Annotated in this window: 54 protein-coding genes and 2 tRNA genes (2 of these 56 only partly in view); 21 read left to right on the forward strand and 35 right to left on the reverse strand. The window is 63.3% G+C overall.

Annotated features, from left to right (window positions below; genetic code table 11):
* Together FJ956_RS11740 and FJ956_RS11745 are read right to left on the reverse strand one after the other, a co-directional pair.
* A protein-coding gene (locus tag FJ956_RS11740) for a hypothetical protein (RefSeq protein WP_140677416.1) crosses the window boundary here: on the reverse strand, positions 1-102 show its 5' end (the start). Its footprint begins 507 nt before the window's first position; the window shows 102 of its 609 coding nt (coding positions 1-102); the start codon lies at positions 100-102; its stop codon lies off the left edge, out of view.
* Between the two features lie 84 nt (positions 103-186).
* Complete coding sequence (locus FJ956_RS11745) at positions 187-1035, reverse strand: RNA methyltransferase (protein WP_140677414.1); 849 nt, start codon at positions 1033-1035, stop codon at positions 187-189.
* A gap of 208 nt (positions 1036-1243) precedes the next feature.
* On the opposite strand from FJ956_RS11745, the gene FJ956_RS11750 reads away from it, so the two are divergent.
* Together FJ956_RS11750 and FJ956_RS11755 are read left to right on the forward strand one after the other, a co-directional pair.
* Positions 1244-2455, forward strand: coding sequence for an NADP-dependent isocitrate dehydrogenase (locus FJ956_RS11750; RefSeq protein ID WP_040981283.1), 1212 nt, complete (start codon positions 1244-1246; stop codon positions 2453-2455).
* Between the two features lie 85 nt (positions 2456-2540).
* Positions 2541-3167: a glutathione S-transferase family protein gene (locus FJ956_RS11755; RefSeq protein WP_140677412.1), complete on the forward strand. Its 627-nt coding sequence runs from the start codon at positions 2541-2543 to the stop codon at positions 3165-3167.
* Between the two features lie 235 nt (positions 3168-3402).
* Here the strand turns inward: FJ956_RS11755 and alaS are convergent, their stop codons facing one another.
* Both alaS and recA read right to left on the reverse strand, forming a co-directional pair.
* Entirely contained in the window at positions 3403-6072 is a 2670-nt protein-coding gene (alaS, locus tag FJ956_RS11765; protein ID WP_140677410.1) for an alanine--tRNA ligase, read from the reverse strand.
* Positions 6073-6515: 443 nt separating this feature from the next.
* Positions 6516-7613, reverse strand: coding sequence for a recombinase RecA (recA, locus tag FJ956_RS11770; RefSeq protein WP_095765184.1), 1098 nt, complete (start codon positions 7611-7613; stop codon positions 6516-6518).
* Positions 7614-7988: 375 nt separating this feature from the next.
* Between recA and FJ956_RS11775 the strand changes: the two genes are divergently transcribed.
* Positions 7989-8927, forward strand: coding sequence for a carbohydrate kinase family protein (locus FJ956_RS11775; protein WP_140677408.1), 939 nt, complete (start codon positions 7989-7991; stop codon positions 8925-8927).
* 39 nt (positions 8928-8966) lie between these two features.
* Positions 8967-9884 carry a pseudouridine-5'-phosphate glycosidase gene (locus tag FJ956_RS11780; RefSeq protein ID WP_140677406.1) on the forward strand — a complete coding sequence of 306 codons (918 nt, stop codon included), beginning with the start codon at positions 8967-8969 and terminating at the stop codon, positions 9882-9884.
* A 258-nt stretch (positions 9885-10142) separates the two neighbouring features.
* Here FJ956_RS11780 and FJ956_RS11790 read toward each other — a convergent pair whose 3' ends face one another.
* The gene (locus FJ956_RS11790) at positions 10143-10466 is read right to left on the reverse strand and encodes a TfoX/Sxy family protein (RefSeq protein ID WP_140677404.1); all 324 of its coding nucleotides are present in this window, start codon (positions 10464-10466) and stop codon (positions 10143-10145) included.
* Between the two features lie 88 nt (positions 10467-10554).
* On the opposite strand from FJ956_RS11790, the gene FJ956_RS11795 reads away from it, so the two are divergent.
* Together FJ956_RS11795 and FJ956_RS11800 are read left to right on the forward strand one after the other, a co-directional pair.
* On the forward strand, positions 10555-11052 hold the full coding sequence (locus tag FJ956_RS11795) for a GFA family protein (protein WP_140677402.1): 498 nt from the start codon (positions 10555-10557) through the stop codon (positions 11050-11052).
* A gap of 78 nt (positions 11053-11130) precedes the next feature.
* Positions 11131-11589: a RidA family protein gene (locus FJ956_RS11800; RefSeq protein ID WP_140677399.1), complete on the forward strand. Its 459-nt coding sequence runs from the start codon at positions 11131-11133 to the stop codon at positions 11587-11589.
* Between the two features lie 20 nt (positions 11590-11609).
* Here the strand turns inward: FJ956_RS11800 and sufA are convergent, their stop codons facing one another.
* The 7 genes from sufA to FJ956_RS11835 form a co-directional block, all read right to left on the reverse strand.
* A complete protein-coding gene (sufA, locus tag FJ956_RS11805; RefSeq protein WP_140627530.1) occupies positions 11610-11990 on the reverse strand; it encodes a Fe-S cluster assembly scaffold SufA in 381 nt (126 codons plus the stop codon).
* 94 nt (positions 11991-12084) lie between these two features.
* A complete protein-coding gene (locus FJ956_RS11810) occupies positions 12085-12477 on the reverse strand; it encodes an SUF system Fe-S cluster assembly protein (protein WP_140677531.1) in 393 nt (130 codons plus the stop codon).
* A 5-nt stretch (positions 12478-12482) separates the two neighbouring features.
* Complete coding sequence (locus FJ956_RS11815) at positions 12483-13718, reverse strand: cysteine desulfurase (RefSeq protein WP_140677393.1); 1236 nt, start codon at positions 13716-13718, stop codon at positions 12483-12485.
* Positions 13719-13813: 95 nt separating this feature from the next.
* Complete coding sequence (gene sufD, locus FJ956_RS11820) at positions 13814-15085, reverse strand: Fe-S cluster assembly protein SufD (RefSeq protein ID WP_140677391.1); 1272 nt, start codon at positions 15083-15085, stop codon at positions 13814-13816.
* Between the two features lie 25 nt (positions 15086-15110).
* The gene (gene sufC / locus FJ956_RS11825; RefSeq protein ID WP_140677387.1) at positions 15111-15866 is read right to left on the reverse strand and encodes a Fe-S cluster assembly ATPase SufC; all 756 of its coding nucleotides are present in this window, start codon (positions 15864-15866) and stop codon (positions 15111-15113) included.
* Positions 15867-15892: 26 nt separating this feature from the next.
* Positions 15893-17410, reverse strand: coding sequence for a Fe-S cluster assembly protein SufB (sufB, locus tag FJ956_RS11830; RefSeq protein WP_140677385.1), 1518 nt, complete (start codon positions 17408-17410; stop codon positions 15893-15895).
* A gap of 240 nt (positions 17411-17650) precedes the next feature.
* Entirely contained in the window at positions 17651-18811 is a 1161-nt protein-coding gene (locus FJ956_RS11835; RefSeq protein WP_140677381.1) for a cysteine desulfurase family protein, read from the reverse strand.
* Positions 18812-19078: 267 nt separating this feature from the next.
* Here FJ956_RS11835 and FJ956_RS11840 point away from each other — a divergent pair, with 267 nt between their 5' ends.
* Positions 19079-19753 carry an alpha/beta hydrolase gene (locus FJ956_RS11840; protein ID WP_140677379.1) on the forward strand — a complete coding sequence of 225 codons (675 nt, stop codon included), beginning with the start codon at positions 19079-19081 and terminating at the stop codon, positions 19751-19753.
* A gap of 39 nt (positions 19754-19792) precedes the next feature.
* Here FJ956_RS11840 and FJ956_RS11845 read toward each other — a convergent pair whose 3' ends face one another.
* Both FJ956_RS11845 and FJ956_RS11850 read right to left on the reverse strand, forming a co-directional pair.
* Positions 19793-20632 (reverse strand): phosphatase PAP2 family protein, encoded by an 840-nt coding sequence (locus tag FJ956_RS11845; RefSeq protein ID WP_140677377.1) that lies wholly within the window; start codon positions 20630-20632, stop codon positions 19793-19795.
* Between the two features lie 46 nt (positions 20633-20678).
* Positions 20679-22322, reverse strand: coding sequence for a glycosyltransferase family 39 protein (locus FJ956_RS11850; RefSeq protein WP_140677374.1), 1644 nt, complete (start codon positions 22320-22322; stop codon positions 20679-20681).
* Positions 22323-22603: 281 nt separating this feature from the next.
* On the opposite strand from FJ956_RS11850, the gene tyrS reads away from it, so the two are divergent.
* A complete protein-coding gene (gene tyrS, locus FJ956_RS11855) occupies positions 22604-23857 on the forward strand; it encodes a tyrosine--tRNA ligase (RefSeq protein ID WP_140677371.1) in 1254 nt (417 codons plus the stop codon).
* 6 nt (positions 23858-23863) lie between these two features.
* On the opposite strand, the gene FJ956_RS11860 is transcribed toward tyrS, so the two are convergent.
* On the reverse strand, positions 23864-27265 hold the full coding sequence (locus FJ956_RS11860; protein ID WP_140677367.1) for a DUF3971 domain-containing protein: 3402 nt from the start codon (positions 27263-27265) through the stop codon (positions 23864-23866).
* 95 nt (positions 27266-27360) lie between these two features.
* Here FJ956_RS11860 and FJ956_RS11865 point away from each other — a divergent pair, with 95 nt between their 5' ends.
* Entirely contained in the window at positions 27361-27828 is a 468-nt protein-coding gene (locus tag FJ956_RS11865; RefSeq protein WP_140677364.1) for a peroxiredoxin, read from the forward strand.
* Positions 27829-27998: 170 nt separating this feature from the next.
* Positions 27999-29279, forward strand: coding sequence for a M23 family metallopeptidase (locus FJ956_RS11870; protein WP_140677360.1), 1281 nt, complete (start codon positions 27999-28001; stop codon positions 29277-29279).
* Positions 29280-29296: 17 nt separating this feature from the next.
* Here the strand turns inward: FJ956_RS11870 and FJ956_RS11875 are convergent, their stop codons facing one another.
* Both FJ956_RS11875 and FJ956_RS11880 read right to left on the reverse strand, forming a co-directional pair.
* Complete coding sequence (locus FJ956_RS11875) at positions 29297-30523, reverse strand: amidohydrolase (protein WP_140677358.1); 1227 nt, start codon at positions 30521-30523, stop codon at positions 29297-29299.
* The gene (locus tag FJ956_RS11880; RefSeq protein ID WP_140677356.1) at positions 30510-31688 is read right to left on the reverse strand and encodes a M24 family metallopeptidase; all 1179 of its coding nucleotides are present in this window, start codon (positions 31686-31688) and stop codon (positions 30510-30512) included. The genes FJ956_RS11875 and FJ956_RS11880 overlap by 14 nt, the downstream gene beginning before the upstream one ends.
* A 348-nt stretch (positions 31689-32036) precedes the next feature.
* Between FJ956_RS11880 and FJ956_RS11885 the strand changes: the two genes are divergently transcribed.
* Entirely contained in the window at positions 32037-32576 is a 540-nt protein-coding gene (locus tag FJ956_RS11885; RefSeq protein ID WP_348641060.1) for a hypothetical protein, read from the forward strand.
* Between the two features lie 111 nt (positions 32577-32687).
* On the opposite strand, the gene FJ956_RS11890 is transcribed toward FJ956_RS11885, so the two are convergent.
* Positions 32688-32764 (reverse strand) — tRNA-Asp (locus FJ956_RS11890).
* Between the two features lie 215 nt (positions 32765-32979).
* On the opposite strand from FJ956_RS11890, the gene FJ956_RS11895 reads away from it, so the two are divergent.
* Together FJ956_RS11895 and FJ956_RS11905 are read left to right on the forward strand one after the other, a co-directional pair.
* Positions 32980-33055 (forward strand) — tRNA-Val (locus FJ956_RS11895).
* Between the two features lie 360 nt (positions 33056-33415).
* Positions 33416-33619, forward strand: coding sequence for a hypothetical protein (locus tag FJ956_RS11905; RefSeq protein ID WP_140677354.1), 204 nt, complete (start codon positions 33416-33418; stop codon positions 33617-33619).
* A 229-nt stretch (positions 33620-33848) separates the two neighbouring features.
* Here the strand turns inward: FJ956_RS11905 and rbsK are convergent, their stop codons facing one another.
* The 3 genes from rbsK to ugpC form a co-directional block, all read right to left on the reverse strand.
* Positions 33849-34793: a ribokinase gene (gene rbsK / locus FJ956_RS11910; RefSeq protein ID WP_140677351.1), complete on the reverse strand. Its 945-nt coding sequence runs from the start codon at positions 34791-34793 to the stop codon at positions 33849-33851.
* A 4-nt stretch (positions 34794-34797) separates the two neighbouring features.
* Entirely contained in the window at positions 34798-35250 is a 453-nt protein-coding gene (locus tag FJ956_RS11915) for an RbsD/FucU family protein (RefSeq protein ID WP_140677348.1), read from the reverse strand.
* Between the two features lie 84 nt (positions 35251-35334).
* Complete coding sequence (gene ugpC / locus FJ956_RS11920) at positions 35335-36393, reverse strand: sn-glycerol-3-phosphate ABC transporter ATP-binding protein UgpC (RefSeq protein ID WP_140677346.1); 1059 nt, start codon at positions 36391-36393, stop codon at positions 35335-35337.
* A gap of 282 nt (positions 36394-36675) precedes the next feature.
* Between ugpC and FJ956_RS11925 the strand changes: the two genes are divergently transcribed.
* The 3 genes from FJ956_RS11925 (at position 36676) to FJ956_RS11935 (ending at position 40579) form a co-directional block, all read left to right on the forward strand.
* Positions 36676-38340, forward strand: coding sequence for a sugar ABC transporter substrate-binding protein (locus FJ956_RS11925; protein WP_140677345.1), 1665 nt, complete (start codon positions 36676-36678; stop codon positions 38338-38340).
* Positions 38341-38536: 196 nt separating this feature from the next.
* A complete protein-coding gene (locus FJ956_RS11930) occupies positions 38537-39652 on the forward strand; it encodes a sugar ABC transporter permease (protein WP_140677344.1) in 1116 nt (371 codons plus the stop codon).
* A gap of 9 nt (positions 39653-39661) precedes the next feature.
* Entirely contained in the window at positions 39662-40579 is a 918-nt protein-coding gene (locus tag FJ956_RS11935) for a carbohydrate ABC transporter permease (RefSeq protein WP_140677343.1), read from the forward strand.
* A 45-nt stretch (positions 40580-40624) separates the two neighbouring features.
* Here the strand turns inward: FJ956_RS11935 and FJ956_RS11940 are convergent, their stop codons facing one another.
* Positions 40625-41368, reverse strand: a complete 744-nt coding sequence (locus FJ956_RS11940) for a creatininase family protein (protein ID WP_140677341.1) — start codon at positions 41366-41368, stop codon at positions 40625-40627.
* Between the two features lie 3 nt (positions 41369-41371).
* Positions 41372-41938 carry a 6-phospho-3-hexuloisomerase gene (gene hxlB / locus FJ956_RS11945; protein WP_140677337.1) on the reverse strand — a complete coding sequence of 189 codons (567 nt, stop codon included), beginning with the start codon at positions 41936-41938 and terminating at the stop codon, positions 41372-41374.
* A 184-nt stretch (positions 41939-42122) separates the two neighbouring features.
* On the opposite strand from hxlB, the gene FJ956_RS11950 reads away from it, so the two are divergent.
* The gene (locus FJ956_RS11950) at positions 42123-43145 is read left to right on the forward strand and encodes an aldo/keto reductase (protein WP_140677526.1); all 1023 of its coding nucleotides are present in this window, start codon (positions 42123-42125) and stop codon (positions 43143-43145) included.
* A 132-nt stretch (positions 43146-43277) separates the two neighbouring features.
* Here FJ956_RS11950 and hupB read toward each other — a convergent pair whose 3' ends face one another.
* From hupB to clpP, 4 genes are all read right to left on the reverse strand, one after another.
* Positions 43278-43550 carry a DNA-binding protein HupB gene (gene hupB / locus FJ956_RS11960; protein ID WP_027166452.1) on the reverse strand — a complete coding sequence of 91 codons (273 nt, stop codon included), beginning with the start codon at positions 43548-43550 and terminating at the stop codon, positions 43278-43280.
* 195 nt (positions 43551-43745) lie between these two features.
* Positions 43746-46157 (reverse strand): endopeptidase La, encoded by a 2412-nt coding sequence (gene lon, locus FJ956_RS11965; RefSeq protein ID WP_140677524.1) that lies wholly within the window; start codon positions 46155-46157, stop codon positions 43746-43748.
* A 275-nt stretch (positions 46158-46432) separates the two neighbouring features.
* Positions 46433-47707 (reverse strand): ATP-dependent Clp protease ATP-binding subunit ClpX, encoded by a 1275-nt coding sequence (clpX, locus tag FJ956_RS11970; RefSeq protein ID WP_140677331.1) that lies wholly within the window; start codon positions 47705-47707, stop codon positions 46433-46435.
* 291 nt (positions 47708-47998) lie between these two features.
* On the reverse strand, positions 47999-48634 hold the full coding sequence (clpP, locus tag FJ956_RS11975) for an ATP-dependent Clp endopeptidase proteolytic subunit ClpP (RefSeq protein ID WP_140646123.1): 636 nt from the start codon (positions 48632-48634) through the stop codon (positions 47999-48001).
* A gap of 438 nt (positions 48635-49072) precedes the next feature.
* On the opposite strand from clpP, the gene FJ956_RS11980 reads away from it, so the two are divergent.
* Positions 49073-49654 carry a hypothetical protein gene (locus FJ956_RS11980; protein ID WP_140677329.1) on the forward strand — a complete coding sequence of 194 codons (582 nt, stop codon included), beginning with the start codon at positions 49073-49075 and terminating at the stop codon, positions 49652-49654.
* Between the two features lie 69 nt (positions 49655-49723).
* On the opposite strand, the gene FJ956_RS11985 is transcribed toward FJ956_RS11980, so the two are convergent.
* Together FJ956_RS11985 and cysE are read right to left on the reverse strand one after the other, a co-directional pair.
* Positions 49724-49927, reverse strand: a complete 204-nt coding sequence (locus FJ956_RS11985; RefSeq protein WP_027166457.1) for a DUF3126 family protein — start codon at positions 49925-49927, stop codon at positions 49724-49726.
* 150 nt (positions 49928-50077) lie between these two features.
* Positions 50078-50926, reverse strand: a complete 849-nt coding sequence (gene cysE / locus FJ956_RS11990; protein ID WP_140677321.1) for a serine O-acetyltransferase — start codon at positions 50924-50926, stop codon at positions 50078-50080.
* Positions 50927-51047: 121 nt separating this feature from the next.
* Between cysE and FJ956_RS11995 the strand changes: the two genes are divergently transcribed.
* Positions 51048-51656 carry a hypothetical protein gene (locus FJ956_RS11995; protein WP_140677314.1) on the forward strand — a complete coding sequence of 203 codons (609 nt, stop codon included), beginning with the start codon at positions 51048-51050 and terminating at the stop codon, positions 51654-51656.
* A gap of 384 nt (positions 51657-52040) precedes the next feature.
* Here the strand turns inward: FJ956_RS11995 and FJ956_RS12000 are convergent, their stop codons facing one another.
* The 4 genes from FJ956_RS12000 to FJ956_RS12015 all read right to left on the reverse strand — a co-directional run bounded on the left by FJ956_RS12000 (position 52041) and on the right by FJ956_RS12015 (position 54550).
* A complete protein-coding gene (locus FJ956_RS12000) occupies positions 52041-52541 on the reverse strand; it encodes a GNAT family N-acetyltransferase (RefSeq protein ID WP_140677304.1) in 501 nt (166 codons plus the stop codon).
* A gap of 24 nt (positions 52542-52565) precedes the next feature.
* Complete coding sequence (locus FJ956_RS12005; protein ID WP_140677296.1) at positions 52566-53333, reverse strand: alpha/beta hydrolase; 768 nt, start codon at positions 53331-53333, stop codon at positions 52566-52568.
* A 15-nt stretch (positions 53334-53348) separates the two neighbouring features.
* Positions 53349-53843, reverse strand: coding sequence for a DUF192 domain-containing protein (locus FJ956_RS12010; protein WP_140677295.1), 495 nt, complete (start codon positions 53841-53843; stop codon positions 53349-53351).
* Between the two features lie 113 nt (positions 53844-53956).
* Positions 53957-54550 (reverse strand): cold-shock protein, encoded by a 594-nt coding sequence (locus tag FJ956_RS12015; RefSeq protein ID WP_140677522.1) that lies wholly within the window; start codon positions 54548-54550, stop codon positions 53957-53959.
* A 260-nt stretch (positions 54551-54810) separates the two neighbouring features.
* Here FJ956_RS12015 and gloA point away from each other — a divergent pair, with 260 nt between their 5' ends.
* A complete protein-coding gene (gloA, locus tag FJ956_RS12020) occupies positions 54811-55251 on the forward strand; it encodes a lactoylglutathione lyase (RefSeq protein WP_140677293.1) in 441 nt (146 codons plus the stop codon).
* Between the two features lie 121 nt (positions 55252-55372).
* The gene (locus tag FJ956_RS12025) at positions 55373-55660 is read left to right on the forward strand and encodes a DUF2218 domain-containing protein (RefSeq protein WP_140677290.1); all 288 of its coding nucleotides are present in this window, start codon (positions 55373-55375) and stop codon (positions 55658-55660) included.
* A gap of 34 nt (positions 55661-55694) precedes the next feature.
* Here the strand turns inward: FJ956_RS12025 and FJ956_RS12030 are convergent, their stop codons facing one another.
* Positions 55695-56255 carry a DUF1697 domain-containing protein gene (locus FJ956_RS12030; protein WP_140677288.1) on the reverse strand — a complete coding sequence of 187 codons (561 nt, stop codon included), beginning with the start codon at positions 56253-56255 and terminating at the stop codon, positions 55695-55697.
* Positions 56252-56287, reverse strand: partial view of a threonine ammonia-lyase IlvA gene (gene ilvA, locus FJ956_RS12035; protein ID WP_140677286.1) — the final stretch only. The gene runs 1221 nt beyond the window's last position; 36 of the gene's 1257 nt are visible here — the last part of the coding sequence; its start codon lies off the right edge, out of view; it ends in the stop codon at positions 56252-56254. Before ilvA ends, FJ956_RS12030 begins: the two co-directional genes overlap by 4 nt.

The raw sequence follows: 56287 nt of genomic DNA on the forward strand, positions 1-56287 counted from the left end.
GATCGTGCTGACAATGCAGATAAGGATTACCACGGTTTCGGCGACGGCGAGACCGAGAGAGTAAAGGAAAAAGCGCAGACGACCAATATTGGACGTAAACATGTGCCCACCCCCCCACTATTGCGGCCAGGATGGCGTATAACCGAATAAAATTCGGTTACTTCAAATGCTCACAGCTTACCGATTTTAACTTTCTTCGTCTTTGGCGCGACTGCGCGCGCCGGCCGGCAACCGTCTCGGATCGTCCCCAGGCGAGCCATCGCCGCGCGGCATGGCCGGCGAGAACCGGTCGAGCGACGAGATGATGCCGCGCAGCACCTTCAGTTCCGGCTCGGCAAAGCCCGCGCGGGTCAATACGGCGCGCAGATTGTCGACCATCTTCGGCTTCTTTTCTTCCGGGCGAAAATAGCCGCGCGCTTCCAGCGCGTTTTCCAGATAGGCGAACAGGCTGTGCAGCTGCTCCTTGGGCGCTGGCACCAACTCCGGTCCGGAAAAGTTGGTCTGGGTCTCGCCAGCGAGGCCGGACTTCATCCATTCATACGACATCAGCAGCACCGCCTGGGCGATGTTGAGCGAGGAAAAGCCGGGATCGACCGGGAAGGTGACGATCTCGTCGGCGAGCCCGATCTCGTCATTATAGAGGCCGAAGCGCTCGCGGCCGAACAGGACGCCGGTACGCTCGCCCACCTCGACACGTGCTCTCAGCGCCCTGCCCGCTTCCACGGGACCGCGCACCGGCTTGAAGCCGTCGCGCTCGCGTGCCGTCGTGGCGAAGACGAAGTTCAGGTCGGCGACCGCCGAGGCCAGATCGTCGAAAACCCTGGTGGCGTCGATGACATGGTCGGCCCGGCTGGCGGCCGCGCGCGCCTTCTCGCTCGGCCAGCCGTCACGCGGGTTGACCAGCCTGAGCTCGGATAGGCCGAAATTCGCCATTGCGCGGGCGACCATGCCGATATTCTCGCCGAGCTGCGGCTCGACCAGGATGATGGCCGGTCCGGCGGAAGTGGTCTTGGCTGTATTTTCGATGGCTGGCATGGCTAAGGATAACCGGAGTTTGCGGCGTTTGGGCGTCCCCTGCCACATCCGGCCCGGAAAATGAAGCATTCACAACAGCGGCACCTGTCCGCGCCGGCGCGGATCGCGGTTTGCGCGCTGAAAAAGCCTTTGATATACGCTCCGCATCCCCGGCCGAAACCATGCGGGCAAGGCCGTTCAGATCCCCCAGCAACGAGGCATTCTTTCCATGGCGAAGATCAAGGTGGCGAACCCGGTCGTCGAGCTCGACGGCGACGAGATGACCCGCATCATCTGGCAGTTCATCAAGGACAAGCTGATCCACCCCTATCTCGACCTGAAGCTGGAATATTACGACCTCGGCATCGAGCACCGCGACGCCACCAACGACCAGGTGACGATCGATTCGGCCAACGCCATCAAGAAATGGGGCGTCGGCGTGAAATGCGCGACGATCACCCCCGACGAGGCGCGCGTCGAGGAATTCAAGCTGAAGAAGATGTGGAAGTCGCCCAACGGCACCATCCGCAACATCCTCGGCGGCACCATCTTCCGCGAGCCGATCATCATGAAGAACGTGCCGCGCCTGGTGCCGGGCTGGACCAAGCCGATCGTCGTCGGCCGTCATGCCTTCGGCGACCAGTACCGCGCCACCGATTTCCGCTTCCCCGGCAAGGGCAAGCTGACGATCAAGTTCGTCGGCGAGGACGGCCAGGTGATCGAGCATGACGTCTATGACGCGCCGGGCGCCGGCGTGGCCATGGCCATGTACAATCTCGACGAGTCGATCCGCGAGTTCGCCCGCGCCTCGCTGAACTACGGCCTGCTGCGCAACTTCCCGGTCTATCTTTCGACCAAGAACACCATCCTCAAGGCCTATGACGGCCGCTTCAAGGACATCTTCCAGGAAGTCTACGAGAAGGAATTCGAGGCCGAGTTCAAGGCAAGGAAGCTCTGGTACGAGCACCGCCTGATCGACGACATGGTCGCCTCCAGCCTGAAATGGTCGGGCGGCTATGTCTGGGCCTGCAAGAACTATGACGGCGACGTGCAGTCGGACACCGTGGCGCAGGGCTTCGGCTCGCTCGGACTGATGACTTCGGTGCTGATGACGCCGGACGGCAAGACGGTAGAGGCGGAAGCCGCGCACGGCACCGTCACCCGCCACTATCGCCAGCACCAGAAGGGCGAGGAAACCTCGACCAATTCGATCGCTTCGATCTTCGCCTGGACGCGCGGCCTCGCCCACCGCGCCAAGCTCGACGACAATGCCGAACTCAAGCGCTTCGCCGAGACGCTGGAGAAGGTCTGTATCCAGACCGTTGAGTCAGGCTTCATGACCAAGGACCTGTCGCTGCTGATCGGCCCCGACCAGCCGTGGCTCTCGACCACCGGCTTCCTCGACAAGATCGACGAGAATCTACAGAAGGCGATGGGGTGAGGAGCGGTGCGCGAAGCGCATGAAAAGCCCCGAAATGGGCTTTTCAAGCGACGAACGCCCGGAGCCATAGCGGAGGGCCGGGCCAATGAAAAAGCCAACTCTCTACGGCGCCGACTACAGCGTCTATGTGCGCATCGCGCGAATGGCGCTTGAGGAGAAAGGCATCGACTACGAGCTGGTGCCGCTCGACATCTTCGCCGCCGAGGGCATTCCGGCCTGGTATCTGGAGCATCATCCCTTCGGCCGCATCCCAGCCTTCGAGCATGACGGTTTTCGCCTGTTCGAGACCGGTGCCATCGCGCGCTATGTCGATGAAGCCTTCGACGGTCCAGCGCTGCAGCCGGCCGCCGCGCGCGACCGCGCGAGGATGGGCCAGATCATCGGCATGCTCGACGCCTATGGTTATCGCGCCATGGTGTGGGACGTTGCCGTCGAACGGCTGGAAAAGACGCCTGCGGATGAGGCGCTGATCGCCGGCGGCCTTGGTCAGGCGGAGACCGTGCTCAAGGTGCTGGCATCGCTGAAGGTGAAAGGGCCCTGGCTGTTAGGCGAGCAACTGACGCTGGCCGACCTGCATGCGGCGCCGATCATCGCCTATTTCCTCAAGGTCGAGGAAGGACGCGATCTCTTGGCGCGATTTGCGGATATCCGGGATTGGTATGCGCGAATAGCCGGACGGCCGAGCTTTATGCGTACGGAAAAGGTCGCGTAACTCGCTCAGCGCTGGCACCGCCCCTCATTGCCCTGCCGGGCATTTCTCCCCGTGAACGGGGAGAAAGAAGCTGGCTGCAACGCCGGCGCTTTCCTGCACCGTTGGTGATTGGCGAAAGCCTTTGTGACAGCGCCCTTCTCCCCGTTCAACGGGGAGAAGATGCCGGCAGGCAGATGAGGGGCAGCGCCGCCTTCGGCAGACTGGAGCCGGCTCGACCCGGGCCGGTCTCGCTTGCCTACGCCGCCTCGAGCGCCGCCTTCACCGCCGCGATCGCGTCATTGGCCTTGGAGGCGTCGGGGCCACCGGCCTGCGCCATGTCGGGCCGGCCACCGCCGCCCTGCCCGCCCAGCGCGGCGGACGCGACGCGCACGAGATCGACGGCGCTGAAGCGAGCGGTCAGGTCGTCGGTGACACCGACGACCACGCTTGCCTTGTTGTCCTCGCCCGCGCCGACAAAGACGACCACGCCGGAGCCGAGCGTCTTCTTGCCGGCATCCGCCAGCGGCTTCAGGTCCTTCGGCGCCACGCCGGTGACCGCCTTGCCGAGGAAGCCGACGCCGGCGACGGTCTCGTTCGCGGCCGGAGCATCGGCAACGGCCGAGCCGCCGCCCAGCGCCAGTTTCTTGCGCGCCTCGGTAAGCTCCTTTTCGAGCTTCTTGCGTTCCTCGAGCAATACCTCGACGCGCAACGGCACGTCGGCCGGCGATATCTTCAAGGTCGCCGCCGCGGCTTTCAGCCGCCTGTCCTGTTCGTCCAGATGCTTGCGCGCCGCCTCGCCGGTCAGCGCCTCGATGCGGCGCACGCCGGCAGCCACCGCGCTGTCCGACAGGATGCGCACGAGGCCGATATCGCCGGTCGACCTCACATGCGTGCCGCCGCAAAGCTCGACGGAATAGGGTCGATTGGTCTTGGCGCCATGCAGGCCGGTGCCCATCGACACGACGCGCACCTCGTCGCCGTATTTCTCGCCGAACAGCGCCATGGCGCCCTCGGCGATCGCATCGTCGACCGACATCAACCGCGTCGTCACCGGACTGTTCTGCACGACGATCTCGTTGGCCATGCGCTCGACCTCCTCAAGGTCGTCCGCCGAGATCGGCTTGTTGTGCGAGATGTCGAAGCGCAGGCGCTCGGGCGCGACCAGCGAGCCCTTCTGCGCGACATGGGTGCCCAGCACCTCGCGCAGAGCCTCGTGGATGAGATGCGTCGCGGAATGGTTGGCGCGCAGCCTCGAGCGGCGGGCATGATCGACTTTCAGCTCGACGGCATCACCCGTCTTGACTGTGCCTTTGGCCACCTTGCCGAGATGCACGAACAAACCATCGGCCTTCTTCTGCGTGTCCGAGACCTCGATTGAAAAACCCTCGCCGGAAATCACGCCGGTGTCGCCCATCTGGCCGCCGGATTCGCCGTAGAACGGGGTCTGGTTGACGACCAAGGCGACCGCATCGCCCTGGCTCGCGCTGTCGATGGTCTTGCCGTCCTTGACCAGGGCCTGGACGATGCCTTCCGCCTGCTCGGTCTCGTAGCCGAGGAATTCGGTGGCGCCGGTCTTTTCGCGCACCGAGAACCATACCGTCTCGGTCGCGGCCTCGCCCGAGCCCGTCCAATGCGCGCGCGCCTCGGCCTTCTGCCGCTCCATCGCGTCGGTGAAGCCGGCGATATCGACCGAGATGCTGCGCTGGCGCAGCGCATCCTGCGTCAGATCGAGCGGAAAGCCATAGGTGTCGTAGAGCTTGAAGGCCGTCTCTCCGTCCAGCATGTCACCCGCGTGCAGGGTTTCGGTGGCGTCTGAAAGCAGGCCGAGCCCGCGCACCAGCGTCTTGCGGAAGCGCGTTTCCTCGAGCTTCAGCGTTTCGGTGATCAGCGCCTCGCCGCGCACCAGCTCGGGATAGGCCTGGCCCATCTCGCGCACCAGCGCCGGCACCAGCTGCCACATCAGCGGCTCCTTGGCGCCCAGCAGCTGCGCATGGCGCATGGCGCGGCGCATGATGCGGCGCAGCACATAGCCGCGCCCTTCATTGGACGGCAGCACGCCGTCTGCCACCAGGAACGAGGACGAGCGCAGGTGATCCGCGATGACGCGGTACGACCCGACGTTCTCCTGGTTCGGCCCCTGGCCTAGCGCCGAGGACGCCGCGTCGATCAAATGCCTGAACAGGTCGGTCTCGAAGACGCTTTCGACGCCCTGCAGGATGGAGGCCATGCGCTCCAGGCCCATGCCGGTGTCGATCGAGGGACGCGGCAGGTCGATGCGCTCTTCCTTCGTGACCTGCTCATACTGCATGAACACCAGGTTCCAGAATTCCAGGAACCGGTCGCCGTCCTCTTCCGGGCTGCCGGGCGGGCCGCCCCAGATATGCTCGCCGCGATCGATGAAGATCTCCGAGCACGGGCCGCACGGGCCGGTGTCGCCCATCGCCCAGAAATTGTCCGAGGTCGGGATGCGGATGATGCGATCGTCGGAGAAGCCGGCGATCTTCTTCCAGTACCCGGCCGCCTCGTCGTCGGTGTGATAGACGGTGACGAGCAGCTTGTCCTTCTTCAGGCCGAAACCCTTGGTGATCAGGTTCCAGGCAAGCTCGATCGCTCGCTCTTTGAAATAGTCGCCGAACGAGAAATTGCCGAGCATCTCGAAGAAGGTGAGATGGCGCGCGGTATAGCCGACATTGTCGAGATCGTTGTGCTTGCCGCCGGCGCGCACGCTCTTCTGCGCGGTGGACGCTCGCGAATAAGGACGCTTCTCCAGGCCGGTGAAGACGTTCTTGAATTGCACCATGCCGGCATTGGTGAACATCAGCGTCGGATCGTTGCGCGGCACCAGTGGGCTGGAGGCGACGATCTCGTGGCCCTCCTTGCGGAAGTAGTCGAGAAATGTCGACCGGATATCGTTCACGCCACTCATTGCGTACTGCCTTTTCGCGAGAACCGCCGGCGTTGCCGGCGGCTGATGGGCTTTGGTGCTTCAGAAGATAGATGGGCCTTTTAGCCGTAGCTCTTGAGCCTGTCCAGAAACACGGAGTTAATGCATGTCGCCCAGAAGTGTGCAGCGGTTCTGGGACAACGACATGCAGCAAAACAAAGACTTAAAGCGCGTCGCCTGAATCCGTTTCAGCGCGACGCGCTTTAGGTCAATCCGCCGGCGAGCGACGGCCCGGCGCCGCCCGCAAAATGCAAAACCGCCGGCGCGAAGGCCGGCGGTTCGGGTACGCAATACTCAAGAACTCGATTACATAAGCAGAAGACGATAAACAAGGATTGTGGCCGAACTCCGGCCAAGCCGACGAATAGCTTTCGCCCAATCCCGAACAGGAAACTGCTGAGCGGTCTTCCTGGAACGAACCGGCCCTACAAGGCGCCGGCTTCGTCCTCGAAACCGTCGTCGCCGCCTTCGGAGCCGCCATTCTCGAGGAATTTCTCGGCGATCAGCCCGGCATTCTGGCGCAATGCAAGTTCGACCTCACGCGCCGTATCGGGATTGTCGCGCAGGAATAGTTTTGCGTTCTCGCGACCCTGGCCGAGGCGCTGGGAATTGTAGGAGAACCAGGCGCCCGACTTCTCGATGACGCCGGCCTTGACGCCGAGATCGATCAGCTCGCCGGTCTTCGACACGCCCTCGCCATACATGATGTCGAACTCGACCACCTTGAAGGGCGGGGCCAGCTTGTTCTTCACCACCTTGACGCGGGTCTGGTTGCCGACGACCTCGTCGCGGTCCTTGACCGAGCCGATGCGGCGGATGTCGAGGCGCACCGAGGCGTAGAATTTCAGCGCGTTGCCGCCGGTGGTCGTCTCGGGCGAGCCGAACATGACGCCGATCTTCATGCGGATCTGGTTGATGAAGATGACCATGGTGTTGGAGCGCGAGATCGAGGCGGTCAGCTTGCGCAGCGCCTGGCTCATCAGGCGAGCCTGAAGACCGGGCAGCGAATCGCCCATCTCGCCTTCGATTTCAGCGCGCGGCGTCAGTGCCGCGACCGAGTCGACGACCAGCACGTCGATAGCGCCCGAACGCACCAGCGTGTCGCAGATTTCCAGCGCCTGCTCGCCGGTGTCGGGCTGCGAGATCAAAAGGTTCTCGAGGTCGACGCCAAGCTTGCGGGCATAGACCGGATCGAGCGCGTGCTCGGCATCGACGAAGGCGCAGATGCCGCCCTTCTTCTGGGCTTCCGCCACCGTGTGCAGCGCCAGCGTCGTCTTGCCCGAGCTTTCCGGCCCGTAAATCTCGATGATGCGGCCGCGCGGCAGGCCGCCGACGCCGAGCGCGATGTCGAGGCCGAGCGAGCCGGTCGGCACGGTTTCGATCTCGACCACCTGCTCGTTGGCGCCGAGCCGCATGATCGAGCCCTTGCCGAAAGCGCGCTCGATCTGCGACAGCGCCGCGTCCAGAGCCTTTGATTTGTCCACTGCCTTATCCTCTACAAGCCGCAAAGAATTCTGAGCCATGATACATCACCCCTTGGTCGTCAATGAAGGCCGGACAATCCGTGATCCCTGCTTGTTTTGTACCTTTTTTGTTCTCATTTGGCAAGGGGCAACAAATATCTGAAAAACAATCAATATCTGGATTTGTTCTATTTTTGTCTCACCAGGGCTAGTGCAAACCAGATCCGCTGGTCCAGAATAGACTTCGGTATCCGGCCGTCCGAATCGCGACCCGATTGCAGGGCGACCTGAGGAAACCTAGAGCAATTCCAGGAAAAGTGCGTAGCGGTTTTCCGTCCGGAATTGCGCAAGAATAAAGACTTGGAGCGGTTCAGCGATTCCGTGAAACGCTCTAGTGTGCGCAGCCGCACGATCAACCAAGGTCACCATATCCGCATGCCGACATCCCCAACAATCCTGGCGCTGGGCGGAGCCCATATCGACCGGCGCGGCCAGGTACCGGGCGCCTATGTGCCCGCCGCTTCGAATCCCGGCATCATGCGCGAGGACGTCGGCGGCGTGGTTTTCAACGCGCTGCGCAGCCTGTTGAGGCGCGGCGTGTCGGCCTCGCTGATATCGGTGCGCGGCGGCGACGCGGCGGCCGACACGGTCGCCTCGGCGATCGACAGTGCCGGGATAACGGACCTCTCGGTGGTGTTCCTCGACCGCACGACGCCGAGCTACACGGCGCTGATCGACGCCGAAGGTGAGCTGATCGTGGGGCTTGCCGATATGGCGCTCTACGATCTTGCCTTCCCCAAGCAAATCAGGCGCGCCAAGGTGCGCGAGGCGATCGCCGCGGCCGACGCCATCCTGTGCGACGCCAACCTGCCGACGGCCGCGCTGGAGCGCCTGCTGACGCTTGTCGGCGGCCGGCCGGTCTTCGCCATCGCCGTCTCTCCGGCCAAGGTGGTGCGCCTGGCGCCGCTGCTCGGCGATCTATCGCTGCTTTTCATGAACCGCCGCGAAGCCGCCGCGCTGGTCGCCGCCGAATTGTCGGGCAAAGCCCTTGTCGACGCGCTCAGGCGGGCCGGCCTGAGCGCCGGCGTGGTCACGTCCGGCAGCGCCCCGGTTCTGGGCTTCGACGACACCGGCATCTTCGAGATCGACCCACCCGCGCCGCGCAAGGTTGCCGACGTGACCGGAGCCGGCGACGCCTTGACCGGCGCAACGGTCGCCGCCTTGCTGCGCGGCCTGCCGCTGCGCGCCGCGCTGCGTGAAGGCCTTGCCGCGGCGATGCTTGCCATCGAGAGCCCGCAGGCCGTGCCGTCCTTCACGATCGCCAACTTCACGCAGGCGCTTGGCCTTGTGCCGGAGGCGCGGGAGGTGGCATAGGGCCACCAGACATCCACTTCCTCCTGATCGGAGATAGCCGTGACACCCGACACCGCCCGCCCCTTCGTCGACATCCACTCGCCCGTGGCGGAGGCGCTTGCCGCCGGCCGGCCGGTGGTGGCGCTGGAAAGCACCATCATCACCCACGGCATGCCCTACCCCGACAATGGCGCGATGGCCGCCAAGGTCGAGCAGATCATCATCGATGGCGGCGCGATGCCTGCGACGATCGCCGTTGTCGACGGCCGCATCAAGATCGGCCTCTCCGACGGCGAGCGCGAATCGCTTGCCATGACCGGCGACGCAATGAAGCTGTCGCGCGCCGATATCGGCTTCGCCGTCGCTCAAAAGCGTACCGGCGGCACCACGGTTGCGGCCACCATGATCGCCGCGCATATGGCCGGCATAAAGGTCTTCGCCACGGGCGGCATCGGCGGCGTCCACAAGGGCGCCGAAAAAAGCTTCGACATCTCGGCCGATCTCGACGAGCTGGCGCGCACGCCGGTCATCGTCGTCTCGGCCGGCGCCAAGGCGATCCTCGACATCGAAAAGACGCTGGAAGTGCTGGAGACGCGCGGCGTGCCGGTCATTGGCCATGGCTGCGAGACGATGCCGGCCTTCTGGTCGAGGCAGTCGCCCTTCCGCGCGCCGCTGACCCTTCATGCGCCGGAAGACATCGCTCATTTCTACCGCACGCGTCAGGCGCTGGGCTTGGGCGGCGGCATTCTGGTCGCCAACCCGGTGCCGCCGAACGACGAAATCCCGGCCGCCGAGATGGACGGCTACATCCAGGCCGCGCAGAAGGCTGCCGAGGCGCAGAATGTCACCGGCAAGGCGGTGACACCGTTCCTGCTGTCGAAAATCCTGGAGCTGACCGGCGGTCGCAGCCTCAAGACCAATATAGCGCTGGTCGAGAACAATGCGCGGCTGGCGGCGGAGATCGCCAAGGCGCTATAGGCGCGGAACGCTCGGCTACCGGCAGCGATAGCCAAAAGCGAACGCCGCGTTCCGTCACACCCCCCTCTGGCCTGCCGGCCATCTCCCCCGCAAGGGGGAGATCAGCAGCTCATCCGCTAGCTCTCGTTTTTCAACGTCGGCGATTGGCGAAAGCCGAGCGACATCCAATCTCCCCCCTTGCGGGGGAGATGGCCGGCAGGCCAGAGGGGGGTGCTGTCCCTCGGCATCTCCAAAAGGCCGTCACAACGCCCTCGAAAATTATCTCCCCGCCCGCCTCCCCGCCTCGTAAGCGCGCCGCGCCCATACCGCCATTTCGTCGGGATCGTCGAAGGCCTCATCGGGAATGCTCCAGTATGGCATCGCCACCTCCTTGCCGTGGCGCGAGCCGGTATACGTCCATTGCTTGCAGCCTGCGGCTTCGAAGTCAGGGATGCTCTGGTCGTCGGCCTTGAACATCAGCTCGCCGCGCACGACGACCGCGACGATGATGCCGTCGCAATAGATGCCCTTGCCACCGAACAGCTTGCGGATGCTGATCGGCCCCAGGCTTTCGAACAGTTCTTCAAGGCGTTCATTGTCCATGCCCAACCATCTCATCCGGCAAGGGCCTTGTCATTGCCGCAACCAAAAGCATGCTGACAAGTTGAGACGTGAAAACGGAGTCCCCGCCATGCCTGTCCTGCTCAAAGGCTCCTGCCGCTGCGGCGCCGTTCGCTTCGAGGTGGAAAGCCACACGCCCGTGCCGTTCATGCTCTGCTACTGCTCGATCTGCCGCAAGCAGCAAGGCGGCGGCGGCTTCGCCATCAATCTCGGCGCCGACTACGAGACGATGAGCATAAAGGGCAAGCGCAGCCTCGGCGTCTACCGCGCCGAGATCGAGGACGACGAGCATCCGCATTGCGAGGTCTCGACCGGCGAGCGCAATTTCTGCCGGAAATGCGGCGCGGCACTCTGGCTCTATGATCCGACGTGGCCGGAGCTTGTGCATCCGTTCGCCTCGGCGATCGACACCGACCTGCCGACACCGCCGGAAAAGGTGCATCTGATGCTGAAATACAAGGCGAACTGGGTCGAGCCGGTCGTCGGCAAGAACGACAAGGTGTTCGACGTCTATCCGGAGGAATCGATCGCCGACTGGCATAAGCGAACCGGCATGTGGGTGGATTAGAGCCTTCCAGGAAAAGCGCGCAGCGGTTTTTCGCCCCGGAATTGCGTCAAGACAACCATCGGGCGACAGGAGACCGAAATGAACCTCACGACACACAAGAAATTCAAAGGCGATCGTTTGATGCCGTGGGGCAAGGGCACGGTCGTCACCGACGCCAAAGGGTATGTTTTTCTCTGCGGCAACACCGCCACGGTCGACGACTACGATCCGTCAAAGCACCAAGGCGGCGCCGTCGGCGACCCGGCCACGCAGTGGCGCGCGATCCTTGCCAACATCAAGGCGGACCTGGAAGAGCTTGGCAGCTCGCTGGAGCATCTGGTCAAGGTGACATTCTACGTCAAAGGACCTTTTCCGTCCGGCGGCGTCCTCAGCTCACCGAATTTCCGTTTGGACGTATTGGACGAATTCTTTGCCGAACACTGCCCGAAACACTGCAGCTACAACAACCCGCCGCCATCGGAGGTGATCGGCGTCGCCGCCCTGGCACAGCCTGACCTCGTCGTCGAGCTTGTCGTCATCGCCGCGTTGCCGGACTGAGCGGAAGCGTTCGCGTCTGGTCAGGCCGAGGCGCGCGCCTCAGCCAGCGCCTTGAGGTCGGCAGGCTTCAGCTCGACGGATTCGCCGCAGCCGCAGGCCGAACTCTGGTTCGGATTCTTGAAGGTGAAGCCGGTGCGCAGCGTCGTCTGCTCGAAATCCATCTCGGTGCCGAACAGGAACAGCGCCGCCTCCGGCGCGACATAGACATGCGCGCCATCGCGCTCGATATGGTCGTCCTTGGGGTTGGGCTCGGTGACCAGATCGACGGTATATTCCATGCCGGCGCAGCCGCCCTTCTTGATGCCGAGCCGGATGCCATGCGCACCTTCCCGCGTGGCGACGATCTCGCGCACCCGGTCCGCGGCCTTTTCGGTCATCGTGATGACGGCGAAGCGTCCCATGTCTTTCCTTCTCCATTCCATGCAGGTTCAATGCCTGCCGAATGATTCTCACCTAAAATGGTGAAGTTTTACAACTGGCGCAAGGGTATCGGCCTCAATACCACCCGACCGCGACCTGCGCCTCTTCCGACATGCGGTCCGGCGTCCATGGCGGATCGAACGTCATCTTGACCTCAACGCCGGACACACCCTCGACCGCGCCGACGGCGTTCTCGACCCATCCAGGCATTTCGCCGGCCACGGGGCAGCCGGGCGCGGTCAGCGTCATGTCGATCTTGACCGAACGGTCGTCCTCGATGTCGATCTTGTAGACGAGGCCGAGCTCGTAGATGTCAGCCGGGATTTCCGGATCGTAGACGGTCTTCAGCGCCGAGACGATGTCGTCGGTCAGCCGCGCCAGCTCGTCGGCGGGGATCGCCGAGGCCGAAACGATGCCGTTCGCGGCCGTTTCCGGCGCCTTCTCTGCGGTCGTGCTCACATCGTCCATCATCATCACCCGAAGAACTTTCGCGCCTTTTCCAGCGCCTCGGCCAAAGCGTCGACTTCGGCCCTTGTATTATACATGCCGAACGATGCCCTGCATGTGGAGGTCACGCCGAAGCGTTTCAACAGCGGCTGCGCGCAATGGGTGCCAGCCCGCACCGCGACACCTTGCCGGTCGATCACCATCGACACGTCATGCGCATGGATACCTTGCAATTCGAACGAGATGATGGCGCCCTTGCCGGGCGCATCGCCGAAGATGCGCAGCGAGTTGATGGCGCGCAGCCGCTCATGCGCGTAGGTCTTGAGGTCCGCCTCGTGCGCGGCGATGCGCTCGCGGCCGACCTTCTCCATGTAATCGAGCGCCGTGCCCAGACCGATCGCCTGCACGATCGGCGGCGTGCCGGCCTCGAAGCGATGCGGCGGCTCGTTATAGGTGACGATGTCTTCCGTCACCTCCTCGATCATCTCGCCGCCGCCCATGAAGGGCCGCATCTCCTCCAGCCGGTGCTTCTTGCCGTAGAGCACGCCGATGCCCGACGGGCCGTAGACCTTGTGGCCAGTGAAGACGAAGAAATCGCAGTCGAGGTCCTGCACATCGATCGGCATGTGCACGGCGCTCTGGCTGCCGTCGACGAGCACGGGAATTCCACGCGCATGCGCGATGCGCACGATCTCCTTGATCGGCGTCACCGTGCCCAGCGCATTCGACATCTGGGTGATGGCGACGAGCTTGGTACGGTTGGTCAGCCGCCTTTCGAATTCCTCGACATGGAAGGCGCCAAGATCGTCGACCGGCACCCAGACCAGCTTGGCGCCCTGCCGCTCGCGAATGAAATGCCACGGCACGATGTTGGAATGGTGCTCCATGATCGAAAGCACGATCTCGTCACCCTCGCCAATCCTCGGCATGCCCCAGCCATAGGCGACGGTGTTGATCGCCGAGGTGGTGTTGGAGGTGAAGACGATATTGTCGGTGCTTGGCGCGTTGAGGAAGCGGCGCACCGTCTCGCGCGCCTTTTCATAGGCGTCCGTCGCGGCGTTCGACAGGAAATGCAGGCCGCGATGGACGTTGGCGTATTCTTGGCTATAGGCGTGCTGGATGGTGTCGAGCACCACCTGCGGCTTCTGCGCCGAGGCGCCGTTATCGAGATAGACGAGCGGCTTGCCGTAGACTTCCCGCGACAGGATCGGGAAATCGCGGCGGATCGCTTCGACGTCATAGGTTTCGATCTTCTGGTCCATCACAAGCTCTCTTGAGGCAATGCCTCACCTATCACTCACCCCTCATCCGACCCTTCGGGCCACCTTCTCCCCGTGAACGGGGAGAAGGAAAGGTGCTAGCCATGCGCCACGAACCAGCCATCGAGCCGTGCTTCCAGCGCCTCGACCAGCGCCTCGTCGTCCAGTTCCTCGATGACTTCGGCAACGAACGCTTTGACCAGAAGGCCCCGCGCCGACTTCTCGTCGATGCCGCGTGCCATTAGGTAGAACAGGTGGTTGTGGTCGTTCTCGGTGACCGTCGCGCCATGGCCGCAGACGACGTCGTCGGCGAAGATTTCCAGCTCCGGCTTGGTCGAGAACTCGCCGTCGTCCGATAGAAGCAGCGTGTTGCAGGCCATCTTGGCGTTGGTCTTCTGCGCGTATTGATGCACGTTGATACGGCCCTGGAAGACGCCGCGCGCCTTGCCGGTCACGACGTTGCGGATCACTTCCGTCGAGGTCGTGTGCGGCACCGCATGGTCGAGCACCATGGTCACGTCGGTATGCGTGTCGCCGGCCAGCAGGTTGATGCCGCGCAGCTTGAAGTCGGCGCCTTCGCCCGTCGTCCTGACGACGACCTCCTGGCGAACGAGCTTGCCGCCGGCATTCATCACGAACAGCGTCAGCTTGGCATCCTTGCCGATATGCGCCTTGAACTGTGCCAGATGCGTTGCGGTGTCCGGCTGCTCCTGGACGATCAGCCACGTCACCTCGGCGCCGTCACCGACCACCAGCTGGCTGACCGAACTGGTGAGCGCATCGCCACCCTCGCCAGCCTGGCGCTCGACGACGATCGCCTTGGCGCCGGCGCCGACACGCGCCAAGAGCCGCACATGCGACTGGCCGCCGGCCTGCAGGTTCTGCAATTCGATCGGCTTTTCCAGCTCGGCGCCATCGGTGATATCGACGAAATAGCCATCGGCAACGAAGGCCGTGTTCAGCGCGCCGATCGCGTCGTCGCTGCCATAGGGATCCAGTCCCGGAGCCACGCTGCCGTCGGTGAGCTTCTCCGACAGGCGCTGCACGGTGACGCCTTCGATCTCCGGCAGCTTGGCGCTGGAAACGCCGTTCAGCACCGGCAGGACCGCCGAGCCTTCAAGGATCGGCGCCAGCGCCTTGACGACGACGTCGGCCTCGAAAGCCGGCACCGAAGCGAGCAGCCGGCGCAGGTCCGTATAATGCCAGGATTCGACACGGCGGGTCGGCAGGCCGTGCTTGATCGCCTCGATCGCGTCGTCGCGCTTGACCATCACCGCGCCGTCGCCGGGCAGCAGCGACAGCCGCTCGCCGAAGGCATCGATCAGCGCCGTCTCGGCCAAGGTCCGCTGGGGCTGTGCGTGCATGTTCATTGTTCTTGCCTCGACCGCTCCCATCTCACGCGGCTTGCCCGATCACGCCGGCATAGCCGTTGGCCTCGAGATCGAGCGCCAGCGACTTGTCGCCCGACTTGATGACCTGCCCCTTGTAGAGCACGTGTACCGAGTCCGGCACGATGTGTTCCAGCAGGCGCTGGTAGTGGGTGATGACGACGATGGCTCGGTCCGGCGAACGCAGCGCGTTGACGCCGTCCGAGACGATCTTCAGCGCATCGATATCGAGGCCGGAATCGGTCTCGTCGAGCACGCAGAGTTTTGGCTCGAGCAGCTTCATCTGCAGGATCTCGGCGCGCTTCTTCTCACCGCCCGAGAAACCGACATTGAGCGGCCGCTTCAGCATGTTCATATCCATGCTGAGCGAGGCCGCGGCTTCCTTCACGCGCTTCAGGAATTCCGGCACCTTCAGCGGCTCCTCGCCGCGCGCCTTGCGCTGCTCGTTCATCGCCACTTTCAGGAATTCCATGGTGGCGACGCCCGGTATCTCCATCGGATACTGGAAGGCGAGGAAGATGCCGGCGGTGGCGCGCTCGGCCGGATCCATCTCCAGGATCGACTGGCCGTTATAGAGGATGTCGCCCTCGGTCACCTCATAGTCCTCGCGGCCGGCGAGGATATAGGACAGCGTCGACTTGCCCGAGCCGTTCGGCCCCATGATGGCGGCGACCTCGCCAGCTTTCACCGTCAGGTTCAGGCCGCGGATGATCTCGGTGCCGTCATCGATGATGCGGGCGTGCAAATTCTTGATCTCAAGCATAATTTCTTCCTGAATGTCTTTTGCGGTCAGCCGACCGAACCCTCAAGGCTGATGCCGATCAGCTTCTGCGCCTCGACGGCGAATTCCATCGGCAGCTGCTGGATGACGTCCTTGACGAAGCCGTTGACGATCAGCGCGATCGCCTCTTCCTCGGGGATGCCGCGCTGCATGACGTAGAACTTCTGGTCCTCGGAGATTTTCGACGTCGTCGCCTCGTGCTCGAACTGCGCCGTCGAATTCTTGGCTTCCATGTAAGGCACGGTGTGCGCGCCGCACTGGTCGCCGATCAGCAGCGAGTCGCAATTGGTGAAGTTGCGCGCGTTGGACGCCTTGCGATGCGCCGAGACCTGGCCGCGATAGGTGTTCTGCGAGAAGCCGGCGGCGATGCCCTTGGAGATGATGCGGCTCGACGTGTTCTTGCCGAGATGGATCATCTTGGTGCCGCTATCGACCTGCTGGTAGCCGTTCGACACCGCGATCGAATAGAACTCGCCGCTGGAATCGTCGCCGCGCAGGATGCAGCTCGGATATTTCCAGGTGATCGCCGAACCAGTCTCGACCTGCGTCCACGAAATCTTCGAGCGGTCGCCGCGGCAGTCGCCGCGCTTGGTGACGAAATTGTAGATGCCGCCCTTGCCCTCGGCGTCGCCGGGGTACCAGTTCTGCACCGTCGAATATTTGATCTCGGCGTCGTCGAGCGCGATCAGCTCGACCACCGCGGCATGCAGCTGGTTCTCGTCGCGCTGCGGCGCCGTGCAGCCTTCGAGATAGGAGACGTAAGCCCCCTCCTCGGCGATGATCAGCGTGCGCTCGAACTGGCCGGTGTTCTTCTCGTTGATGCGGAAATAGGTCGACAATTCCATCGGGCAGCGCACGCCCTTCGGCACGAAAACGAACGAACCGTCGGTGAACACCGCCGAATTCAGCGTCGCGTAGAAATTGTCCGAGGTCGGCACGACCGAGCCGAGATATTTCTTCACCAGTTCCGGATGCTCGCGGATCGCCTCCGAGATCGAGCAGAAGATGACGCCGGCCTGAGCCAGTTCCTTCTTGAAAGTGGTGACCACCGAAACGGAATCGAACACGGCATCGACCGCGACGCGGCCGGACTTGTAGACATTGTCGCCGGCTTCCTCGAGCTCCGAGGCATCGGTCTTCTGCACGCCGGCCAGGATCTCCTGCTCCTTGAGCGGGATGCCGAGCTTCTCGTAGACCTTGAGCAGTTCGGGGTCGACCTCGCTCAGCGACTTCGGCCCCGGCGTGCTCTTAGGCGCGGCGTAGTAGTGGATATCCTGGAAGTCGATCTTCGGATAGTGGACGCGCGCCCAGGTCGGCTCTTCCAGCGTCAGCCAGCGGCGATAAGCCCCCAGACGCCATTCCAGCATCCAGTCCGGCTCATCCTTCTTAGCCGAGATGAAGCGAATGATGTCTTCGCTCAGGCCCTTGGGGGCCTTGTCCATCTCGATCTCTGTCTGGAATCCATATTTATACTGGTCGACGTCGATCTTTCGGACTCGATCGATCGTCTCCTGCACAGCAGGCATAAGCGTTCTCCATCCACGCCGGGGTCAAGGCCCGGCAGTTTTCAAACTATGGCACCGCCGAAATCGCGCCTCAGGGAGGGACTCGCGGCGGAGTAAGTTCCATATAGTGCGTGTCCGCCGGAAATTCACCCGGCCAGGACAAAACGCACGGCTCTACCAGGCCCTAAAGCCTGAATTCTTGTTCGAGCAGCGGAAATCCGAGAACCGCAAGGCGTTTCTCGTTCCGATGCTCCGCCGTCCTCACGCGGCTTCTTCCTTGCCCGCGCGGCGGGCGACGATGCCGGCCATTGCTGCCCGGAAGGCCTCGATATCCTCGGCGCCGGTCGCCCGACCGATCGAGACCCGCAACGCGCCCAGGCTGTCGCCATGGCCCATCGCCTTCAGCACATGGCTTGGCCCGACTTTCCCCGACGAGCAGGCCGAACCCGCCGACAGCGCGACGCCGGCAAGATCGAAAGCGATCTGCGCCGTCTCGGCCTTGACGCCGGGAATAGCGAAGAATGTCGTGTTGGCAAGCCTGGGAGCGCCATTTCCGAAGATTTCCGCGTCCGGCGCCAATTCGGTCACGATGGCTTCAATCTCATCGCGGCGCCGCGAAACGGCATCGACGTCGTCCAGGCCTGCAAGGGCAACCCGCGCCGCGGCGCCGAAACCGGCGATCCCGGCGACGTTTTCGGTGCCGGCGCGGTGGCTCTTCTCCTGGCCGCCGCCATTGATCAGCGGGCGCGGCATCATCAGGTCGGACGCAGCGACGATAGCGCCGACGCCCTTCGGGCCGCCGATCTTGTGCGAGGACAGGATCAGATAATCGGCATAAGGAATTGACATATCGAGCGGAATCCGCCCGGCGGCCTGCACGGCGTCGACAACCAGCACCCCGCCGGCGGCCTTGACGATCTCGCCGATGCGCCCGATCGGCTGGACAACGCCGGTCTCGTTGTTGGCGGCGTGGACCGCCACCAGCGGCAGGCCGGCGGCCTTGTCATGCGCGGCAAGCGCGACGACCAGCGCCTCGAGATCGGCGATGCCGTTCCGGTCGACGCCGATCCTCGTCACCTGCGCCGGCGCAAACCGCCCGCCATTCAGGATGCAGGGATGGTCGGCCGCCGAGACATAGAGGTGGCTCATGCGGATCGAGCCGCGCCCCATCTGCCAGTCGGGCCCAAGCAGGGTCGAGGCGGCCTCGGTGGCGCCGGAGGTGAAGACGACATGCTCTGGCCTGGCGCCGACCAGCCGCGCCACGTCGCGGCGCGCGTCCTCGACCAGCCGCCGCGCCGCGCGGCCTTCGGCATGGACCGATGACGGGTTGGCGGCATCGAGCGCGGCGACCATCGCCGCCCGCGCTTCCGCAATGAGCGGCGCGCTGGCGTTGTAGTCGAGATAGACGCGGGTCGCGGCCATTTTCGCTCAGTTCGTCCTTCCGCCAGCTATCCCGCGAGGATAGCGCGTTATTTCCTTGAAATTGCAAGGCAAGCCGTCCTATCTACCCGGCTTGCGGCGCGGGCGGCCGAACCATCGGGTTTCGGCCTCCCAGTTTTGAACAATTCTAAACTAGCTTCTAGGAAGACGCTCGCCCGGCGTCAAGGCCACAGAAGGTGTGGGGTCTCGGGAGAGTTGGGACCAGAAGAGTTCCGGGCTAGCGCATTCATATGCCACGTGGAGTATTTTATGCCTGAGGTCATTTTCGCCGGTCCGGCCGGTCGCCTGGAGGGACGCTATCAGCCCTCGAAGGAAAAGAGCGCCCCGATCGCCATCGTGCTGCATCCGCACCCGCAATTCGGCGGCACGATGAACAACAAGATCGTCTACGACCTCTTCTACATGTTCCAGAAGCGCGATTTCACCACGCTGCGCTTCAATTTCCGCGGCATTGGCCGCAGCCAGGGCGAGTTCGACCATGGCACCGGTGAACTGTCGGACGCCGCCGCCGCGCTCGACTGGGTGCAGTCGCTGCATCCGGATTCCAAGAGCTGCTGGGTGGCCGGCTATTCCTTCGGCTCATGGATCGGCATGCAGCTCCTGATGCGCCGGCCCGAGATCGAAGGTTTCATCTCGGTCGCGCCGCAGCCCAACACTTATGATTTCTCGTTCTTGGCGCCCTGCCCGTCGTCCGGCCTCATCATCCATGGCGATGCCGACAAGGTGGCGCCGCCGAAGGACGTGCAGGGGCTCGTCGACAAGCTGCACACCCAGAAGGGTATCACCATCACGCAGAAGACGATTCCCGGCGCCAACCACTTCTTCGCCAACGATTCCGAACTGCTCATCCACGAATGTTCCGACTATCTCGACCGGCGACTGGCGGGCGAGCTGGCCGATCCGAGGCCGAAGCGCCTGCGCTAAGCGCGAAGACTGCGAGCCCAGGCTTTTGCCTGGGTTCGGTCAGTTGGGCTTGACCGGGCCTGCCGTTGAAATCCCGCCTCTCGGCGCGCTGGACGGTCCCAGCCGGAATGTGCGCTTGCGCACGGGCAGCTTCGAGCTCGTTTGGCCGAAGATGAAGCCGAGCCGAGCGAACACCAGCCCCGAGATCACCGCAAACGCCAGCCCGAGGCCGAAGCCCGCGACCGTGTCGCTTGGATAGTGCGCGCCGACGAAGACGCGTGTCGAGGCGATGCAGGCCGTGACTGCCAGCGCGATATACCAGCGCCGCGGGAACAGCAGCAGCAGGATGCCGAACACCGCGCCCATCGTCGTGGCATGGCCGGACGGAAAGCCGGCAAAGCGCGCGTCCATGGCGAAGGGATGCAGCGACAGCACGCCGAAACTGTCGAAGTAAAGCGGCCGGGCCCTGCCGATGCCATATTTCAGCACGTTGACGGCAAGGCCGGACAGGCCGACCGCGCAAAGCACCAAGAAGGCGAAACACGTCCAGTTATAGACAAGCATCCGCCCGTCCCTGGGCAGGCCACGCCAGTCCGTCAGGTTGGCGGCGACGAGGCAGAGCGCCGCCGGAATGAGATACCAGCCGCCCAGGCCGAATTGCGTGAAGAAATCGGTGAAGCGCACGAAGCCGGGGGACCATTCGCCGCGCATCTCGCCGGCGCCGGCGTCAAGGCGCAGGAAAACCGCCACGATGAGCAGCAGCCAGGCCAGCAGCCAGACACCCCACAAAATTCGCGGATAACGCGCCGGGCGCACGGCAAAGCGCCGCTTCACGATCGACATCGTGTCGCTGAAATTGCCGAGCGAGCGGCGATAGAGGGCAAGGGGCGCGGCTGACATGGCTGGTCGCGAGCTTATAGGGGCATTCTATGCCCGACGCTATTCATCAGGGCGCCACCCGGTAAAGGCCGAGCGAGAGCTTGTCTCCTGACGAATAGTTGATGCCGTCGATCTCGGTCAGCCGCTTTGCCGACTTGCCCTGAGCGGCCAGCACGTCGCCAAGCTTCTGCTCGTCCTTGATCGGTGCCAGCCCAAGCGCGCAGGCCGGATCGCTCAGCAGATGTTGCGCCACGCCCTCGACGTCGGTCAGCACCGTCTTGGTGCCGACCAGGAAGACCAGGCTCGGCTCCTGGAACTTCGCCGAGGCAAGCACGGTGGTGTCGCAAGGACGGTTGGCGTCGACGGCGGCCTTGACGGCGGGGCTCAGCCAGATCGGTTTCAGCGACGGCGCAATGACGCCGAACAGCAGGCTGAAGGTGATGCCGGCGCCGACCGCGATCGCGGCGATGCGGCCAAGTGGCACCTGCAATTGCTGCGGGAAGGCCAGATAGCCGGTGACCAGAGCGGCGATCGCCGCCGGAATGCTCCACCAGGAGAAGGTCTTGGCCAGATAGAGCGGCGCGCCGACGCAGACCACGGCAAGGCCGATCGCCACAACGGCAAGGCCGAAGGCCGTCGCCCACCACAGCCATGTCTGCCAGCGCTTGAGCGGCGCGTTGGCCTGGTCCGCCGGCAAGGTCAGCAGCCAGCCGACCAGAAGCGCCATGCCCGGATAGGCCGGCATCACATAATGCGGCAACTTGGTCGGGATCGCCTCGAACACCAGCCAGAACGGAATGTACCAGGCGAGGCAGAAGCGCAGGCGCGGATCGTCCCAAAAACGGTTGATCGCCTGCAGCCCGGCGCCGACCGCGATCAGCCCGAAGGGCCACATGAACAGCGAATAGGTCAGCATGTAGAAGCCCGGCGGCAGGCCGTGCGATTCCTCGCCCTGCGCCACCTTGTTCAGCATGTCCTTGCCGACCGCTTCCTGGAAGAAGGCGCCGCCGCTCTTCCAGGTAATGAGAATGAGCCATGGCAGAACAATGACCAGCACGATCAGGACGCCGCGCACCAGCTTCATCTTGGTGAGCCAGCGCCAGTCGCGGTCGAAGGGAAAGAGCGCCGCGGCCGTGAGCAGGGACAGCAGTGGTGAGACGGGTCCCTTGATGAGGATGCCGAGCCCCTGCGCGATCCAGAAGATCCAGGGCAGGTGCCCGGGAACCGGCTCGTTGCGTTTGGCCGCCATATAGACCTGCGCCAGCGCGCCTTGCGCCGCCACGCAGCAGGCGAGAAGCATGGCGTCGGTCTTGGCGTCGCGCCCTTCGAAGGCGGTGGCGAAGATCGCCGCCATCATCAGGCCGGAGGCCAACCCGGCATTGGCGCCGAAGAGTTTTGTCCCGGTCCAACCGACGCCGACGACGGCGAGCGCAATGCCCAGGATGGAGACCAGGCGATAGACCCAGATCGGCGCTGCCGCCCCCTCGCCGCTCAGCGCCACGGCCGCCGACTGCAGCCAGTAGATGCCGATCGGCTTCTTGTAGCGCGTGACGTCCTGCAGGCGGATGTCGACATAGTCGCCCGTCTCGACCATCTGTTTGGTCGCCTGGACGAAGCGGGACTCATCGCGGTCCACCGGCGGCAGGCTGGCCAGCCCGCTGACGGTCATGACGATGCTGAACAGAAAGAGGAAGAGGTAGTTCCTGTTCATCGCGGGAGCTTTTCCGATCTGAAACTGCGGGATGGCCCCGTCGCGGCGCGCTTGTTTTGCGCGGCGCTTCATTACGCCAGCAAAAAGGGTGAAGCAAGGACGGCGCCGCCGCGCTCGATCGGACGCAAAACCGGAAAGCACTTTTGCTGATCGCGTGTTTGTCGGTTGAAGCGCGATCGGACGCAAAACCGGAAAGCACTTTTGCTGATCGCGCTTGGATGCTAAACGCGCGCCTTCATATCAAGCATGGCCAAGCACCCGGCGACCTCCAGGAAGAAAAAATGTCCGCCTTCAAATCCGATTTCCTGCGCATCATGAGCGAGCGCGGCTTCATCCATCAGATTTCGGACGAATCCGCCCTCGACCAGCTTTTCGCCAAGGAAACGGTGAGCGCCTATATCGGCTTCGATGCCACCGCCAAGAGCCTGCATGCCGGATCGCTGATCCAGATCATGATGCTGCATTGGCTGCAGCAGACCGGCCACCGGCCGATCGCGCTGATGGGCGGCGGCACCTCGATGATCGGCGACCCGTCCTTCAAGGACGAGGCGCGCAAGCTGCTCACGCCGCAGGACATCGACGACAACCTCGTCGGCATCCGCCGCAACTTCGCGCCTTACCTGAAGTTCGGCAGCGGCCCGGGCGACGCGGTCATGGTCAACAACGCCGACTGGCTGATGCAGATCAACTACGTCAACTTCCTGCGCGATGTCGGCCGGCATTTCTCCGTCAACCGCATGCTCGCCTTCGATAGCGTGAAACTCAGGCTCGACCGCGAGCAGTCGCTGTCCTTCCTCGAATTCAACTACATGATCCTGCAGGCCTATGACTTCGTCGAGCTATACAAGCGCGTCGGCTGCCGGCTGCAGATGGGCGGCTCGGACCAGTGGGGCAACATCGTCAACGGCATCGACCTCGGCCACCGGATGGAGGGTGTGCAGCTCTTCGCCATGACCACCCCGCTGCTCACCACCTCGTCCGGCGCCAAGATGGGCAAGTCGGCTTCCGGCGCGATCTGGCTCGACGGCGACATGCTCTCGCCCTACGAGTTCTGGCAGTACTGGCGCAACACCGAGGACGCCGATGTCGGGCGCTTCCTGAAACTCTACACGACGCTGCCTCTGGACGAGGTGGCGCGCCTTGAAAAACTCGGCGGCTCGGAGATCAACGAGGCGAAGAAGATCCTCGCCACCGAGATCACCGCCATGTTGCACGGCCGCGACGCGGCCGAGACCGCAAGCGAGACGGCGCGCAAGACTTTCGAGGAAGGCGCGCTTTCGGCATCTCTGCCAACGGTAGTTATGGCAAAAGAGGGTTTCCAATGGGCTCGGTCAGCCAAGGTCATAGCCTTTGCTTCTGGCCTCTTTAGCTCGAAGTCGGAAGTGCGGCGGAAAATGAATGAAGGTGGGGTTCGCATCAATAACGAACGCGTTTCCGATCCGGACAAACTCTTCTTCTACCGAGACATGGACAAGACTATCGACGCCTTCAAAGTCCAGCTTGGAAAGAAGGTGGTCCTAGTTAGGCCCGAATGAGACTGCTTACCTGTACTCAAAGATCGAGCGGAATATGCCCGGCGCCACCACCGATAGCGGATTGATGTTGAGCGTCGGCTTGTTGGCGTTGCCGCGCAACCGGTAGGTGACGCCGATCAGGCCGCGGTCGCGCCCGTTGCCGAGCAATGGCCCGAACAGCGGCAGTTCGCCGAAGATGCGGTTGAGCCCATAGACCGGCATGAAGGTCCCGGTCATGTCCATATTGTTGTTCGAATCGTAGAGCGTGCCCTGGAAGGTCGTGCCGATGCGCGGGCCGCGCAGCAGGCCGTTCGCCAGTTTTAGATAGCCGGAACCCTTGTCGATCTCGGCGTAGCCGCGCTCGAACTGCACCCTGGACGTATCGATCTTGCCTTTGACGGCCTGGTTCAGGCTGCGTGTGTCGCCGGCTGGCGTTGTCGACACGATCGAGGCCAGCTTGGGCTCGTTGACGACATAAAAATTGCGGGCATCCACTTGACCCTTCATCGGCCCGTCGCCGGCGCCGGAGAGCGACAGCGTGATCGCGCCGCCTTCCATGTGCTCGTAGACATTGAGGAAACGCAGGATCGCGCCGGCATCGGCAGACTTGACGCTGAGCACGCGGCCGCCTTCGCTGGTGGTGTTGTTGATCGCGATCGCGGCGCCCGAGCTTGCCGCGGCGGTGACGTTTAGCCCATTCACGCGCGATCCGGCGGCGCTGTATTCGAGCTTGAGGTTGGAAAGCACCTCGTCATGGAAACCGGTCAGCGATGCCACGTCGGCGCTCACCGAGATCGCATCGCTGCCGGCGCCCTTCGTGGCGGTATCGACATCCGAGGTGAACTGCTTGATCAGCGAGCGGGCGTCGAGCGAGGCGCCGCTGACATCGACAGCGTAGCTCTTGCCGGAGCGCTTGACCGAAACGGCAACGTCGTCGCCTCTGTTCAACGCGACTTTGCTGAACCGAGCCGCGGACAGCGAGCCGTTGACCAGCGTCACGTTGCCACCGATCGAGAAGCTTTTTCCGTCGAGAGCGAAATCCGTCAATGTGGTGGTGCTGCCGGACTTCGCCATGTCGAAAGCGACCTTGGCGGGAATGCCGGCGCCCTTGCTCCAGCCTGCCCAGGGAATGTCGAGCCTGGCATTGGTCAGGTCCGCCGAAACCTGCTGGGCGCCCTCGCCGCTCTTGTCGATCGCCACCTTGATGGTTCCCGAAAGCAGGTCCGACAGGCCGGGCATGCTGGCGTTGCGCGTCTTGTCGTCGAGGACCAGTGTAACCTTGCGTCTTCGCGCCGGCCCGTCGTCGGCAAGCGGCTCGATCAGATCGAGCTCGGCCGGAATGCCGTTGAGCCTGGCCTCGGCGGAAATCACCGCCTGCTTTGGCCCGACGGTGATCGAGCCATCGGCCTCGGTCACCGTCTGGTCCTCGAACGGCTTCGCCAGCGACAGGTTTTGATAGTCGAGCGAAACCAGCCAATCGAGCGTCGAGGTGTCCATGCCCCTTGTCAGGGGAATGTCCGCCCTGACGTGGCCGGTGAGGGTGCCGGACAGGTCCTCCGGCGCCAGTCCGACATGGCGCATGGCATTGATCGGCTCGTAGGAGGCGAGCTCGGCGATCGCCGGCGCCTCACCCGCGACGTCGATGTCGAGCTTGCCGACCACAATCGGCAGGTTCGCGTTCTTGATCGTCAACGTGCCGCCGCTTGCCGCCACGGTGCGGCCGCTCGGCATATAGACGCTGCCCGAGGAGAGCGTGATGTCGACATCGTTGCCGTGGAACGCAACCGCGCCGACGGCGTCGCGGACCGGCGGGATGCGCCCGGCGGTATCGAAGCGCGATCCCTCGATCTGGAATCGGCCGAACACTTCGTCGCCGGTAAGCGGCACGCCGTTGCCCAGGCGCCCCGGCACGACCTGGAACTGCAGATTGGCGTCGGTAACCGTGCCGCCGAACAGATTCCCCAACACCCAAAGCCGCGCGTTGCGGGCCGAGAACCACGGCCACAATTGCTTGACATGCGAGACCGGCATGTCGTGCACGTTGAGCGACAGCGATACGCCTGGCGGGCCGTTGTCGATGAAGGCGACCGTGGCCGCGCCCAGCACCTCGCCCGGTCCGCCGGAGCGCACGCCGATCTGCTCGGCGACGAGCTTGCGGCTCTTCGGCTGGTAGACCCCGGCGATACGGGCCAGGAACTGAAGCGCCGGTTCCGGCGATTCCGAAGGCGCCAGCGTCGAGCCGTCGCTGGTGAGGTCATAGCGGTAGGCGGGCTCCTCCCCCGCCACCGCCGGCTTCGGCCCGATCGATCCGGCAAGGTCGAAGCTGGAGCGCCCGCTCCTGACCCGCAGCCGGTCGACGGAGATCTTGTTCGACCCGGCCACCAGCGTGGCATCGGCATCGACATCGGTCGGCAGCAGTCCGCGTTCGTCCAGGTCGAGCACCGAACCGTTGAGCGAGAGCGAAGCCGCCAGGCGCGACGGGCTGTCGCCCGACGCTTCCGAGCCGGAAAGCTTCAACGCGATCGAACCCAGTCTGGCGCCATCGGCCGCCGGGGCGGTTCCGGTCGAACTGCCCTCGCCGGGGGCGCCTTCTATCTCGAGGTTGGCGTTCAGCGACGAAATGCGCCTTGCCGTCGCATCACGCGTCGCCGAGGCGGTCAAGGTCGCGTGCCGGCCATCGACATCGGCATCGTAGGAGGCCTGCATGCTTCCCGTACCGGTCTGGGCGACGGTCGCCGAGGCGACGGTCACGCGCTTGACCGGCCCGGTGTCCGGCAGTTCGAACTCGACATTGCGCAGATCGATCTGGCGCATCGAGTCCTCGCGCACGGCATCCAGCGCATCATTGATGCCTGAAAACACCGCCACCGACACTTTCTCCGGGTCGACAAGGCCCTCCTTATTGCGCAACGCCGCCGTCCAGTCGCCGCCGCCGGAGGGCATGGCGGCCACCACGATGTGGGCGTCGGAAAATCTGGCGCTGGTCAGCCGGACATCGCCGGAAAGCAGCGGCAGCAGGCGCATGCCGAAACGCACGCGCCCGATATCGGCCATCGGCTTGCCGTCGGCCGTCTTCAGGCTGACATCGTTCACCTGCAGGGCGACGAAGCTCGACCCGTCGAGCGTCAGTCGCGCCGCGCCGACGGCGACGTGGACATCGACGCCGGCCAGCTTCTCGATGGCGGTCTCCGCCTCGGTCCGGAGGCGCTCCGTGCCGATACCGGAGGCGCCGAGCACATAGACGCCCGCCGCCGCCAGAAGCACGAGCGCGCAAAGCCCGGCAAACACGCGACCGAATATGCGGAAACGCCGCCGCACCCCTGCCCGGCCGAGCGGCGGCACGCTGCACGCGGACGGAAGCCTCGCCAGGTCGGTGATCTCGTCACGCCTGAACCTGATCTTCTCGTGCTGCGGTTCTTCCTGATCCAAGCAATATTCCGTTGTGACGAACTCGTCGTGGACGAATCCCCGCTTCACGTTATATCGATGATTTCCCGCGCGTAACCGCAAACAAGGGCATCGATATGGCTGATCTCGACGTGGGCGACGCAGCACCCCAATTCGATCTTCCGCGTGACGGCGGCGGCTCTTTCAGCCTCGCCGCGCTCCGGGGTAAGCCGGTTGTACTCTACTTCTATCCGCAGGACGACACCACAGGTTGCACCGCCGAGGCCATCAGCTTCTCGCAGTTGAAGCCGGAGTTCGAGAAGGCTGGTGCCCTGGTGATCGGGCTGTCGCCCGATAGCGTGAAGAAACACGACAAATTCAAGGCGAAGTACGATCTCACCGTCGATCTCATCGCCGACGAGGAGCGCAAAGTGATCGAGGCCTATCAGTTGTGGGTCGAGAAGACGATGTACGGGCGCAAATATATGGGTGTCGAGCGCGCCACCTTCCTGATCGGCAAGGATGGGCGGATCGCCCGCGTCTGGCGCAAGGTTCGCGTCAAAGGCCACGCCGAAGAGGTGCTTCAGGCCGTGCGCACGCTCTAAAAGCAGGCGCGCACGGCTTTCGCGGCGTCGTCGGCCGTTCCCCGCCCATTGCAACCTCTCACCCGCGATGCGCGAAATGGTTGCTTTCGACGCTGCGGCCGGCAAAACTTTGTTAACCCTAATAATGTGTAATCAGGCTTGTCGTGGTCCCGTAACGAAAGCTTGGTCCCGTGAAACCAACCGGTCAGTCAGCTGTCTTCGGCAGGCGTAAGGAACCGCACACGGTCATCATCGCCCGGGGCAACGAGATAAGGCATTTCACCATCCGCCCCTGGCTCGCCGCCTTCATTGGCTCGGCCCTGGCGGCGATCGCCATCGGCTATTTGCTCGCGACTTCCTATCTGGTGCTGCGCGACGACCTGATCGGCGCCACGACGGCAAGACAGGCGCGCATGCAGCAGGCCTATGAGGACCGCATCTCGGCCCTTCGCGCCCAGGTCGACCGCATCACCAGCCGCCAGCTTCTCGATCAGCAACTGATGGAGACCAAGGTCAGCGAGCTGCTGGCCAGGCAGACCCAGCTCAGCGAGCGGCACGGACGACTTGGGCCGATCCTCGATCGCGCGGAGAACGAGGTCGGCGACGCACCGGCGGCAGCTGCCGCGGCGCCCAATCCCGACGAGCACGTAGAGGTCACCGGCAGCCTTTCGCAGGCGCCGACCTATTCCGTCGCATCCTTGAGCGCCGGCGATACAAGGCCCTTCTCGCTCTGGTCGACAAGGTCCGACCCGCTTGACGGCGAAACGGCCGCCGATCGCGCTGACAAGCTGTTCGTCTCGATCAACACGTCGCTGAAGGCCATCGAGAACCAGCAGCTTTCGCGCATCACCACGCTTGCCGACAACGCCTACAAGAATGCCGACGCCATCGCCCAGGCGCTGGAAGCGGCGGGCCTGCCGGTCGACAGCGAGTTGGACAAGAGCGACGTCGGCGGCCCACTGGTTCCGATTGATCCGTCGATGGTTTTCGACAGCAAGGTCAAGGAACTGGACGAGGCACTCGATGCGCTCGACGGGGTCAAGAAGGAGGCGCGCAAGTTGCCGCTCGCCAACCCCGCTCCGGGCCATACGGTGACCAGCCCGTTCGGTGTGCGCACCGACCCGATCCTCGGCAGCGCCGCCTTGCATACGGGAATGGATTTCAGGGCGCCGATCGGCATGCCGGCCAAGGTCACGGCCGCCGGCACCGTCACCAGGGCCGGCTGGGCCGGCGGCTACGGCCGCATGGTCGAGGTCGACCACGGCAACGGCTTCGCGACACGCTACGGGCATTTGAGCGAGATCGATGTCGCCGTCGGCCAGAAGCTTGCCGCCGGCGAAACCATTGGCAAGACCGGCAGCAGCGGCCGCTCGACAGGCCCGCACCTGCACTACGAAGTGCGCCACGATGGCGAGGCGGTCGACCCGCTGCGCTTCCTGGCTGTCGGCAAGAAGGTCGCGCAGTACCTCTAACAGATTGGCGGTCCTCGCTAGCCGCCAGGATTCTCCTGGCCGGCGAGATACATCGTTGCCGCGGAAACCAACGTAAGGACGCCGTTCTTCAACGCAGCCTCGTCGACGCGAAACCTGGCGTGATGCAGCGGATAGACCGATCCGGCCACTTCATTGCGGATGCCGAGCCGGAAATAGACCGACGGACGTTTCTCGCTGTAGTAGCCGAAGTCGTCGGCAATGCTCCACCCAGGCATGTTCAGGGCATTGTCCGCGCCGATGCTGGCCTTGGCGCTGGCAAGGATCAGTTCGGCCATCTCTGTATCGTTGACTACACCGGGTTCGCCGCGATGGATGTCGACCTTCACTTTGGCGCCGTGGCTGACCGCTACGCCCTCCAGCACCTCGCGAACCCGGCGCCAGGCACGCTCGCGGGTGGCGTCATTGCCGCTGCGGATGGTGCCTTTCAAGGCGACCTTGCCGGCGGTGACATTGTAGGCGTTGCCGCCATTGATGGCCGTCACCGAAATGACCAGCGGATCGTAAGGATCGGTCTCGCGCGAAACGATCTTCTGCAGCTCGCTCACCATGGAGCAGGCGACAGTCAGCGCGTCGACACCTTCATGGGGTTTTGCCGCATGCGCCGCCGAGCCGGTGACCAGCACATCGAACGTATCGCATGCCAGAGTGTACGGCCCGGAGCCAACGGCGACCTTGCCGGAAAGCGTGTACGGATCGACGTGGACGCAGATCGCCGCATCGACGTCGTCGAGAAGTCCCTCCTCCACCACCCGCTTGCCGCCTGACGGCTCATCTTCCTCGGCCGGCTGGAAGATGAGCCGAACCGTCCCGCCGAAACTTTCGCGTGAGCGATGCAGATGCGCGGCCACCGCAAAGCCCATCGCGGCATGGGCGTCGTGGCCGCAGGCATGCATCACACCCGGATTTTCCGACGCATAATCGACGCCGGATTCCTCTTCGATCGGCAAGGCGTCTATGTCGGCGCGAATGGCGAGCTTGCGGTTGGACGGCCGGCCGGTGCCGACGATATCGACGGCAAGCCCGTAGCCGGCAACGTCGCGAATCTCGGCGATGCCTTCGCTCGCGAGCATCTCGCGCAGATAGCGTTGCGTGCCCGCCTCGCGGTTTGAAAGCTCCGGATGGCGGTGCAGATGGCGGCGGATCTCGATCATCCGATCGAGAATTCCGGCATCGATGTCGGCCGCGGGATCGCTCGCGCCGGCCGGCCGGTCAGGCCTTGACATGGATATCCCGCGGGAACTTCGTCAGCGTCTCGTTGCCGGTATCGGTCACCAGAATGGTCTCGCTGATCTCGATGCCCCAGCCGTCCATCCACATGCCCAGGATGGAGTGGACGACATTACCGGGTTGAAGCACCGTCTTGTCGCCGGGCCGCAGGCTGATCGTATGCTCGCCCCAGTCCGGCGGGTAGGCAACGCCGATGGAGTAGCCGATGCGCGATTCCTTCTTCAGCCCGTGACGCTGGATGACCTTGCGCCAGGCGGCTTCGACCGCTTCGGCGGTGGTTTCCGGCCGTACAGTGTCGAGCACCGCATCCATGCCTTCGATCACCGCCTTCGCGGTGTCCGCGACGCGGGTCGGCGTCTTGCCGAGCTGCATCGTCCTGGCGAGCCCGGCGGCATAGCGGCGGCAGACGCCGGCAAGCTCGAGCGCAATCGTTTCGTCCTTTCCGAACCGCCTGTCGCTCCACATGATGTGCGGTGCGGAAGCGTTTTCGCCGCCGAGGATCGTCGGCGGCAGCGCCGTGATGTCGCCGGCAAAATCGGGGCTGCCGGCGATTTGCGCCGCCTGGATGGCCGCGATCGCATCGCATTCGCGCACGCCCGGGGCGATAACGTCGAACGCGCGCGCGACGGCTGCCTGGGCCAGCCTCGAGGCCTTGCGCAGATAGGCGATTTCCGGCGCCGATTTCACCGCGCGGATCCAGTTCACGAGGAGATCGGCGTCGTGCCATTTCGCATTGGGCAATCCGGCGACGAGCCGCGCATGCGCCTTTGGCGAAAAATAATAGGCTTCGAGCTCGATGCCGATGGGACGGCTGCCCCAGCCCCTGGCGACGATCCACGCCGCGATCCAGTCCATGGGATGCCGATCGGCGCGCTGGACATGGTCCTCCGGAAATCCGACCACGTTTTCCGGCTTCATCCAGGCCGTCAGCAACCCGCCCGCGGCATCCATGGCGCGGCCTATCCAGACAGGCTCGGCGTTCTCGATCGGAACAAGCACCACCTGCGGCGTGTAGAACGACCAGCCGTCATAGCCGGTGATGTAATGCTGGTTGGCGACGTCGTTGACGATCAGGAGCTCGATGCCGCGCTTTGCCATCTCGGCGCGGATTTTTGCGAGCCGCCGCTGGTACTCTTCGCGGGCGAAGGGCAGTTCAATCATCTTTTCTCCTCACCGGGATCGATCTGGTCGGGGGGCGAGCCGCAGCTTCCCCTGCCGCCCACCATCGCGATGCTTTTGGCGGCCGGCAATCAGCCAGGCCAACGCATAGGCAGGGCCTGTCCCGATGATTGCCCCTCGCTCCTAGCCGGCAAGGTCGTGGCACGCTGATGTGCGCCTGCCGCCTGGCCTCGGCCAGCTCTCCGGCGGCCAGCGCCAGCGTCGCCATTGCCCGCGCTCCATGCTCGCACGCTGAGTTAACGATCGCTTCCCGACGCGATCAGGCATTCATCGCGCATTTAATCGGTCTGCGGTAGGATACCGGCGTACAACCAAACCGGGAGACAATTCGTGTTAAAAACTTTTCACGTCTCGATCCGAACGATGCTGGCCTTCATGTGTCTGGCCGGCCTGGTCGCCGCGGCGTCCGCCCTTTTCCCCGCCACCGCCTCGGCGCAGCAGTTGCGGCGATGCGCCAATGAAGGCGGCATATGCCGCTTGCCCTATCCCACGGAGGTGGTTTACGGCGCACGGGGCCGAACAACCTCGCGGTTTTTCGATCGTCAGTCCGTGCCCTGCTCGAATCGCCTTTTTGGCGACCCCGCTCCCGGCCGCGAGAAGGCCTGCTATTTCGTGGCGCGTGGCGGCGGTTATGGCGATGACAACAATTACGGTGACAATGATTACGGCTCACGCCCGGATCGCGGCGAATGGGTAGCCTGCGCCAGGGAGGGTGAGTTCTGCGATTTCCGCGGCCGCGCGATGGTCAGATACGGCGCCCGTGGCCAATACACGCAGAATGTTTTCAGGAATGGCGTCCGCTGCGGCAACAACGCTTTCGGCGATGATCCCGCTCCGGGCGCTCACAAGCGCTGTTATGTGAGGCAATAGCGACCTGAACCCGCCAAGGTGGCGGCCCGGCAAGGGCCGCTGCCGCGCACTAAAGCCGGAACACGTGCTAGGCGTGTTCCGAATTTCTAATTGATCCTGCCAAGGAAATAATGGCGCGAGTGACGGGGCTCGAACCCGCGACCTCCGGCGTGACAGGCCGGCACTCTAACCGACTGAGCTACACCCGCGCACTGACGAGCACGTGTCAGGCGTGTTCGTTGGGCGCTGGATAAGGGGTTCGTTTGCGGGTGTCAAGCACGGCATTCAAGCATTACAGCAATCAGGAGAAGGTTTTTTGACTGCGGCGCTGGAGCTGGGGAAATCTGCCCCACGGGTGGGCGCGCCGTCTGCTTATTTGGCCTTGCGATTACGGCCCTAACTGCTTAAAGGTCCGCGCTCAAGCGGGCGATTAGCTCAGTTGGTAGAGCGCTTCGTTTACACCGAAGATGTCGGCGGTTCGAGCCCGTCATCGCCCACCAGTCCGCCGGACAAGTAGATGCAAAACCGTTGGAAGCAGCTACCGTTGCGTCCTTCCGGGCTCACCCGTTCCAGCTGACCAGCTCCAGCAGCCTTTCGCCGCGTGGCATCAGCTTTGCCGCATCGGCATGCTGACACGGCAGCGCATCGGCGAGGCCTGCGCCCTCCTCGCGGAGCAAGCCGATCGCCCACATCGCCGAGCTGGTCGGCTATCGATCGCTGGCCAATTTCGGATGTCAATTCAAGGCGCTGAAGGGCCTTCGCCGCGCGAATATCGCGGCAGGTTCGCCAGCTGAGGTCTTTCTCGGAACCATTCCAATCTTGTCCCGTTCAGCCCACGGGCGAAAAACGGGAGAGATAAGATGGCTGTGAGATGTCGGATTTCCATCGACAACGAGAGGGATGTCGACGAGCTCGCCTTCCAGGAATTACCGCGGGTCGGCGAAAGCGTGTCGGTGCCGATCGAAGGATCGAGCAGGGACCTGCGTGTGCTGCGCGTCGTGCATATGCCCGGCAGCGAGCAAGGCGCAACGACGATGCTGGAGCTGACCAGCAGGATTCTGTAGCGCTATCTATCCTTGGAAATCATTCGCCCAGGACAACCCCGGACGCGATGATCTGGGCCGTCCGTTCGATGAGCTTCTGACGCTTCACCAGCGTGGGCTTTTCGTAAGGCTTTTTCATCCTACCGTTCCAAATCGGCGCCGCCGACAGGACGATGAACGCGCTCGCCTCAGGAGCGTTCCGGAATAAGCGGCCTCTAACAAAGCCGCGAAAAATGGACGGCGGGAGGTCTCAGGCCCTGGCGAGCAGCGCTTCGACCTCCCGCAATGCCGGCATGGACGGCGCGGTGCCCGGGCGGGTCACCGAGATGCCGGCGACCGCGCAGGCAAAGCGCATGGCCTCCAGCGGCTCGACGCCTTTTGCCAGGGCCGCGGCCAGGCCGCCATTGAACGCGTCACCCGCCCCCGTGGTCTCGACCACCGGGCCGGCATTGACCGCGCCCACATGCTCGGATCGGTCGTTGGTGTGCAGCAACGCGCCCTTCTCGCCGAGCGTCACGATGACGGCGCCGACACCCTTGGCCAGCAGAGCGTCGGCGGCGCGACGGGCGTCGTCGATCGACGAAACCTTGATGCCGGTCAGCCCTTCGGCTTCGGTCTCGTTGGGCGTGACATAGTCGCAGAGCGCGTAGATGCGGTCGGGCAGGCTGGCGGCCGGCGCCGGGTTGAGGATGGTCGTCACCCCTGCCCCCCGCGCGATCTCCAGCGCCTTCAATGCAGCGTCGATCGGCTGTTCGAGTTGGGTGACGAAGACGCCGGCGGACCGGATGAGCTCGGCATGCGCTTCGATGTCGGCGGGCGAGATCAGCATTGCGGCGCCCGGGCTGACGATGATGGCGTTGTTGCCGCTGCCTTCCTCGACGAAGATGTAGGCAGCGCCCGTATAGCTGTCCGGCGTGTCGATGACGGCGCTTTTCACGCCTGCGTCCTTCCACGTCTGCTTGGCCATGTCGGCGAAGGCATCGACGCCGAGCCTGGTCAGGAAGGTGATGTCGGCGCCGAGCTTGCCGGCGGCCACGGCCTGGTTCGAGCCCTTGCCGCCCGGGCCGAGCTTGAAGGAATTGCCGAGGATCGTCTCGCCCAGGCGCGGCTGGCGGTCGGCGCGATAGGCGGTGTCGGCGACGAACACACCCAGGATCACAACAGGCTTCATGACGACAGGCTTGCCGGTGGCCATGTCCTTACTCCGCATCCGGCGGCACGACGCCCTTGCGGAAAGCAAAGCAGCCATAGAAGCGGCGTTCGCCGGTCTGGATCACGCAATAGGCTTTCTTGGAGCGCTCGTAGAAGGCGTAACGCTCGATCGAGATCATCGGCCAGGGCTTGCCCTCGGCCGCGTCGATCTCCTTCTGGACCTCCTTCTGCACCGGCGGGATCTCGTTCGGCTTGCCGACGATCTCCATGCGCGCGGCCGCATCGTTGACGAAAGTATCCAGCGGCAAGACCGACAGCACCGCCTTCACCACTTCGGCCGCCGTCGCATCGATGCGCAACAGCTTGCCGAGCACGGTTTGCCGCGCCACCGAATCGGACGGAAAATTGGTGTCGGCGATGATCAGGTCGTCGCCATGGCCCATCGCCCGCAGCGCCTGGAGCACATCGGCATTGAGCAGCGGATTGATCCCTTTGAGCATGGTTTCCTCTTGAAGGGTTGTGTGCGGTCTGGAGCAATTCCAGGAAAAGTGTGAGCGGTTTTCCGTCCGGAATTGCGTAAAACTCTAAAGACGCTTGCCGGTCTCGGCGTCGAAGAGGTGGACCTGGTCGAGACGCGGCTTGAGCTTGAGCGTGTCGCCAGGCTTGAAGTCGTGGCGCTCGCGAAACAGCGCCACCATCTCGCCCTCGCCGAAGCGCACGAAGGCCAAGGTCTCGGAGCCTGTCGGCTCAACCACCGAGACGGTGGATGCGACACCGTCCGGATGGATCTCCAGATGCTCCGGCCGCACGCCGTAGACGACGGCCTGGCCATCCTCGGCGGCAACTCCCGACGGCATCGGGAACGCCGTGCCGGCGATCTCGACGACCGGCTTCTCAGCCTTTTTCACGGTGCCCTTCAGCAGGTTCATCGAGGGCGAGCCGATGAAACCAGCAACGAAAAGATTTGCCGGCCGGTCGAACAGTTCGAGCGGCGCACCAACCTGCTCGATGCGGCCGTCGCGCATCACGACGATCTTGTCGGCCATGGTCATGGCCTCGATCTGGTCATGGGTGACGTAGATGGTGGTCGTCTTCAGCCGCTGGTGCAGCTCCTTGATTTCGGTGCGCATCTGCACGCGCAGCTTGGCGTCGAGGTTGGAAAGCGGCTCGTCGAACAGGAACACCTGCGGATTGCGCACGATGGCGCGGCCCATCGCGACGCGCTGGCGCTGGCCGCCGGAAAGCTGGCGCGGGTAGCGCTTGAGGTACGGAGCAAGGTCGAGGATGTCGGCGGCGCGCTTCACCCGTTCGGCGACGACGGCCGGATCGGTGCCGCGCAGCTTCAGCGCGAAGGCCATGTTCTGCTCCACCGTCTTGTGCGGATAGAGCGCGTAGTTCTGGAACACCATGGCGATGTCGCGCTTCGCTGGCGGCAGGTTGTTGACGACCCGGTCGCCGATCGAGATCGTGCCGCCGGAAACGGTCTCCAGCCCGGCCACCATCCTCAAAAGCGTCGACTTGCCGCATCCTGACGGACCGACCAGCACGACGAACTGTCCGTCGGCGATATCGACGCTGACCTCATGCAGGACCTTGACGGTTCCGAACGCCTTGGCCACACTGCTGATCGCGACTTGAGCCATCGTCTCCCCTTTTATCTTTTGCGGTGAAGCTAGCCATTGCCAGCGGCAACGGCAAGTCGGTATCTTATAGATAAAAAGCCAATCTTGTTGACAAGGTAATCGATTACGCGAATAGTGGCGAGTGCCAATCCGAGAGCAGGTCTGTTACCCTGAAATCGGAGCTCCGGCGACGCAGGGTGGGGTCCCACGTCCCCGTATGATCGAGGAGAACCGGGAGACGTTTCGACGTCCGAGAGATTGGCACTTCAATTCAAGCGCTGTTGTTCTGGGAGGAACCTGTAGATGAGAGTCGATCTGTATGAAAAACTGATGCGCGCCGGAGCGAACCGTCGCGATCTGCTGAAGGGCGCTGCCTCGATGGCCGCGATCGCCGCCGCCTCCGGCGCCGGGCTCGGCGCGCTGACGAAGCCGGCCGCTGCCGATGACGACCTGCGCAAGAAGATCCTGCAGATTCCGGGCGTCGGCAAAGGCCAGCCGACCGATGCCGACTTCCAGAAGGTCGGCGAGCTCTGCCTCGAAGCGACCAAGGCCAATGTCAAGGAAGGCGAGTTCGCCGGTGTCGAGCTCACCTTCATGGGCCTCAATAACCAGAACCTGCACAACGTGCTGTTCCGTGGCTTCCTTAAGCCGTGGGAGGCCTATACGGGCGCCAAGATCAGTTGGATCGACCTCGCCCAGGCCGACTACAACGCCCGCCTGCAGCAGTCGATCGCCACCGGCACCGTCGACTTCGACATCATCGAGATGGGCGCGCCCTTCGAAGGCGATGTCTGCGGCAAGGGCCTCACCTCCGAGATGCCCGACTGGGTCAAGAAGCAGATCGACTTCGACGACCTCGTCAACTACCTGAAGCCGCCGGTCGGCACCTGGGACGGCAAGCAGTATCGCGTGACGATCGACGGCGACACGCACAATTTCAACTACCGCACCGACGTCTTCGCCGATGCCGATCTCGCCAAGGCCTGGAAGGAAAGCGGCGCCACGACCGAATGGGGCGTGCCGAAGACCTGGCAGGAAGTGCAGGCCGTCACCAAGTTCCTCAAGGGCAAGCAGTTCAAGGGCCAGGACGTCTATGGCTATCTCGACGCGCCCAAGCCCTGGGGCGGTTTCGGCTTCTACTTCCTCGGCAGCCGCGCCACGGCCTACGCCAAGCATCCCGACGACAAGGCCTGGCTGTTCGATGCCGACACCATGAAGCCGCGCATCAACAATCCGGCCTGGGTGCGCGCCATCCAGGACGTCATCGACGCCCTGCCGTCCGAGCCCGCCGACCAGATCAATGCCGATCCGAACACCACTGCCTTCCAGCAGTTCCTGGCCGGCACCGGCTCGATGATCCCCTGGTGGGGCGACGTCGGCTCGAACGTGAAGACCAATGACTCCTCGGTCATCGGCGACGTCACCGGCTTCTCGATCCTGCCGGGCTCCGACGACGTCTATAACTCCAAGACCGGCCAGTGGGACAAGCTCGCCAGCGGGCCGAACTATGCGCCGAACTGCGCCTATCTCGGCTGGGGCGTCTATGTCATGGCCCGCGTTGACAAGGACGAAAAGAAGAAGAAGGCCGCATGGTCGGCCGCCGCCCATCTCGGCGGCAAGGACCTGTCGATCTGGACGGCGATGTATCCGTCGGGCTTCCAGCCCTACCGCAACTCCCATTTCAACATTCCGGAATGGGTGGCCGCCGGCTATGACGAGGCCTTCATCACCTCCTACCTCAAGTCGGAAGGCGATAGCTACAACCACCCGAACGCGGCGATCGAGCCGCGCATCCCCGGCATCTTCCAGTACTACTCCGCCGCCGAGGACATCCTTGCCAACACCTTCGCCGGCAAGATGAAGGCGCAGGAAGGCGCCGACGCCATCGCCGCGGCCTGGGAAAAGCTGACCGACCAGATCGGACGCGAAAACCAGGTCAAGCTCTACAAAGCCTCGCTCGGCATGTAGGCTGGCCTATGAGACGTCGCGGCCCGGTGGCACATCGTCACCGGGCCGCATCGTTACCGGCTCGGCCGGTTTGAAGCGTTAGAGCAATTTCAGGAAAAAGTGTGAGCGGTTTTCCGTCCGGAATTGCGTAAAAACAAAGAGATAGAGCAGTTCGCCGTTTCCGTGAAACGGTGAAGCGCTCTAGAAGGCGAGAGGCGTGGCTGAGCAGACTTCGACCGCGAATGCGTGGCCGGCACATCCGGCAGACCTGATCCCGGCAGGCCGCAGGCGCCTCGGCTGGGGCCTGCTGGCCCTCGCGACGCTTGGCTTGCTGGCGATCATCGTCGTGCAAATCCTCTACAAGACCGAAATGTCCACGGTCGGTTTCGACACCTGGCGCCCGGTGATCTACGCTTACATCTTGTGGGGCGCGGCGCTCGGCGCCTGGCAGGTGCTGACGCGCGGCGAGGACGGGCAGCGCGCGCTATTCCTTTTGCCGGCGCTGCTCTTCACCATCGCCATGGTGATCTTCCCGACACTGTTCGGTTTCTACATCGCGCTGACCGACTGGAACCTCAGCTCGTTCTCAGGACGCCGTTTCAACGGCCTCGACAATTTCTGGCAGATGCTGGCCGACCCTTATTACCGCAACGCGCTGTTCAACATGGTGCTCTATGTGCTTGCGGTGCTGGTCGAATATGTCATCGCCTTCGGCCTGGCGCTGCTGCTCAACGCGCAGATCCGCGCGCGCAAATTCTTCCGCGTCGTCTTCCTTTTGCCGCTGATGCTGTCGCCGGTCGCGGTGTCCTGGATGGTCGGCAAGTCGCTGATGGAGTACCGGTTCGGACCGGCGGCAACCCTGGCGCGTCATCTCGGCTGGGACAATCCCGCCTTCTTCTCCGATCCGATCACCGCCCGCATCTCGATCATGATGCTCGACGCCTGGACCTTCATCCCGTTCATGATGATCATGCTGCTTGCCGGCCTGCAGGCGATGTCGCGCGAGGTGCTGGAAGCCGCCCGCGTCGACGGCGCGACCGCATGGCAGACCTTCTGGCAGGTCACCTTTCCGTTGATGCTGCCTGTGTCGGTGACGGCGGTGATCCTGCGCATCATCTTCAAGCTGAAGCTTGCCGACATCATCATCACCCTGACCTCCGGCGGCCCTGGCGGTGCCACCGATTCCGTGTCGAGCTTCATCTATCGCGAATATCGCGACCGCTCGAATGTCGGCTACGGCACCATGCTGGCCATGGCCTATCTCGTCATCATCATCGTCTTCGTGACCTGGCTCCTGAAATTCGCCAGTCGCTTCGTGCGCAACGTCAACTGAGCGGCCGTCATGAGCGTCCAGACCACCGACTACACCGTTTCCGAAATCCGCTCGCCGGCGGCCTTCGTCGCCAGCCGCCTCTTCATCTACGGCGCGCTTATCTTCTGGGCTTTCGTCTGCCTGTTCCCGATCTACTGGACGATCACCACCTCGTTCAAATCGGCGGTCGACGTCACGCAAGGCCATCTCGTTCCCTTCGTCGACTTCACGCCTGACTGGAAAGGCTGGCGCTCGCTCGGCCTGTCGCCGGATTCGATCTTCCAGACCTCGACCGTGCGCGACGAATTCCTGAAACGGTTCATGAATTCCGTCATCACCTCTGTCGGCGCATCGGGCCTCGCCATCATCATCGGCAGCCTCGCCGCTTACGGCCTTGTCCGCTACCGCTATAAGTTCGCCTGGTTCAAGAACGAGGACATCTCCTTCTTCTTCCTGTCGCAGTTGATCCTGCCGCCGGTGGTGCTGGCGCTCCCCTTCCTGGTGCTCTACCGCGAAGTGGCCCTCCTCGACACGCGCATCGGGCTTGTGCTCCTCTACACGCTGATGGTGCTGCCGATCGTCATCTGGATCATGCGCGACCAGTTCAACTCTATTCCCGTCGAATTGGAGGAGGCCGCTTTGGTCGACGGACTGTCGATCTGGGGCGCCTTCTTCCGCATCGTCATGCCGATCGCGCTGCCCGGCATGGTCGCCGCTTTCATCCTGGCGATGGTGCTGTGCTGGAACGAGTATTTCTTCGCCGCCCTCCTGACCTCGACCGATGCCAAGACCATCCCCGTCATGGTGGCGAGCCAGACCGGCTCGCAAGGCATCAACTGGTGGTCGATGGCAGCCCTCGCGACGGCAGCGATCGCGCCGCTGGCCGTCATCGGCATCGCGCTCGAGCGCTATCTGATCATGGGCATGACGGCCGGCTCGGTGAAGTAGCTGGACCTCTTCCTTCTCCCCTTGTGGGAGAAGGAAGAACCGCGCCTATCGCACCAGGATCGACCGCAAATGGTCGAGAATCATCGCGACGCCAATCTTGCCTAGACCGGCCGAAGCTTCCGACGCGCTTTTCGTGTACCAGCCGGTGTTGCCGGCGAAATGCTTCTCGTCCACCGCCTCCGGGCATAGCGCCAGCATCAGCGAGGTCTCGCCGACGCCGGCATGATCGAATGGGTATTTGCCGTTCATCGCGGCCGGCATCAGCGGATGCACCTGCACCCAGTTGAAGACATTCTCGCCCTGGGCGTGGCCGGCATAGTAGTCGGCCATGGCGTTCGAGCCCCACCAGCCCTCGCCGCGCTCCTTTTCGAGGAAGTGAAAGATCGCCTGCCGGCCGGCGGTCTTGAAGGCGAGGTCGGTTGGCATGCCGGCTGCGAAATTCTCGGTCTGATGATGGATGATGGCGTGGATGTTGCGGAAGCCGATGCGCAGCAGGCCGTAGAACAATTCCTCCGCGAAAGGCGAAAGCGCCGGACCGCCGACCTGCACCGAGCCGCTGCCTTCCGGCGGAGCCACCGCATAGCTTGCCGCGCCGTAATGGAAGGGCGGCAAAATGACGATGTCCCTCTCCTTCTCGATCAATTCCACCGTCTTGATCACCGCCAGCGTGTCCATGCCGACCGCCATGTGCTCGCCATGGTATTCGAGCACGCCGAGCGGCAAAACGACCGGCCAGTTCTCCTCGATCGCCTTGCGGATCTGGTGCGGCAGCATCAGCTCGTAGCGCATCCCCTACTCCATATTGGTGTGCCTTGCGCGCATCGCTTCCGGCGTCGCCCCGGTCAGCGCCTTGAGCTTCAGCACCATGATTTCGAACAAGAGGAACAGCGCGCCTTCGAACAGCGAGCCCATCGGCAGCACCGAGGTTCGGGCCGTGCCCTGGTCGCTGGCCATCGTCTGCGCTGGGATGAGCAGCGTGAAGTCGGCAAGCTTCGCGGCGCTGCCTTCCGGTTCTGCGGTCAAGACCAGCACCTTTGCGCCAGCCGCGCGGGCAACCCGCATCAACGTCAGCACCGTGGTGGTCTCGCCCGGCCCTGAACTCGCCAGGAAGACATCGCCCTGCCCCAGCGGCGGCGTGGTCATGTCGCCGACGACCGAGACCGGCAGGCCGAGATGGTAGAGCCGCATGGCGAAGCCCTTCACCTGCAGCGCCTCGCGGCCACAGCCATGGACGGCGATCCTGCCGGCGTCGGCAAGCATTGCGCAGGCGGCGTCGATCCGATCTTCATCCGTGCGCGCCAACACCGCGCCAAGCTCGTCCAGCGCGGTCGCGAACATCCCTGATCCGGCTTTGGTCATGACGGCTCACCTTGCCTGCCGAGGTGTCGCTTGCCTCGATGGATTTGCGGTGCGCTGCCGCGAAAGGCTTGTTTTTGTTCATGCTACCACCGCGAAAATCGCTGTCCAACGAGCCTCGGCACTTTTGCTGGGCCACGAGCGTGATAGTGTCATGTCAGACAAATCGCTCCGGGACATCGTCAACATGAAGACACGGCATTTCGACCGCATCGGCAATGGCGGCATCACCTTCACAGAGCTCGGCTTCGGCACCGCGCCGCTCGGCAATCTCTACCGCGCCATCTCCGACGAGGACGCCAATGCCACCTTGCAAGCGGCATGGGCGACCGGCTGCCGCTACTATGATACGGCGCCACTCTACGGCCTCGGCCTGTCTGAAACCCGCCTCAACCCCTTCCTGCGCGGCAGGAAGCGCGACGACTATGTGTTGTCGAGCAAGGTCGGCCGCATCATGCGCGTCTCCGCGCCGGACCAGCGCACCGGCATCGGCAAGTTCTTCGACACGCCGTCGCGCCGGGAAGTCTACGACTACAGCTATGACGGCGTCATGCGTTCCTTCGAGGCCTCGCTGGAGCGTCTGGGCGTCGACCGCATCGACATCCTCCTCGTCCACGACGTCGACATCTTCACCCATGGCAGCAAGGAAGCCTCCGACGCCCGCATCGAGGAGTTCATGTCATCCGGCTATTACGGGCTGCTTTCGCTGCGCGACCAAGGCGTCATCAAGGCCTTCGGCGGCGGCATCAACGAGTGGCAGGTCGCCCAAACCCTCGCCGAACGCGGCGACTTCGACCTGTTCCTGCTCGCCGGCCGCTACACGCTGCTCGAGCAGGACGCGCTTGCCAGTTTCCTGCCGCTTTGCCAGAAGCGCGGCATCGGCATCGTGCTGGGCGGCCCCTACAATTCCGGTGTGCTTGCGACCGGACCGAAGCCCGGAGCCTTCTACAATTACAGCGAGGCGCCGAAGGAGATCCTGGATCGCGTGGCGCGTATCGAAGCCGTCTGCAAGCGCCACGACGTGCGCCTGATCGAAGCGGCGCTGCAGTTCCCGCTGCAGCATCCTTCGGTGATGTCGGTGATCCCTGGCGGTCAGCGGCCGGCCGAGGTCGAAAGCAACCGGGCGCTGCTCGACACCAAAACACCTGCGGCGCTGTGGGCGGATTTGAAACAGGAAGGCCTGATGCGCGCCGACGCGCCGACGGTCTGATGCATGTCGCGCAAAAGTGTGCAGCGGTTTTGCGATAACGACATGCATGAAAACAAAGCCTTAAAGCTGCGAACAGCCGCAAAAAAGAAAAGCCGGGCAAGCCCGGCTTTTCTGCTCTTAAAAGAAAAGGTCTTAGTTGACCGCGTCCTTGAGGCCCTTGCCGGCCGAAAACTTCGGCACGGTGCGCGCCGGAATCTTCACTTCCGCGCCGGTCTGCGGGTTGCGGCCGGTCGAAGCAGCGCGTTTTGACACGGTGAAATTTCCGAAGCCGACAAGCCGGACATCGCCGCCCTTCTTCAGTTCGCCAGTGATCACGGAGAACACCGCATCGACGGCGGACTGCGCATCAGCCTTCGAAATGCTTGCGGAGTCGGCGACGGCGGACACCAGTTCGTTCTTGTTCATAAAAATCCCTTCCATGAGAAAACCGGAACTTACGACTCATCCGGCAGGAAACGGACTTTAGAAAGAAGCGCTCCGGAACCCAAGCCAAAAACCGCGGAATTCCGGGCTTTTCTCCATTTTTTCGTGGCTTTTTCACATGAAAAAGCCGGGCTCAAGGCCCGGCTCTCTCTTTGTGCGCTGCAATGTTAGCAAATACTAATGAGCAAGCGACTTTCCGGCATCGTCGCCGCTGTCGACCGGAGCCGGCGCATTGACCGGCTCGACCCACTCGATCGGCTCCGGCATCCTGGTCAGCGCGTGCGCGAGCACCTCGCCGACCCGCGAGACCGGGACGATCTCCATGCCGTTCTTCACATTGTCCGGAATCTCCGCCAGATCCTTGACGTTCTCTTCCGGGATCAGGACCTTCTTGATGCCGCCGCGCAACGCCGCGAGCAGCTTCTCCTTCAGGCCGCCAATCGGCAGAATGCGGCCGCGCAGCGTGATCTCGCCGGTCATCGCCACATCGGCTCGGACCGGGATACCCGTCAGCACCGACACGATGGCCGTGGCCATCGCCGCGCCTGCGGACGGGCCATCCTTCGGCGTGGCGCCCTCCGGCAAGTGCACGTGGATGTCGCGCTTGTCGAACAGCGGCGGCTCGATGCCGAAATCGATGGCGCGCGAGCGGACGTAGGACGCCGCCGCCGAGATCGATTCCTTCATCACGTCGCGCAAATTGCCGGTCACCGTCATGCGGCCCTTGCCGGGCATCATGACGCCTTCGACCGTCAGCAGCTCGCCGCCGACTTCCGTCCAGGCAAGACCCGTGACCACGCCGACCTGATCGTCGGCCTCGACCTGGCCGAAGCGGAAGCGCGGCACGCCGAGATAATCGGCGAGGTTGTCCGCCGTGATCTTCACCGTCTTCTTCTTCGTCCGCAGGATCTCGGTCACCGCCTTGCGCCCGAGCTTCATCAGCTCGCGCTCCAGGCTGCGCACGCCGGCTTCCCGCGTGTAGGTCTGGATGATGCCGCGGATCGCGTCCTCGCCGACCGAGAATTCGTTCGGCTGCAGGGCATGGTCGCGGATCACCTTGGGCATCAGGTGACGCTTGGCGATCTCGATCTTCTCGTCCTCGGTGTAGCCGGCGATACGGATGATCTCCATGCGGTCCATCAGGGGCGCAGGGATGTTCAGCGTGTTCGCCGTCGTCACGAACATCACGCTCGACAGGTCGTATTCGACCTCGAGGTAATGATCCATGAACGTCGAGTTCTGCTCGGGATCGAGCACCTCGAGCAGGGCCGAAGACGGATCGCCGCGGAAGTCCTGGCCCATCTTGTCGATCTCGTCGAGCAGGAAGAGCGGGTTGGACTTCTTGGCTTTCTTCATCGACTGGATGACCTTGCCGGGCATCGAGCCGATATAGGTCCGCCGGTGACCGCGGATCTCGGCCTCGTCACGCACGCCGCCGAGCGCCATGCGGATGAACTCGCGGCCGGTGGCCTTGGCGATCGACTTGCCGAGCGAGGTCTTGCCGACACCGGGCGGTCCGACGAGGCACAGGATCGGCCCCTTCAGCTTCTTCTGCCGGCTCTGCACGGCCAGATACTCGACGATGCGCTCCTTGACCTTGTCGAGGCCGAAATGATCGGTGTCGAGGACGTTCTGGGCGAAAGCCAGGTCCTGCTTGACCTTGGAGTTCTTGCCCCACGGGATCGACAGCAGCCAGTCGAGATAGTTGCGCACCACCGTCGATTCAGCCGACATCGGCGACATCGAGCGCAGCTTCTTCAATTCGGCTTCCGCCTTCTCGCGGGCCTCCTTGGAGAGCTTGGTCTTCTTGATGCGCGCCTCGATCTCGGCGGCCTCGTCACGACCGTCTTCGCCCTCGCCGAGCTCCTTCTGGATCGCCTTCATCTGCTCGTTGAGGTAGTACTCGCGCTGCGTCTTCTCCATCTGGCGCTTGACGCGCGAACGGATGCGCTTTTCCACCTGGAGCACTGAGATCTCGGCTTCCATGAAGCCCATCGCCTTCTCCAGACGCTCTTTGACGGAAAGCGTGGCGAGCATCTCCTGCTTCTCGGGGATCTTGATGGCGAGATGCGAGGCGACCGTATCGGCGAGCTTGGAATAGTCGTCGATCTGGCTAGCGGCACCCACCACTTCGGGCGAGATCTTCTTGTTCAGCTTGACGTAATTCTCGAAGTCGGTGACGACCGAGCGGGCAAGCGCCTCGATCTCGACTTCTTCCTCTTCCGGTTCGACGAGCGCGGTAGCGCGGGCCTCATGGAAATCGGCGCGGTCGGTGAACGAGACGATCTTGGCGCGCGAGGCGCCCTCGACCAGAACCTTCACGGTGCCGTCGGGCAGCTTCAGGAGCTGCAGCACATTGGCGAGCGTGCCGATGTCGAAAATCGCATCGGGCTCAGGATCGTCGTCGGCTGCATTCATCTGGGTGGCGAGCAGGATCTGCTTTTCCTGACCCATCACCTCTTCCAGCGCCTTGATCGACTTTTCACGGCCCACGAAGAGCGGAACGATCATATGCGGGAACACGACGATATCGCGCAGTGGGAGGACCGCGAAAACGCCGTCGCCGGAAGCCTTGGATATCTTGGCCATTGTCCAACCTTTCATGTCGCGGCCCCTTATTTTAGCCAACCGCGAATCTCATATTAACGACCGAGCGTCGTTCCGCCTACCACCGTTTGTGACGGGAGTTTTACAGCACAGAATTCGGCGCCTCGGCCTTCTGCTGTTAGGTGGATGTAGCCGGGGCAAAGATCAAGGGTTAACACGGTCGCTCGACCCGTTCCATCGCATGCCTTCCCGCCTTTCACAGCAAAACGGCGCCACGCGGGCGCCGTTCCATGAAAATTATGGGGTCAAACGCCATTTCAGGCGCTGACATTGCCCTTCTTTTCCTTCTGCTCGGAATAGATGTAGAGCGGCCGGGCGCTGCCGGTCACCACTTCTTCCGAGATCACCACTTCGCGCACGCCTTCCAGCGCCGGAAGCTCGAACATGGTGTCGAGCAGGATCGCTTCCATGATGGAGCGCAGGCCGCGGGCACCGGTCTTGCGCTCGATGGCGCGCTTGGCGATCGCCGACAGGGCGTTCTCGTGGAAGGTCAGGTCGACATTCTCCATCTCGAACAGCCGCTGATACTGCTTGACCAGCGCGTTCTTCGGCTCGGTCAGGATCTGGATCAGCGCCGGCTCGTCGAGGTCTTCCAGCGTCGCCAGGACAGGCAGACGGCCGACGAATTCCGGGATCAGGCCGAATTTCAGCAGGTCTTCCGGCTCGACCTGGCGGAACAGGTCGCCGGTGCGCCGATCCTCGGGCGAGGCAACGGTCGCGCCGAAGCCGATCGAGGTCTTGCGGCCGCGGTCCGAGATGATCTTGTCGAGACCCGCGAAGGCGCCGCCGCAGATGAACAGGATGTTGGCGGTATCGACCTGCAGGAATTCCTGCTGCGGATGCTTGCGGCCGCCCTGCGGCGGCACGGAAGCCACCGTGCCTTCCATGATCTTCAAGAGAGCCTGCTGCACGCCCTCGCCCGACACGTCGCGGGTGATCGAGGGATTGTCCGACTTGCGCGAGATCTTGTCGATTTCGTCAATATAGACGATGCCGCGCTGCGCCCGCTCGACATTGTAGTCGGCCGACTGCAACAGCTTCAGGATGATGTTCTCGACGTCCTCGCCGACGTAGCCGGCCTCGGTCAGCGTCGTGGCGTCGGCCATGGTGAACGGCACGTCGATGATGCGGGCAAGCGTCTGCGCCAACAGCGTCTTGCCGCAGCCGGTCGGGCCGATCAGCAGGATGTTCGACTTGGCCAGCTCGACGTCGTTGCTCTTGCCGGCATGCGCCAGGCGCTTGTAGTGGTTGTGGACCGCCACCGACAGCACGCGCTTGGCGTAGGGCTGGCCGATGACGTAGTCGTCGAGGACCTTGAGGATTTCCTGCGGTGTCGGCACGCCTTCGCGCGACTTCACCATCGAGGTCTTGTTCTCCTCGCGGATGATGTCCATGCACAGTTCGACGCACTCGTCGCAGATGAAGACCGTCGGCCCGGCGATCAGCTTGCGGACCTCGTGCTGGCTCTTGCCGCAAAACGAGCAGTAAAGCGTGTTCTTTGAATCACCGCCGCCGTTGCTGACCTTGCTCATTTTTCTGTCCTTTCACCGACGCCCGCCGGTGGTCTGGCTTTGAGTGACGTCTCACCAATCTATCGCGGGAATCCGCCACCGCCAGTGTCCCGGCTCACACAGCGCATTCCTTACGAAACACAAATCAGAAAACGCGGCAATGATTCGCAGCAACCCCACGCAAAGCTAAGCCGTCGAAAATCAACATAGCCTTAACGTAGGCAATCCCAACGCCTGAGGGAACAGCCAAATGTGGCCGAAATGCCGCAAGACGCGCCAAAACCGCGTTATGCTGCCATTCGCCGTCGAGGGTCAGGCGGAAGCCGTGGCTGTCTCGACGGCTTCGCGGCTGGAAATGACCTTGTCGATCAGACCGAAGTCCTTGGCCTCGTCCGCGGTCATGAAATGGTCGCGGTCGAGCGTCTTCTCGATCTCGTCATAGCTCTTGCCGGTATGCTTGACATAGACCTCGTTCAAGCGGCGCTTCAGCTTGATGATGTCCTGCGCATGACGTTCGATGTCCGAAGCCTGGCCCTGGAAGCCGCCGGACGGCTGATGGACCATGATCCGGGCGTTCGGCGTGGCAAAACGCATGTCCTTGTGGCCGGCGGTCAGAAGCAGCGAACCCATCGAGGCGGCCTGGCCGATGCAGAGCGTCGACACCGCCGGCTTGATGAACTGCATGGTGTCGTAGATCGCCATGCCCGAGGTGACGACGCCGCCCGGCGAGTTGATATAGAGGTTTATTTCCTTCTTGGGGTTTTCCGCCTCGAGGAACAAAAGCTGTGCACAAACCAGCGTTGCCATCCCGTCCTCGACCGGACCGGTGATGAAGATGATGCGTTCCTTCAAGAGGCGCGAGAAAATGTCGTAGGCACGCTCGCCGCGATTGGTCTGCTCGACCACCATCGGAACGAGGTTCATGTAGGTTTCAACGGGGTTCTTCATGGACTACCCTTGTTGGAGATGGATTCCGGCGCCTCGATATACCAGCAATCGCGCGGAATCGTTCTGGATCGGTTACGACCTAAATAGGATGCCGGCTCACCCTAGCGCAAGGCCGCCTCTCCTAGCCACCTGGTTAAGTCAAGTAAAGCGCGGCAAGCCCGCAAAGCACGGGCGGCTTGCCCCCGTGAGGTGGGCCCGGTCCAGCCTGGCGACCAAATCCATTCGCTAATGCATGTCGCCCAGAAGTGTGCAGCGGTTCTGGGATAACGACATGCAGCAAAACAAAGACTTAAAGCGCGTCGCCTCAGCGCGACGCGCTTTAGGTAGCAATTCCTTAACCGCACCGCTTAACGAAAAGCCTTGAAATCGCTGTCCGCCCCCGGAGCTTCCGCTACAGTCCTGCGTTGTGAAGGCGTCCTTTTTCAACGGGGGAATGTCATGATCCGCAAAAGCTCCGCATCGCTGGCGGCAGTCGCGATGCTTGCCAGCGCCTGTGAAACCGCAGCCGGCGGCCGCGCGCTCGAATGCTATGAGGCGATCCACAGGCCGGCGCTCTACAACACCGTTTACGAGGATGTGATGGTGAGCCCCGGCGGACAGGTGGTCGATTACGACGCGCCGACCTACGGCACCTACCAAAGCGTGGACCAGATCGCGCCGGCGCGCGTCACCTACGAGACGGTGCCTGCGGTGACACGCACAGTCTACCACACGGTCAAGGTCGACGATGGCGGTTATGCCTGGGAGTGGCGCATCATCCACGGCCGCAAGGTGCTGTGCAAGGTGTGGCGCAAGGCCCGCTATGCGCGCGTCGCCGAAACGGTCGTGATCCAGCCGGAGCGCGTCCGGCGCGTCGTTCAGCCGGCGGAATATGAAGCGGTTGCCCACGAAGTGTTGGTGCGGCCGCAACAAGTCCGCATCCGGGAAATCCAGCCTTCGTACGGGACGGTGGCGCGCCGGGTGATGGTGCGGGAAGGCTCGACCCGTTGGCGGCGGGTTCCCCAGCATTGCCAGGATTAGGCGATACTCGCCGGCGGGTTGCAGTCGGCCGGGCAGCGTTGCCGCGCCCCGGCCAGAGCCGTTGCTGGCTTAGGCCAGGTCGATGTCGAGTATCGCCATCGAGAAATTGTAGTCGCCGTCGTCCTCGTCCTTGAAGACGATGCCGAGGAATTCGTCGCCGACATAGACTTCGGCCGAGTCTTCCTTGCGCGGACGCGCCTTGACCTGCAGCTTGGGGTTCTGGAAGACGCGCTTGAAATAGGCGTCCAGCTTTCTGATTTCGTCAGGCTTCAAAAGACTTCTCCGAAATGTCGGCTTAATTCATGGGAACGCGCTTCTGACACGCCGACGATGGCGATGTAAAGGCAAGCCGGCAGGATAACACGTGACAACCGGCACCTGAAAACCGTAGCCGGATTCCGGTCGCCAGGCGGGCTGACAGTCTCAAATGTCGAAGCTGACCACGTGGTCCATGCTCTGCGACGGCAGGAGCTGGTCCATCTGCCGCGAAGGCTGGTCGCAGCCGGTTTCCCCCACGACCCGCGCTGGCACGCCAGCGACCGTCTTGTTGTGCGGCACGGGCGACAGCACCACCGAGCCGGCGGCGATCTTGGAGCAATGACCGACCTCGATATTGCCGAGGATCTTGGCGCCTGCGCCGATCAGCACGCCGCGGCGGATCTTCGGATGACGGTCGCCATTGGCCTTGCCGGTGCCGCCCAGCGTCACCCCGTGCAGGATCGACACATCGTCCTCGATGACGGCCGTCTGGCCGACGACCAGGCCGGTGGCGTGGTCGAGGAAGATGCCCTTGCCGATACGGGCGGCCGGATTGATATCGGTCTGGAACACCGAGGACGAACGGCTTTGAAGGTAGAGCGCGAAGTCCCTGCGACCCTGGTTCCACAGCCAATGCGCCAGCCGGTGCGTCTGGATCGCGTGAAAACCCTTGAAATAGAGAACCGGCATGATGAAGCGGTCGCAGGCCGGATCGCGGTCGTAATAGGCTTGGATGTCGACGCGAACCGTCGTGCTCCACTCCGGATCGTCGTCCAGCATCGCCTTGAAGGTCTGGCGGATGAGATCGGAACCGATGTCCTGATGCGCCAGCCGTTCGGCAAGCCGGTGGATCACCGCTTCTTCCAGGCTCTCCTGGTTGAGGATGGTCGAATAGAGGAACGCCGCGAGCAGCGGATCGCGGTTCACCGCCTCCATCGCCTCGTCGCGGATCGACCGCCAGATCGGATCGACCGGCTGCACCATGCTGGGACGGGCAATCGTAATGCTGTTCATCGACGCTCTCCGGCCTTACTCATTCTGCGGCGGCACATATAGGCTAGATCATAGCACGGTTGAACTCAATTTTCCTTAGTGCTTTGTCAAATGGACATGGTTCACGCAGATTCAAGCGACGATGGAAAGCGAACCCTTGATCGACGAAGCGCTGAAAAGCGAGCTTGCAGCGCTCTACCAGGCTGCGGATCGCCACTATCACGGCTTGGCTCACATCGAAGCGATGCTGGCGCTGGCAAGCGAATACCGGCACCTTCTTGATGACCCGGAGGCCGTCGAAGCGGCGATCTGGTTCCACGACGCCATCTATGACAGCCGCGCCAAGGATAATGAGGCAAAAAGCGCCGAACTGGCCGAGAAAAGGCTCGCCGGGCGCGCCAACCCCCATCGCCTCGCTCGCATCGCTGCCATGATCAACGCCACCGCCACCCACCAGTTGCCGCCGTTCCGCGACGAGGACGCGCTCAACGATGCGGCGCTTTTGCTCGACATGGATCTGGCGATCCTAGGCGCCGGATCCGCGGTCTTCGATGCCTATGAGAAGGCGGTCCGGCTGGAATATGGCTGGGTGGAGGAGCCGATGTGGCGCGCCGGCCGAGCCGCCGTCCTCAAGAGCTTCTTGGCCCGCCAGCATATCTTCTATACGACGGAGTTCCGGGATCGGTTCGAGGCGCAGGCGAGGGAAAATCTCGGCCGTTCCCTGCAAGCCCTGCAAGACCAGCGCGGATAGGCCCATACTCCCGCTGGGCTTTGCTGTTGCCGTTTGTCTTGGTGCAAGATTTTCCATCATTTGCGTGAAATCGGCGCAAACGCCGGGGATTGGTTGAAGCCGCCCCCCCAACGTCGTCATTCTATGGCGGAGCAAGGAGCGAAGCGACGCGGCGCAGACCATAGAATCCATGCCGTGACTTGGAAGCGCCGCCACAGTGCAGAATTTTGCTCCGTTGCACGCCTTGGCGAAGGTGACGGCATGGATTCTAGGGTCTTCGCGACGGAGCTTCGCTCCTGCTCCGCCCTAGAATGACGATCGCGATGGGCGTTTCGGCCAATCTCCAACGCGTGCCACCTGCCAACGCAAACAGAGCCTACCGGTCAAAATCCCATTGCTGTGCCACTAATCCGGAAAGGTCTCGATTCTCTCGACGTAGGCTCTGAACCCCGCGCGCCCGTAAACCGACTGGGCAGCCGGATGATCATAGGTATCGGTGTGAAGCCAAAGCCTTTGCGGCCCGTGCGACCACGCCGCACGCAACGCCTGGTCGAGCAGGAACGGCCCCAATCGCTTTCCTTGAAAAGCCGGGGCCAGTCCGAAATGAGCGAGCTCGATAGCCGCTTCGCCGACATTGTTGAATTCGCAGAAGCCGGCGGCCTCGCCAGCGACACGCAGCACATGGATGTGCGTGGCGTCATCGGCGAGCAGCGTTTCGAGTTCCGCTTCCGGCAGGCGCAGACGCTGGTCCCATTGCACCGGCCCGCCGACCGCGCGGTAGAGATCGAGATAGCTTGAAAGACCGAGCCTCTCACGCGCCACGATGGCGCCGGGCGAAGGTGACGCAAGCGGAGCGCCCTGAGGCGGCGCCTGCATCTCCATATAGGTGACGAGCAGATCGACCATTGTGAGCCGAGGAGCGCCGCGCGCTTAAAGCGGGTTTTCGGCGTAGAACTCGAGCACGCGCTGCTTGAAGCTCTTGTCGCCGACGGCGAGCATGTGGTCGCGGCCCTCGATGTGAAACGCCCTGGCATTGGGCATCAGCGCCGCAAGCTCGTCGGGCGAGCCGCCGATGTCGTCCTTCGTGCCGACCGCGATCAGGGTCGGCTGGGCGATGCGCGCCATGTCGTCCTCGCTGAGCAACTCGCGCGACTTGGCGATGCAGGCCGCGAGCGCGCGCCGGTCGCTGCGCGTCTGGTCGGCGAAGGCGCGGAACGAGCGGCCGCGCGGATGCGTGGTCTGCGAGGGGTCCTCCGCCAGCAGCGCAGCGGCGATCGGATCCCAGTCGCCGACGCCGTCGACCATGCCGATGCCCAAACCGCCGAACACCAGCGTCGCGACCTTCTCCGGATCGGAGAGCGCCAGGAAAGCCGAGACTCGCGCGCCCATCGAATAACCCATGACATGCGCGCGCTCGATACCGAGATTATTAAGCAGCGCGGCCGCATCGGACGCCATCTTGGCCGGCGTGTAATCGGCCTCGTCATAGCTCTTCGACGACGAGCCATGGCCGCGATGATCGAAGGCGATCGCCCGGTAGCCGGCGTCGTTCAGCGTCTTGAACCAGCCCGGCGAGACCCAGTTGACGTAGTGGCTGGAGGCAAAGCCGTGGATCATCAGCACCGGGTCGCCCTGCCCCGAGGCCGGCTGGCGATCGAGATAGGCGAGTTCGAAACCGTCATGGGAAAAGAACTGCATCGGCAGATTTGCTTTTCAGTTGGCGCCAGTGCCGATAGCCGGGTGGCGCAATAGATCGCCTTCCTTGATGCCATCCCGGGCGGCTGTGCCGGCCTTGAGTTCAAGCACGAAGCGCACGGGTTGTCCCGGCGAGATGATCGCTTCGGATTCGGGCTCGCCGCGCTTGATGGCTTTGATCCTGCCGTCCTGGCCGATAAAGATGAGGTCGAGCGCCATTGGAGTGTTCTTCATCCAGAAGTCCACCTCATCCGTTCTTTCGAAGACGAACAACATGCCGTGATCGTCTGCCATGGTCCGGCGAAACATCAGCCCCGCCTCGCGTTCGACGGAGGTATCGGCGATCTCGATGGAGAAGGAACGCTCGCCCGAACCGGTCGCCACCACAAGCGGTGTCCTGTCGATCGGCAGCAGCATCGCATCCGCCGAACTTGGCTTCGCAGCGATGAAACAGGCGGCGAAAACGATCGCGGCGCAGAATATGCCCGCGGTCAGCCAATTGCGATGAGCCATGGGTACCTCGTCCAGACGCTCGTCCTAAACCATGATCCGGACAAGTGGAACCGGTTTTCGGACAAGATGGTCGCGCCGCGGCAAAGGGACTTTTCGAGTGCGTCGAGAAGCCCTCAGTGCGAAACCGACAAGGTGCCCATATCGGGGTGGATTTCGGCGGCCATAAGGCCTTTGTCGCCGCGGCCGAAGCGGACGAGCACGACCTGCCCGGGCCGGAGCTCGGTTATGCCGTAGCGCCGCAGCGTCTCCATGTGGACGAAGATATCTTCTGTCTCCTCGCCCCTGGTCAGGAAGCCGAAACCCTTGGTGCGATTGAACCACTTGACCAAGGCCCGCTCGAGGCCGCTCTCCGGGTTGACGGTAACGTGGGTGCGCTGTTCCTGCTCTGCCGGGTGGACAGCCGTCGAGGCATCCATGGAAAGGACGCGGAAAGCCTGCAAGCCCCGCTCGCCCTGTTTGACCAGGCAGACGACCCGCGCGCCCTCGAGCGCCGTCTGGAAGCCGTCCCTTCGAAGACAAGTCACATGGAGGAGAATATCGCCCGAGACGCCGTCGTCCGGAAGAATGAAGCCGTAGCCCTTCGCCACGTCGAACCATTTGATAGCGCCGGCGATTTCGACAAGCTCGGCGGGGTCGCCGCCACTGTCCCGCTGCAAGGCGTCGTCAAGGCTTCCGTCCCGCCTCGTAAAAGAGGCTTTTTCCCCCATAAGAATGCCCCCCTTTTCAACTGAACCGCAACTGATTCTTGCCAAGAGATTAACACTGCGACTTCCGGGGTGTGCAAGGGCTGACGTGCCTTTTTTCACCGTTCAGCACCGGAAAGGCTGAAATGTCGTTTGCCGGCGCTTCCGGAATCCGAAATCGCAAGGTCTGAAATCGATCGCGCCGCCACTATTGTCGGACGATTGCCCTTTCCCCGGACGGCCCCTATGGTGCCCCGCAACCCCAACACTTTGAGGAAGCCGCCATGCGTTACCTGCACACAATGGTCCGCGTCGCCGATATCGACCAGTCGCTCGATTTCTACTGCAACAAGCTCGGCCTCAAGGAGGTGCGCCGCTACGAGAACGAGCAGGGCCGCTACACGCTTATCTTCCTCGCCGCGTCGGAAGACGAGCAAAGCGGCATCAACGAAAAGGCGCCGCTGGTCGAGCTGACCTACAATTGGGACCCGGAAGACTATAAGGGCGGCCGCAATTTCGGCCACCTCGCCTATGAGGTCGACGACATCTACGCCACCTGCCAGAAGCTGATGGACAACGGCGTGACCATCAATCGTCCGCCGCGCGACGGCAACATGGCCTTTATCCGCTCGCCGGACGGCATCTCGATCGAGCTTCTGCAGAAAGGCCCGGCCAAGGCAAAGGCCGAACCGTGGGCCTCGATGGCGAACACAGGCGTCTGGTAAAGCCGGCGCTCCCACGCCGATTTGACCGGGTCGCTGGCGTTTCGCCGGGCCTTGCCTATCTATCGGGAATTGGCGCCAGCCTCATCCAGGCTGGCGTTTCTTCATCCGCCAGGAGAATTTCATGCCGATCAGCCGCGCCGATGTCGCCACCGAACATGCCAGCCGCTACCTGCAGCAGCTCTGCAAGCACTGGTCGCATAAATTCCCGGTCGAGTTCGACCCGCAGCACGGCGCCATCCAGCTGTCGATCGGCCGCACCGTGATGGACGCCGACGATCATGCGCTGCACATCGCCCTGGCCGCCGACGACCAAGCGTCGCTGGAGCGGCTGGAGAGCGTGGTCGCCGACCATATCAAGCGCTTCGCCTTTCGCGAGGAATTGAGCTTCGACTGGCAGAAGGCCGCCTGAGGCGGAGCAGTTCCGGGAAAAGTGCCTCGAACAGTCAGCCGCCGGCCTTGCCCGCCATGTCGAGCAGCGCCAGCACGCTGCGCCAGTTGCGTGCCGTGCCCGGCACCTTCAGCGTGCGTGGGATGAGGTTGGCGAAGACCGATTTGCCGAGCCCGTCCGGCGCATGCAGGTAAAGCACGTCGCCCTTGATCTCGAAGCGCTCGGGGCCGGTGCATTTGTCGGCGAGCCGCTGCGTCTCCTCGGCGGTCGGCTCGCGCTCCAGCGCATAGGCATGCAGCTTGGTCGGCTCGCCGGCTATCTCGGGATAGGGATTGTCCTCAACCAGCCGCTCGAACCAGCCGGCGTCGCGCACCATGATGCGCGAATGAAAGCCCCATTTCTTCTCGAATGCCGCCTCGATCTCCCTGGTCAGCGTCGCCGCGTCCCCCTTCTTCGCCCGGAACACGATATTGCCGCTCTGCACATACGTCGCGACATCGCTGAAACCGAGGCTTTTGAAAAAGGTTCTGAGCTCCGCCATTTTGACGATGCGGTTGCCGCCGACATTGATGCCGGAAAACAGCGCGACGAAGACCGTGCTTTGTTTTGCGCTCATATGATGAACCCCGCCAGCGTCTCGTTGTCGGT

Origin of the sequence: Mesorhizobium sp. B2-4-3 (genome assembly GCF_006442815.1) — a bacterium.
GTDB lineage: Bacteria > Pseudomonadota > Alphaproteobacteria > Rhizobiales > Rhizobiaceae > Mesorhizobium.

Excerpts from the sequence above, each read along its gene's own strand:
- FJ956_RS11745 (WP_140677414.1), bottom strand. The coding sequence starts at position 1,035 with ATGCCAGCCATCGAAAATACAGCCAAGACCACTTCCGCCGGACCGGCC.
- FJ956_RS11750 (WP_040981283.1), top strand. The coding sequence starts at position 1,244 with ATGGCGAAGATCAAGGTGGCGAACCCGGTCGTCGAGCTCGACGGCGAC.
- FJ956_RS11755 (WP_140677412.1), top strand. The coding sequence starts at position 2,541 with ATGAAAAAGCCAACTCTCTACGGCGCCGACTACAGCGTCTATGTGCGC.
- alaS (WP_140677410.1), bottom strand. The coding sequence starts at position 6,072 with ATGAGTGGCGTGAACGATATCCGGTCGACATTTCTCGACTACTTCCGC.
- recA (WP_095765184.1), bottom strand. The coding sequence starts at position 7,613 with ATGGCTCAGAATTCTTTGCGGCTTGTAGAGGATAAGGCAGTGGACAAA.
- FJ956_RS11775 (WP_140677408.1), top strand. The coding sequence starts at position 7,989 with ATGCCGACATCCCCAACAATCCTGGCGCTGGGCGGAGCCCATATCGAC.
- FJ956_RS11790 (WP_140677404.1), bottom strand. The coding sequence starts at position 10,466 with ATGGACAATGAACGCCTTGAAGAACTGTTCGAAAGCCTGGGGCCGATC.
- FJ956_RS11795 (WP_140677402.1), top strand. The coding sequence starts at position 10,555 with ATGCCTGTCCTGCTCAAAGGCTCCTGCCGCTGCGGCGCCGTTCGCTTC.
- FJ956_RS11800 (WP_140677399.1), top strand. The coding sequence starts at position 11,131 with ATGAACCTCACGACACACAAGAAATTCAAAGGCGATCGTTTGATGCCG.
- sufA (WP_140627530.1), bottom strand. The coding sequence starts at position 11,990 with ATGGGACGCTTCGCCGTCATCACGATGACCGAAAAGGCCGCGGACCGG.
- FJ956_RS11810 (WP_140677531.1), bottom strand. The coding sequence starts at position 12,477 with ATGGACGATGTGAGCACGACCGCAGAGAAGGCGCCGGAAACGGCCGCG.
- FJ956_RS11815 (WP_140677393.1), bottom strand. The coding sequence starts at position 13,718 with ATGGACCAGAAGATCGAAACCTATGACGTCGAAGCGATCCGCCGCGAT.
- sufD (WP_140677391.1), bottom strand. The coding sequence starts at position 15,085 with ATGAACATGCACGCACAGCCCCAGCGGACCTTGGCCGAGACGGCGCTG.
- sufC (WP_140677387.1), bottom strand. The coding sequence starts at position 15,866 with ATGCTTGAGATCAAGAATTTGCACGCCCGCATCATCGATGACGGCACC.
- sufB (WP_140677385.1), bottom strand. The coding sequence starts at position 17,410 with ATGCCTGCTGTGCAGGAGACGATCGATCGAGTCCGAAAGATCGACGTC.
- FJ956_RS11835 (WP_140677381.1), bottom strand. The coding sequence starts at position 18,811 with ATGGCCGCGACCCGCGTCTATCTCGACTACAACGCCAGCGCGCCGCTC.
- FJ956_RS11840 (WP_140677379.1), top strand. The coding sequence starts at position 19,079 with ATGCCTGAGGTCATTTTCGCCGGTCCGGCCGGTCGCCTGGAGGGACGC.
- FJ956_RS11845 (WP_140677377.1), bottom strand. The coding sequence starts at position 20,632 with ATGTCAGCCGCGCCCCTTGCCCTCTATCGCCGCTCGCTCGGCAATTTC.
- FJ956_RS11850 (WP_140677374.1), bottom strand. The coding sequence starts at position 22,322 with ATGAACAGGAACTACCTCTTCCTCTTTCTGTTCAGCATCGTCATGACC.
- tyrS (WP_140677371.1), top strand. The coding sequence starts at position 22,604 with ATGTCCGCCTTCAAATCCGATTTCCTGCGCATCATGAGCGAGCGCGGC.
- FJ956_RS11865 (WP_140677364.1), top strand. The coding sequence starts at position 27,361 with ATGGCTGATCTCGACGTGGGCGACGCAGCACCCCAATTCGATCTTCCG.
- FJ956_RS11875 (WP_140677358.1), bottom strand. The coding sequence starts at position 30,523 with ATGTCAAGGCCTGACCGGCCGGCCGGCGCGAGCGATCCCGCGGCCGAC.
- FJ956_RS11880 (WP_140677356.1), bottom strand. The coding sequence starts at position 31,688 with ATGATTGAACTGCCCTTCGCCCGCGAAGAGTACCAGCGGCGGCTCGCA.
- FJ956_RS11905 (WP_140677354.1), top strand. The coding sequence starts at position 33,416 with ATGGCTGTGAGATGTCGGATTTCCATCGACAACGAGAGGGATGTCGAC.
- rbsK (WP_140677351.1), bottom strand. The coding sequence starts at position 34,793 with ATGGCCACCGGCAAGCCTGTCGTCATGAAGCCTGTTGTGATCCTGGGT.
- FJ956_RS11915 (WP_140677348.1), bottom strand. The coding sequence starts at position 35,250 with ATGCTCAAAGGGATCAATCCGCTGCTCAATGCCGATGTGCTCCAGGCG.
- ugpC (WP_140677346.1), bottom strand. The coding sequence starts at position 36,393 with ATGGCTCAAGTCGCGATCAGCAGTGTGGCCAAGGCGTTCGGAACCGTC.
- FJ956_RS11925 (WP_140677345.1), top strand. The coding sequence starts at position 36,676 with ATGAGAGTCGATCTGTATGAAAAACTGATGCGCGCCGGAGCGAACCGT.
- FJ956_RS11935 (WP_140677343.1), top strand. The coding sequence starts at position 39,662 with ATGAGCGTCCAGACCACCGACTACACCGTTTCCGAAATCCGCTCGCCG.
- FJ956_RS11940 (WP_140677341.1), bottom strand. The coding sequence starts at position 41,368 with ATGCGCTACGAGCTGATGCTGCCGCACCAGATCCGCAAGGCGATCGAG.
- hxlB (WP_140677337.1), bottom strand. The coding sequence starts at position 41,938 with ATGACCAAAGCCGGATCAGGGATGTTCGCGACCGCGCTGGACGAGCTT.
- FJ956_RS11950 (WP_140677526.1), top strand. The coding sequence starts at position 42,123 with ATGAAGACACGGCATTTCGACCGCATCGGCAATGGCGGCATCACCTTC.
- hupB (WP_027166452.1), bottom strand. The coding sequence starts at position 43,550 with ATGAACAAGAACGAACTGGTGTCCGCCGTCGCCGACTCCGCAAGCATT.
- lon (WP_140677524.1), bottom strand. The coding sequence starts at position 46,157 with ATGGCCAAGATATCCAAGGCTTCCGGCGACGGCGTTTTCGCGGTCCTC.
- clpX (WP_140677331.1), bottom strand. The coding sequence starts at position 47,707 with ATGAGCAAGGTCAGCAACGGCGGCGGTGATTCAAAGAACACGCTTTAC.
- clpP (WP_140646123.1), bottom strand. The coding sequence starts at position 48,634 with ATGAAGAACCCCGTTGAAACCTACATGAACCTCGTTCCGATGGTGGTC.
- FJ956_RS11980 (WP_140677329.1), top strand. The coding sequence starts at position 49,073 with ATGATCCGCAAAAGCTCCGCATCGCTGGCGGCAGTCGCGATGCTTGCC.
- cysE (WP_140677321.1), bottom strand. The coding sequence starts at position 50,926 with ATGAACAGCATTACGATTGCCCGTCCCAGCATGGTGCAGCCGGTCGAT.
- FJ956_RS11995 (WP_140677314.1), top strand. The coding sequence starts at position 51,048 with ATGGAAAGCGAACCCTTGATCGACGAAGCGCTGAAAAGCGAGCTTGCA.
- FJ956_RS12000 (WP_140677304.1), bottom strand. The coding sequence starts at position 52,541 with ATGGTCGATCTGCTCGTCACCTATATGGAGATGCAGGCGCCGCCTCAG.
- FJ956_RS12005 (WP_140677296.1), bottom strand. The coding sequence starts at position 53,333 with ATGCAGTTCTTTTCCCATGACGGTTTCGAACTCGCCTATCTCGATCGC.
- FJ956_RS12010 (WP_140677295.1), bottom strand. The coding sequence starts at position 53,843 with ATGGCTCATCGCAATTGGCTGACCGCGGGCATATTCTGCGCCGCGATC.
- FJ956_RS12015 (WP_140677522.1), bottom strand. The coding sequence starts at position 54,550 with ATGGGGGAAAAAGCCTCTTTTACGAGGCGGGACGGAAGCCTTGACGAC.
- gloA (WP_140677293.1), top strand. The coding sequence starts at position 54,811 with ATGCGTTACCTGCACACAATGGTCCGCGTCGCCGATATCGACCAGTCG.
- FJ956_RS12025 (WP_140677290.1), top strand. The coding sequence starts at position 55,373 with ATGCCGATCAGCCGCGCCGATGTCGCCACCGAACATGCCAGCCGCTAC.
- FJ956_RS12030 (WP_140677288.1), bottom strand. The coding sequence starts at position 56,255 with ATGAGCGCAAAACAAAGCACGGTCTTCGTCGCGCTGTTTTCCGGCATC.